Raw genomic sequence first — 55,284 nt, forward strand, 5'->3', positions numbered from 1 at the left:
AGCCGCGCGCCGTTGCGGCCGAGTTCGGCGTCGCCGCGAAACAGTTCGGGATGGATGAGATCGACCGAGCCGACATTCAGCGTCGTCGGCACCCGGACGCGCCCGCCCCATGAGACCATGCGCTCGACGAAATCGAGGCTGACCTCGCCGAGATAGAGACAGCCATCGATATGGGCTGCTTCAATATCCACCAATTCCTCAGCGCCGACGGCTTCGGCAAAGCGCACCAGAAGCCGCATCGCAAAGGCCGCCGCCTCGCCGTGGCGGCCATCGAGAAGGGCGTGATCATCGGGGGAAAGCTGGAGTGAGGAATGCATGGCGGCGACGCTATCAGGTCGTCCCGCGGGAGAGAAGATGGCTTGCGAATTCGACCAAAGCCGCACTCGACAAAACTGTCACAAACACTATGTCACAAAACCTTCACAATTTCATTTGCCAGTTCGTTTCTTTTCGTTTTGTATGCGCAAAGTTTCGCAACGAAACCGGCCGGTGAGATCGAGGAGGATCTGCGCCGGCAAGCCGTGACCGGCTGAAACGGCGCGGCAGGACACATAGGGAGGAACCATGTCCATTCGTTTCATCGCCGCATCGGCGGCAACCGTCACCCTGTCGCTCTCCTTCGCGTCGAGCGCTTTCGCGGTGACCGAACTGCAGTGGTGGCACGCCATGGCGGGCGCCAATAACGAGGTGGTCAACCAGCTCTCCAAGGAATTCAACGACAGCCAGAAGGACTACAAGATCGTTCCGGTCTTCAAGGGCACCTATCCGGAAGCCCTGAACGCCGGCATCGCCGCCTTCCGCGCCAAGCAGGCGCCGGCGATCCTGCAGGTCTTCGACGCCGGTAGCGGCGTGATGATGGGCGCCGAAGGCGCGATCATGCCGGCGGCCCAGGTTCTCGAAAAGGGTGGCTTCAAGTTCGACAAGTCGGAATATCTGCCTGGTATCGCCGCCTATTATTCGAAGCCGGACGGCACGATGCTGTCCTTCCCCTACAACTCGTCCTCGCCGATCCTCTATTACAACAAGGACATCTTCAAGAAGGCCGGTCTCGACCCGGAAAATCCGCCGAAGACCTGGCCTGAAGTGTTCGAGGCCGCCAAGAAGATCAAGTCGAGCGGCGCCTCCTCCTGCGGCCTGACGTCGACCTGGCTGACCTGGATCCAGACCGAAAACCTCGCCGCCTGGAACAACGTCTCCTACGGCTCGAACGAAAACGGCCTTGCCGGCACCGATGTGAAGCTTGCCTTCAACTCGCCGCTCTTCGTCCAGCATTTCCAGGCGATCGCCGATCTCGCCAAGGATGGTACCTTCCGCTATGGCGGCCGCACCTCCGAGGCCAAGCAGCTCTTCACCTCCGGCGAATGCGGCATCATGACGGAATCGTCGGGCGGCCTCGGCGACATCATCAAGACGGGCATGAACTACGGCATCGGCCAGCTGCCTTACTACGAAGGCGAAGGGCGTCCGCAGAACACTATTCCCGGCGGCGCCAGCCTCTGGGTCTTCGCCGGCAAGAGCGACGAGGAATACAAGGGTATCGCCCAGTTCTTCCACTTCCTGTCGCAGACCAAGATCCAGGCACGCCTCCACCAGGTCTCCGGCTACATGCCGGTCACCATGGCCGCCTATGAGGACACCAAGAAGTCCGGCTTCTACGAAAAGAACCCGGGCCGCGAAACGCCGATCCTGCAGATGATGGGCAAGGCTCCGACCGAAAACTCCAAGGGTGTCCGCCTCGTCAACCTGCCGCAGGTCCGCGACATCATGAACGAAGAGTTCGAAGCGATGCTCGCCGGCAAGCAGGATGCCAAGGCTGCCCTCGACAAGGCGGTCGAGCGCGGCAATGCCGCCATCCAGCAGGCGATCGGCCAGTAAGTTACGGCGCAATGCCGCCCGCAGCTTCGGCCGCGGGCGGTCCCTTCATGCCAAGGAGATCGCCGTGCAGCGCGTCGTCTTTCCGAACAAGATCCTTCCCTATTTCCTGGTGGCCCCGCAGATCATCCTCACGGTGGTCTTCTTCTTCTGGCCGGCCAGCCAGGCGCTTTATCAGTCGATGCAGCGCGAAGACCCGTTCGGCCTCAAAAGCGGCTTCGTCGGCTTTGCGAATTTTCGCGATGTATTGGCAGACCCCAACTATCTGCACTCGCTCTACGTCACCGTCGTCTTCAGCGTTCTGACCGCGCTGCTGTCGATGGTCGTGGCGCTGGCCCTGGCGACGGCCGCCGACAAGGTGGTGCGCGGCCAGACCTTCTATCGCACGCTGCTGATCTGGCCCTATGCCGTGGCGCCTGCCGTCGCCGGCATGCTGTGGCTCTTCATGTTCAATCCGGCCATGGGCACCTTCGCCTATATCCTGCGCCGCAACGGCTTTCTCTGGGATCCGCTTCTGAACGGCAATCAGGCGATGACGCTGGTCATCGTCGCGGCCGCCTGGAAGCAGATCAGCTACAATTTCCTGTTCTTCGTCGCCGGCCTGCAGGCGATCCCGAAATCGCTGATCGAAGCGGCCGCCATCGACGGCGCCCGCGGCAGCCGCCGCTTCTGGACGATCGTCTTCCCGCTTCTGGCGCCGACCACTTTCTTCCTGCTCGTCGTCAACACCGTCTACGCCTTCTTCGACACCTTCGGCATCATCCATTCGGTGACCGGCGGCGGCCCGGCAAAGGCGACGGAAACGCTGGTCTACAAGGTCTATAATGACGGCTTCGTGAACCTCAATCTCGGCTCGTCCGCGGCCCAGTCGGTGATCCTGATGATCATCGTCATCGCCCTGACCGCCTTCCAATTCCGCTTCGTCGAGAAGCGCGTGCATTATGCGTGAGGGCCTGAAATGATCGAAAAACGCCCAATCGCCAGCCTCATCGGCCACCTGATGCTGATCATCGGCATCATCATCGTCGCCTTCCCGATCTATTACACCTTCATCGCCTCAACGATGACGTCGGCGGAGATCATCAAGCCGCCGATCTCGTTGCTGCCGGGCAGCCACTTCACCGAGAATTACAGCGAGGCGCTGTTTGGCGGCGTCGAGCGCGCCGTCGGCGTCAGTCTGGAACGGCTGCTCTTCAACACCTTCGTGGTGGCGATCCTGATTGCCGTCGGCAAGATCCTGATCTCCTTCCTGTCGGCCTTCGCGGTGGTGTTCTTCCGCTTTCCGCTGCGCATGGTGTTCTTCTGGATGATCTTCGTGACGCTGATGCTGCCGGTCGAGGTGCGCATCCTGCCCACCTACAAGGTGATCGTCGATCTCGGCCTGATCGATACCTATGCGGGCCTGACCCTGCCGCTGATGGCCTCGGCGACCGCAACCTTCCTGTTCCGCCAGTTCTTCCTGACGATCCCCGGCGAATTGCTGGAGGCGGCGCGCATCGACAATGCCGGACCGTTCCGCTTCATGCGCGATATCCTGCTGCCGCTGTCGCGCACCAATATCGCCGCGCTTTTCGTGATCCTGTTCATCTATGGCTGGACGCAGTATCTCTGGCCGCTGCTCGTTACCAATGACGCGCAGATGAACACGGTCATTATCGGGCTCAGGAAGATGGTGGATTTCACCGACGCGGCGACGCCCTGGAATTTCGTGATGGTGACGGCGATCCTTGCGATCATTCCGCCCATCCTCATCGTGGTGCTGATGCAGCGCTGGTTCGTAAAAGGTCTTGTGGAGACGGAGAAGTAATGGCCAGAATCACCCTCAAGGATGTCCGCAAGACCTATGGCGGCGGCGTCGAAGTCATCAAGGGCGTTTCGCTTGACATCGCCGACGGCGAGCTCGTCGTCCTCGTCGGCCCCTCCGGCTGCGGCAAGTCCACGCTGCTCAGAATGATCGCCGGCCTGGAAGGCATAACGTCTGGCCAGATCGCCATCGGCGAACGCGTCGTCAACGATCTGGAACCCTCGGAGCGCGATATCGCCATGGTCTTCCAGAACTATGCGCTCTATCCGCATATGACCGTGCGCCAAAACCTCGCCTACGGCCTGAAGAACCGCAACACGCCGAAAGACGAGATCGAGCGGCGGATCGTCAAGGCGGCGAAATCGCTGGAGATCGAGCCCTTCCTCGAGCGCAAGCCGCGCCAGCTCTCCGGCGGCCAGCGCCAGCGCGTCGCCATGGGCCGCGCCATCGTCCGCGAACCCGCGGCCTTCCTGTTCGACGAACCGCTCTCCAATCTCGATGCCAAACTGCGCGTGCAGATGCGCGTCGAGATCAAGCGGTTGCAGCGGGCGCTCGCCACCACCAGCGTCTACGTCACCCACGACCAGATGGAAGCCATGACGCTCGCCGACCGGCTGGTCGTCCTGAACGGCGGCCAGATCGAGCAGGTCGGCACGCCGATCGAGCTCTACGAGAAGCCCGCCACCACTTTCGTCGCCACCTTCATCGGCTCGCCGTCGATGAACCTCCTGGAGACCAGCGGCAGCGGCTTTGCACTTGGCAACGGCGCCACGCCGCTGCCATCAGATACCGCCACCCTCGGCATTCGCCCGGAAGACCTGCATCTCGCCGAACCCGGCAAGCCCGACGCCTTCACCGCCGATGTCCGTGTCGGCGCTGTCGAGCTGGTCGGCGCCGAAAGCTATGTCCACGGCACGCTGCCGAACGCACAGGACATCGTCTTCCGCGTTCCCGGCCGGTCGCAGATCGCCATCGATTCCCGCGTCACCATCGGCGCCGCCCAATCCAGCCTTCATTCTTTCGACGGCAACGGCAAGCGGATCGGCTGACACATTCCGGCGCGGCGTTCGCGAAGCAGGCTCCGAACCATTCTGCTATTGACTGACGGCGGTCAGCGGCTACGAAAAGGGGACCAACCCAGAAGAAGCATCGATGACGCCGCCAAACTCTTCCCCGACCAAGGCCAAGGGCCAACGCAACGAGATCCGCCTGATCGCCCGTGCCGCATCGATCCTGCGGGCGCTCGCCGAGGAGCCTTCGGGGCTCAGCCTCGGGCAGATCGCAAAGCAGACCGGTCTTGCCCGGGCAACCGTGCAGCGGCTGGTGGGGGCGATGGAGGTCGAGCGGCTGGTGGCGACCGAAGTGGACAAGGTCGGCGTCAGGATCGGATCGGAAATACCGCGGATCGCGACGCTCGCCTACCGCGATATCAGGCAATTCTTCCGCACGGCGATCGAGCAGCTGCATCAGGATGTCGAGGAAAGCGTCGACCTGACCCTGCTGCAGGGCAACGCCGCCGTGGTGATCGACCAGGTCCAGGGCGCCGGGCGGGTGCTGCGCGTCGTCTCGCAGGTCGGCTCGGCCCTTCCTCTCTACTGTACCTCGAACGGCAAGGCGCATCTGTCGCAGATGTCCGATGCCGATGTCGCCGAAATCATCGCCGGCGGATTGCCGAAGATCACGCCGCAGACAATCACCGACGGCCCCACGCTGCTCGGCGAAATCGCCAAGATCCGCGCCGGCGGCATTGCGGCCGACGAGGAGGAATATGCGGCGGGCGTGTGCGCGCTGTCGCTTCCGGTTCGCGGCATCGGAAATGCCAGTTATGCGCTCGGCGTCCTGATGCCGAGGCAGCGGTATGACGAGCGCGCCGGACTGGTGCGCGAGGCGCTGGCAAAGTGCCGGGCCTCGATCGAGACCGTAACCGGCCGCTGACCGACCAGTCTCCGGGAACCGATAAATCCAAGCGAAATTAGGATGTTAACTCGCGACGCCGCGTGCCCGTAGGGCTACGCGGCGTTTTGCCGTTGACAATTTCCCGCTCGCGCACTTACAATTTCGATACAACTGTACCGCATAACGATACAGTCTTGGATGCCGCAGCCTTTCTGGAGGAGGAAACCATGCTGCTTGCCGTGAAGATTCTTTTGACCATCGTGACCCTCGGTTACAGCCTCATTCCGGCTCTGGCCGATCTAAACAAGACGCACGCGACCAACCCGCGCTGGACCGGCCATGCGCGCTTCCATTGTGTGTGGCAGGTGGTGAGCTACATCATTCTCGCCATCGCCATGCTCGCCATCATCTGGTTCCCGATCCTGCCGGAACGGCCGCAGCTGATCCTGCCGCTGGTGGCTGCCGTGGCTGTCTATGGCGGCTTCTTCGCCGCCGTGCTCGGCAAGCGGTTCTACGCGGGCGAGAACTACGACGAGAACGGCTACCTGCCGGTTGGCGGCCCGCTCGGCCTCGCGCTCGACGTCAACATCACCATCTTCACCACGATGGTCGCCTTCGTCGCCGTCACCGCATTTCTGGTGTCGCAGCTTGTGACCGCCGCCGTCTGAGGCTCCCGAGCACATCAGGAAAGCGGCCGCATTCCGGCCGCTTTCGCCATCCCGTTTCAAGGACATCCGAAATGCCACTGACCGAAGCCCAACTCGACGCCGCAGCCCGCTCGCTTTTCGATGCGGAAATGAGCCGCGCCGTCATTCCGCAGCTCTCGAAGAGCCATCCCGAACTCGTGCTCGCCGAAAGCTATGAGATCCAGCGCCGCTGGGTGAAACATCATCTTGCCGAAGGCCGTCGCATCGTCGGCCACAAGATCGGTCTGACATCGCGCGCCATGCAGATGGCCTCGAAGATGACCGAACCAGACTACGGCGCCCTGCTCGATCACATGATGTTCCGCGACGGCCAGACAATCCCTGCCGGACGCTTCATCAAGCCGCGGCTCGAGGTTGAGCTCGCCTTCGTCCTGAAGGACGACCTGAGCGGACCGGGCTGCAACATCTACGACGTGATGCGCGCCACCGAAGTCGTCGTTCCCGCGCTCGAGATCATCGATTATCGCACGGAAGTGCCGCGCGCGATCACCGATACGATCGCCGATAACGCGGCATCGGGCGGCGTTGTCGTCGGCGGGCGGCCGGTACGTCCGTTCGATGTCGATATCCGCTGGGTCGCCGCGACATTGTCGAAGAACGGTATCATCGAGGAATCGGGCGTATCGGCCGCTATCATGGGGCACCCGGCCGCCGGCGTCGCCTGGCTCGCCAACAAGCTTGCAGACCAGGGCGAGGTCCTGCGCAAGGGCCAGTTCATTCTCGGCGGCTCGTTCACCCGCCCCGTCGATATCGTCTCCGGAGACGTCATCCAGGCCGATTACGGCCCGCTCGGCGCCATCGGCATCTCCTTCGCATAGGTGACGCCATGCCCCGCAATCTGTTCAAACAGGCCCTCTCGGAGGGCCGCCGCCAGCATGGCCTCTGGTGCACCCTGTCCTCTGCCTTCGCCACCGAAGTGGTGGCAGGGGCGGGTTACGACTGGCTGCTGCTCGATACCGAACATTCGCCCGGCGATGCGCTGACCGTACTGCCGCAGCTCCAGGTGATCGCTGGCTATCCCGGAGTCTCCGCGATCGTCCGGCCCGCCTCCAACGATGCCGTGCTGATCAAGCGGCTGCTCGATATCGGCGCCCAGACGCTGCTGATCCCCTATGTCCAGAACGCGGCGGAGGCGGAAGCCGCCGTGCGCGCGACCCGCTATCCGCCATGCGGCATACGCGGCGTCTCCGGCCTGACCCGGGCGACCCGTTTCGGCCGCGAGAAGGGCTACTTCGACAAGGCGGCCGAGGATCTCTGCGTCATCGTCCAGATCGAGACGGCGGAAGCGCTCGGCAATCTGAAGGCCATCGCGGCGGTTCCGGGTGTCGATGCGCTCTTCGTCGGTCCCGCCGATCTCGCCGCCAGCATCGGCTTCGGCGCCGATCTTAGCAATCCCGGCCTGCGCAAGACGGTCGTCGATGCGATCAGCAAGATCAAGGCAGCTGGCAAGCCCGCCGGGCTTCTGAGCGGCGATCCGGTGCTGATGAAGATGGCGGCGGAAGCCGGCGTCGATTTTCTCGCTGTCGGCGTCGATGCCGGGCTGCTGGCCCGGTCGTCGGAAGCGCTGCTCGCGCAGGCGGCATCGCTCTAGACGGGCGGCCGATAGCGCCCGGTCTGCGGGCTGAGACATGCTCTGCCGTGGCTTCCTGCCGCGCTGATTTCCTGTTGATTTTCAATAGGAAACGCGCGGCATTGCCGTATCTACGGCCCGGCAGGAAAACGCCGAAAAATCGTTAATGTCTTATTTTTTTCATATTGACGTAATCATGAAAAATAATAGACTTCACTGCAGATCAATACCAGACAGTCAGCCCGCCCGTTCAGGCCGCGGAATGTGAGTTCGACGCCCCGCGCATCGCGGCGGCGAAGGGTCTCGCTCGGCCTCAAAACGATCGGTCACGCATGCCCAATCGCCCGGAGATGCCCTCCGGGAGACATGTTCTTTGCTGCCAATAAAGGGGAACGATATGACGGCAAGCCTTATCAGCATGAAGAGAATTCTCGCAGGCGCATTTCTGCTTACCGCTTTGCCCGCCGGGCAGGCGCTGGCGGCGGACTGTAGCATCAGCATCGGCCGTATCGTCCCGATGACCGGCCCGCTCGCCGATGTCGGCAAGGATACGCCGTGGGTCGACGACAACAAGCTGAAGCCGATCAACGACGCCGGTGGACTGAAGGTCGGCAACGATCTCTGCAAGATCAGCTACAAGATCTACGACAGCAAGAGCACCGTCGCCGGTTCAGCCGAAGCCGCCACCCAGGCCATCCTGCAGGACAAGGTGGATTTCCTGATGGCGCAGGGCACGCCCGATACGACCAATGCGCCCTCCGATCTCTGCGAGCGCAACAAGATTCCCTGCATCGTCACCAACACCCCGGTCGAAGCCTGGCTTCTCGGCCCCGACGGCAAGCCGAAGGAATACAAATACGCCTTCGAATTCTTCTTCTCGGTGCCCGATCTGGTGAAGAACCATGTCGGCATGATCAAGGCGCTGCCGGGCGGCTTCAACGGCAAGATCGGCTATCTCTATCCGAACGATGCCGACGGCACCGTGTTTGCCAAGATCTTCGATCCGGTCTTCAAGGGCGAGGGCTGGAAGCCTGTCGATCCCGGCCGTTTCCAGCAGGGTCTGCCCGACTTCTCCTCGCTGATCAACCAGTTCAAGCGCAACCACGTCGAGGTCGTCGCCGGTGTGCTCGCCCCGCCGGATATGCAGAACTATCTGCAGCAGGCCGCCCAGGCAGGTTTCAAGCCGAAAATGTACATCATCGACAAGGGCACCGGATATCCGGAGCCGATGGCGGCCCTCGGCGAGGTCGGCTACGGCCTGCTCTCGGTGAATTTCTGGTCGCCCGCCTATCCTGGCAGCTCGTCCTTCGGCGGCTATAGCGGCCAGGCGCTGGTCGATAGTTTCGAGAAGGCTACCGGCAAGCAGTATATCCCGCCGCTCGGTTACGACGATGCCTCCTATGACGTGCTGCTGAGCGCCATCCAGCGCGCCGGCACCAAGGACAGGGAAGCGGTCCTCGCCGCGCTCCGGACCACCAAGGTCGATACCGTCGCCGGTCCCGTCGCCTTCAACAAGCAGAACTTCTCGGTCCAGCCGCTCGGCGGTGCGCAATGGCGCTTCGATCCGGCGCAGGGAAAGATCATCAAGGAAAACGTCTTCAACGCCGTCTACCCGTCGGTCCAGAAGACGGCCGAGATGAAGCTCTACGAATAGGGCGGCGCCTTCGATCTGCGACACATCCGGACGGAGACACCCGACATGACCAGGATTCTCGAAGTCACCAATCTCACCAAATCCTTCGGCGCGCTCACCGTGGCGAAGGACGTGAGTTTCCATGTCTCGGAAGGCGAAGTGCTTGGCGTGATCGGCCCGAACGGCGCCGGAAAGACGACGCTGTTCGGCATGCTCTCCGGCCATATCAAGCCTTCGTCCGGCATGGTGCGGTTCTGCGGCAAGGACATCACGACGGCGCCACCGCATCGCCGTGCCAGGCTCGGCATCGGGCGGACCTATCAGGTGCCGAAGCCTTTCGGGCAAATGACCGTCGAGCAGAACCTGCGCGTGGCGGCAACCTTTGCCGGACAGATGGACCAGCGTTCCGCCGACCATTGGGTCGGCGAGACGCTGGCACTGACCGGGCTGTCGGCCCATGCCGGAATGCTCGCCGGCAGCCTGCCGCTCCTGGTGCGCAAGCGCCACGAGCTTGCCCGGGCGCTCGCCATGCGCCCGCGCCTGCTGCTGATCGACGAGGTGGCGGCGGGGCTGACCGAGGAGGAGGTGAGCGCCTTCATCTCCATGGTGAAAAGCGTGCGCTCCCTCGGCATCGCCGTCGTCTGGATCGAGCATGTGATCCGCACGATGCTGACCGCCACCGATCGCCTGATGGTTCTGGCCGGCGGCGAGATCGTCGCCGACGGCAATCCCGACAAGGTCATGGCCCTTCCCGAAACCCGCCGCATCTATCTCGGAGCCTGACGATGTCCGCGACCGAAACCATTCTCGCACTCGACGAAATCTCCGCCTTCTATGGCGAACTGCAGGCGCTGTTCGATATCGATCTCGAGCTTCGCCGCGGCGAAATCCTGGCGCTGATCGGCGCCAACGGCGCCGGCAAATCGACGCTGCTGCGGACCATCACCGGACTGACGGCCGTCGGTGGCAAGACGCGGCTGACCGGCCGCATGCGCTTCGAGGGCCAGCCTATCGAACGCCTGCCGCCTGAGCGGATCGTCGAGATGGGCATTGCCCTCGTCCCGGAGGGGCGGCGGCTGTTTTCGCGCATGAGCGTCGAAGACAATTTGCTCTGCGGCGCCTACCTGCCGGTCTGGCGCCGTAGCGCCCGGCAGAAACTCGATGAAATCTACGATCTCTTCCCGCGGCTTGCCGAACGGCGCCGCCAGATCGTGACGCAAATGTCCGGCGGCGAGCAGCAGATGGTGGCGATCGGCCGGGCGCTGATGACCTCGCCGCGCCTGCTGCTGCTCGATGAAGTCTCGCTCGGGCTTTCGCCTGCCACCGTCGAGGACCTCTACGGCAATCTGCAGCGGCTGCGCGACCGGCTGACCATCGTGCTCGTCGAGCAGGACCTGCAGCGGGCGATGCGGTTTGCCGGGCGGGCTGCCGTGATGCTGGAAGGCCGCATCGTGCTTTCGGGCGAGACGTCTTCGCTGAGCCGCGAGGCGATTACCACCGCCTATTTCGGCGGCGCCCGCCACTCCCATTCTCCGATGCCGATGCCTGTCGAGGGGACCCGATGACCATGACGATGGAGGATTTCTACTGGGCCTGGATCGACCTCGCCAACGGGCTGATGACCGGGGCGACGCTCGGCGGCTATTACGCGCTGATCAGCGTCGGCCTGGCGCTCAGCTTCGGCGTGATGAAGCTCGTCAACCTGTCGCATGGCGACTGGCTGATCCTGGCGGCCTATCTCGCCGTCGTCATTCTCGGGCTCTATCCGGTCTCGCCGTTCTGGGCGCTGCTGCCGCTGGTGCCGGTGATGTTTCTCATCGGCTATGCCCTGCAGCGCGGCCTGCTGAACCGCGTCTCGACATTCGCCGTCGAGCGGCGCGGCCTCTCGCCGATCATGGGGATGATGCTGCCGCTGCTGATCACCTTCGGCATTTCGACGGTGCTGTCGCAGGCAATGCAGGTGGTGTTCAGCACCAACGCCCAGACGATCCGCAACAGCTATTCCTTCTCGGCGATCGCGCTCAGCGACGATCTCAGCATCTCGACGCTGCGCTTCGGCTTTCTCGTGCTTGCCGCCCTGCTGATCGGCGCGCTCGCGTTGTTCATCCAGCGCACCCATATCGGTCGGGCGATCCGGGCGACATCCGATGATGCCGAGATTGCCGCGCTGATGGGAATGCGGACGGCCCATGTCTATGGCGTCGCGGCCGGGCTGTCGCTGATGTTTGCCGCCTTCGCGGGGTTCATGATCGGCATGTCGCGCTCCTTCCAGCCGTTCGATGGCCCTCCCTACCTGCTGACCGCCTTCGGCGTCGTCGTCATCGGCGGGCTCGGATCGCTCGGCGGCTGCTTCCTCGGCGGCATCGCGCTTGGCATCACCCAGGTTCTGGCCGGCACCTATTTCGGGCCGGCGGCGCAGCAGCTCGCCGGCTACCTGCTCATTCTTCTCGTACTCGCAGCACGCCCCCAAGGGCTCTTCAAGCGATAGGACCGGCACCCATGGACATCTCCAGTTCCCCCGCCATCGGCTCGCCTCCGGCAACCGCCAGCCTTGCCAGACCGGCGCCGCGGCTGATCGCAGTATTCGCTTTGCTCGCCGCCTTGACGCTCGTTCCCATAGCAACCGGCGCCGACAGCTATGTCGTCCACCTGCTGATGTCGGTCTTCATCTTCGCGACGCTCGGCCATGCCTGGAACCTGATGGCCGGGTTCGGCGGCATGCTCTCCTTCGGCCAGCAGGTATTCATCGGCCTTGCCGGCTTTTCCGAAGCCATCCTGATCTACTACGCCGCCGCACCCATGGCGGCGGTCTGGATCTTTGCCGGCCTCGTGCCGCTGGCTTTTGCCATGCTGCTCGTCGTGCCGATGGGCTTCAAACGGCCGGTGAGGCGATCCTGGGCGCTCGGCGCCGCCCTCTGTCTTGCCGTTGGATATGAGATCGCCGTGACGCTGTGGCCTGAGCTCGATCTCTTCGGCGACGCCTTCACCCGCCGCGCCTCACTGCTGCTCTTCCTGTTTCTCGGCGCCCTGCCGCTCCTGCGGCTTCGCGGCGCGCATTTCGCCATTGCCACCTGGCTGATCGCCGAATCCGTCGCGACGATCTTCAACGGCTGGCCGCTTGCGGGTGCAGGCGGCGGCATGCAGATCAATGCCGGTGTCGACGTGCTGACGCTCTACTATCTGGCGCTCGGCCTCGCCGCCGTCGTCACGCTCGGCATCTTCCTCTCGATGCGCTCGACCTACGGACAGGCGCTGATGGCGGTGCGCGACGACGAGGAAGCGGCCGAAAGCAGCGGCATCGACGTGATGCGGATCAAGACCGCGATCTTCCTCGTCAGCGCCTTCGTGACCGGGCTGGCGGCCGGGCTCTATTTCATGGACGCGATGATCATCACGCCGGCATCCGGCTTCTCGATCTCCTGGGCGTCCTACGTCGTCTTCGTCGCCGTGGCCGGCGGCATGGGAACCGTCTCCGGCCCGCTGATCGGCGCTGTCCTCTTCGTCATCGTCGATCGCATCCTCGGCCAGATGTCCGGCCAGGGCCAACTGGTGCTCGGGCTGATATCGATCGCCCTGATGCTGTTTCTGCCGCAGGGGCTCGCCGGCCTTCTCGAGCGGCGTGGCGGGCACCGCCCCGCCCTCACCCGATCGCTACAGCAACCATCCACCTCAGGAGAAGCGCAATGACACAGCTGTTTTCAGGCTACGAGACCCAGGCCGCGCTGGATGCGGCCTATGACGTCGAGGCCTCCGTTCCCGACTTCATGATCTATGCTCGCCGCTTCATGGAAGATAGCGCGGCCGCGGAGGCGGCCATCGACGACAAGCAGCTCGGTATCGCCTACGGCCCGACGCTGATGGAGCATCTCGATCTCTACCGTCCCTCGCCTTCTCCGAAGAAGGCGCCGATCTTCGTCTTCGTTCACGGCGGCTACTGGAAATCGCTAACCTCACGGGTATTCTCCATGGTGGCGCCGGGACCGGTCGCGGCGGGTGCCTGTGTCGTCAACGTCACCTACGATCTCTGCCCCACCGTCGAAATCGGCGAGATCGTCCGCCAGGTCAGGGCCGCCGTCGCCTGGACCTACAGGAATGCCGAATCTTTCGGCGGCGATCCCGACAGGATCGTTGTCGGCGGGCATTCCGCCGGCGGCCACCTGACGGCCACCACGCTGCTGACCGACTGGTCGCGCTACGGCCTGCCTGACGACACAGTGAAGGCCGGTTTTGCAATCAGCGGCCTGTTCGACCTGACACCGCTTGCCGGCAGCTTCCTGCAGCCGTCGCTGAGGCTGACGCCGACAACGATCCAGAACGACAGCCCGCTGTTGAATGTCCGCAAGCTCGCCGCACCGCTTGCGCTGACCTGGGGCGATGCGGATCCGGAGGCTTTTGCCGGGCAGTCCCGGCGTTTCGAAGAGGCCTGGCAAGCCAGCGGCAATTGCTCCAGAAGCTTCGTCCTGCCGAATGCAAACCACTTCGAAGTGCTGGAAGGCTTCAAGACGCGCGATGGAATAATGACCCGCACCGTCATGAATCTCTTCGACGGAAAGCTACCGCGTTGAAAAGGTTGAGGCAGGTGCGGCCGGGCGGCGGATCATCCTGAAACACACCCTGTCAGTATTTACGGGATGTTCACCATGCCAGCCGCATCGGCCTTCGCAGGCCATGATTGCCGGTTAAGTGTCTAGCGAAACTCGATCCCGAGTCGCTTCAGACATAGGAACCTCATGGGCTATCTGACATCCGATGTTCAATCGCTCCTGCACGAGCTCGATCTGTTCGCAGCCGACCTTTCGAATCTGACGAAATCGGTCGAGGTGACGGCGCTCGAGCTTCGCTTTGCCATGCTGCGGGCGATGATCGAGGATAGCCTGGGCATCAACTCGTCGAACGACAATACGGCATCGGAAAGCCTGGATGGAGCCGGTCATGCGAGCTGACCGGATGAAAATGCGCGCCTCGCTTGCCCGCATCCACGCCGATGCCCGGCACATGCCGCTGACGCAGCTGTCACTGGAGACGGCCGCCTTCATCGCCGAGCTGGAGCGTGTCGCGATATCGCTGCCGGGCATGACCGATATCGGCAAACGCGACGAGCTGACCAAGGTCTGCGAGGCGGGGTTTGAGCTGTCGGGAAAGCTCGACGACGGGACGCCGGCAGCGGCTGAATTCGAGGATGCCATTACCGGACTGGGCATGATGCAGGCGAGCGAGAGCGAGCTGCTGGAAGCCATTGTCGGCGTCGCGCAATCGGCTCTCGCCCTGCTGACGGCCAGGGATGGCCGCGCGGACGGGGCGCGCTAATCGGAGCCCCGCCAAGTCAGGGGCCACCTATTCGATGACCGCCAGACGCGCCCCGAATTTTTCGGCGAGCGCCCGGCATTCGGCGCAATCGAGCATCAGCTCTCCCATCACAACCTTGGCGCCGCGATGCTCGCAGGCGGCCTTTTCCAGGCTGGCCACATGCAGGATCGCGTTGCCGAGCAGCATGTTGCACGGGCTTTCCTCGAGATCGTCGCCATGCACATTGTGAAGATGGACGCCCGAGACCGTCGCCAGCCAGTCGCGCTTCATCAGAACTTCTTCGTCGTCGACCACTGCACTATCCTCCTTGAGCAACCGGACGATCGCAGACGTCAGCCATGGCGCTTGAAATACTGCACCTCGCGCTCATGCTTCTCGGCGGCCTCGCGGCTCTTGAACGTCCCGAGATTGCGCCGCTTGTGGGTCTTCGGATCGACCTTGCGGGAATAAAGCCGGTATTCGCCGGATTTCAGCTTGCGGATCATGGTCATCTCCTCTGCATTCCATAAATTCGCGGAATGGCCTCCCGGTTCCCGACTACGGCATGGACAACCGCTTAGCGCCTCCTTAATCATGCTGCGAATGCGGAGATTTCCGGCTTTGACGCCGTGACGGTGTACTCTGTATGGTTTTCCTGTCTTGGCTGAGGGCTGGACATGAGTACACGCCGTTGGGAAATGCCGGTTCTGGTCGCCTGCAAGCGAACGGGCGACATGCATATCGTGGCGACGACAGCAGAGGCGCTGGCCATCCTGCTGAACGCATGGCCGGTTTCGAACGGCCGCGCCTTCATGGAAGCACTGCAGATCTGCTCGGATGTCGAGGCCGGGCTGCGCACGCCGCTGGAAGCGAGGCTGAGCTTCATCTCCGCCGCCTCCGAGGCAGGCGTCCCGATCGAAGCGCCTGCCGTCGTCTAGGTCCTGTTGACAAAGTGTTTTTGCCAATGCGACCGTAGGGTGGCGGGGATACCATGACGGCACTTAGAGTCTATGACCTCAAAGATCACGTTCTTGCGTTTGATCTCAGAGACTTGCTGCGACTTTTGGCCCCTCGTTCTTTAGAAGCATGCTGGGTGGTCTCGACAGTCAAGTCGTCCAAGCCGGGGCACGAGTGGTTTGAGGCTACCGGTGAAGGGGGCGAACGGCTTGAGGGGTTGGCGCAAGACGATGGCCGGCTTTCGGGCTCTGATTTAGCCGCCATAGCTGAGAATACACAACAGGTTATCTGGGGAGAGTTTGTTGGCTCGGAACCCACGCAGTCAGAACGGCCGTGGGTGATAATTCGGGCGATCGATAGCACGTTCTATGAGATCGATTCGGATGACGAGGCGGTGCTGAGTAAAATTAGCTCGACCTACAAAGACGTCCGAACGGGGGAGGCTCCGATTACGTCATGGCTCCTGGACCATGGCGACGGATGATGGCAGCCAGGCGCGAACGGCGGCCAGAGCAAGAAAAGTCATGAACGACCTCGCCGTAAAAGCAGTCTTGAACTGCGCGCTTCGGACCAAGGGCAGTCGCCGCAAGACAAGAAGATGCGTCACCTCGTCCTGGTTCTCTGGCACAGCAGGTCTTGTTCGCGTTCTCATTTCGAGAATAGAAGAGCCTCGACAGTTGAGATGCCTGGCCGATGCGGCGGTTTATTCCCTATCACCGTTGATCCCCTTAGCGGCACCGAGGACCTGCTCCTCGCCGCACCATCCGCCTCCCCGGCACAGATTTCTCACTGAAGACAGCAATTCATCTGACAGGCCGATCCATGCCCCCTAAAGGACTGCGCGACGCAGCGAGCAAGCGCTCCCTATCATCCAGGCTCTTCCACCCCATGCTGGCGGGCGCGACGCTGCGCGACCGGCTTCTCGCCTGCCTCGGGGCGCTGGTGGCGATCGCGCTCACCGGTCTTATGTGCGGATTGCTGTTTGGCGAAGGATCGCATCTGCCGCTGATCGTTGCGCCGATGGGCGCCTCCGCCGTGCTGCTCTTTGCCGTGCCGGCGAGCCCGCTGGCGCAGCCCTGGTCGATCATCGGCGGCAATACCATCTCGGCGATCATGGGCGTTGCCGCCGCCAGCCTGATCAAGGATCCGATCATCGCCACCGGCGTCGGCGTTTCCCTGGCGATCGCCGCCATGTCCTTCACCCGCTGCCTGCATCCGCCGGGCGGTGCTGCGGCTTTGACGGCCGTTCTCGGCGGGCCTGTCGTCGCCAGCTGGGGAATGCTGTTTCCCTTCGTGCCGGTGGCGCTGAACTCCTGCCTGCTGGTGGCGATCGGTCTGCTGTTCCACAAGCTGTCGCGCCACAACTATCCGCATGTTGCCGCCGCCCCTGTGAACACGCACCTGACGGCCGATCCGCCGGCAGCCGAGCGCACCGGATTTCGCGACGAGGATATCGATGCGGCGCTCGCCGCCTTGAACGAAGCCTTCGACATCGATCGCGCCGATCTCGGCCGCGTGCTGCGCCGCGTCGAATTCGAGGCCGTTGCCCGCTCGAACGCCGAAATCACCTGCGCCGACATCATGTCGCGCGACGTCATCGCCATCGATTTCGATGGTACCGTCGAGCAGGCCCGATGGCTGCTCCTCCACCACAATATCCGCACGCTGCCGGTCAGGGACGCCGAGAGGCGGCTGATCGGAACGGTCGGCCTGCGCGAAATCGCTCTCCTGCCAGGCTCACTGGAGGGTCAGATTTCGGAAGCGGTCACCGCCCGCGCCGAAGACCGGGCCTTCGATCTCCTGCCGCTTCTGACCGATGGCCGCACCCACGCCGTCATCATCGTCGACGACGCAGATCATATCCTCGGGCTGATCTCGCAAACCGATCTGCTGAGCGCCGTCGCCCGGTCGCTTCCGAAGAAAGAGGGACCGCCTATCTCAGCGCAACGTAGCTGAGCAGGCAGGCGACCGACAAAGCCGCCGTCATCCGCGGATTGTCCTGATCGAAGACCAGCGCCACCAGAAGGCCACCGCCGATGGCGACGGCCGCATACCACAGCCCCCGATCGGAAACCGCCAGCGCGAGTGCCGCCAGGAACACCGCACTCGCCACCATCGTCACCGGCGAGGACTGCTCGCCAATCTCGCCTTTCGCAAGATATGGCAGGCTGAACCGGCGCAGGCTGAGGCCAAGTGCTGCGGCAAGAAGCAGGCAGGTTATCGCAAGGTTGAACATGGGCACCCATCGATCTGTCGATATCAGATCGAAGCAAGCGCCGTGCCACCCCCGTAATCCGGGTGTTTTCCGCCTATGTCAGCTGAAGGCTGACTATTTCGCCAGCAGGGCGCGCCTTTTTTCGGCAGGCAGCTATTCCGCGCGGGGCACACTTGCGGCCACCGGCTCATCCGCGCCCACCTCCGACAAAAGCCAGCTTTGGAACTCCTCCGCCACGGGATGGCTCTGCTTTTCCTCGGGGCGGACGACGTAGTAGGCGTTTTCGGTGCGCATCGTCGTCGGCAGCAGCGGGGTGAGGAGGCCGGAGCGCAGTTCTTCCTCGATCAGGTAGGTCGGCAGCAGGGCGGCGCCGAGGCCGGATATGGCGGCCGAGACCATCATCGAGAACTGGTCGAAGCGCAGGCCGTGATAGGCGTTTTCGATGCCGAGTTCCTGCAGGCGGGAGAAATCGGACCACAGCTTCGGGCGGGTGGTCAGATGCAGAAGCGGCATTTGCGTGAAGTCCGGGCGGCCGTCGACGCGGTACTGCTTGGCGAGCTCGGCGCTTGCGGCCGGGATCACGGTTTCGTCGCAGAGGAAGACCGGAGTGCCGCCCGCCCAGACCGGCAGGCCGTAATGGATGGCGAGATCGAAGCTGTCTTCCATGAAGCTGAACGGCTTCGAGCGGGATTCGATTGTCAGCGACACATCGGGGCAACGCGCCAGAAAGCGGCCGAGCCGCGGCACCAGCCATTTCGCCCCGAATGTCGGCAGGGTCGCAACCTTCAGCGTGGCGCGCATGCGCCCGGCAGCGGCCGCATCGATCATCAGCCGCTCGGAACGCGACAGAAGATCCCGAACCTCCGGAAGCAGCCGGCGCCCGGCCTCCGACAGGATGACCCGCTGGCGTATCCGCTCGAACAGCTTCAGCCCGGTCTGCTTTTCGAGATCGGCGATCTGGCGGCTGATGGCGCTCTGCGTCAGGTTCAGCTCCTCGGCGGCGCGCGAAAAATTTCCATGCCGTGCGGCGCATTCGAAAGCCTGCAACGTGACGATATCGGGAACCAGGCTTCTGCGCATGTCATTCCGTTTCGGCATCAAGTTAGGTGTAGATTTCACAACACGAGACTATATGGACGGAATATAGTGCATTTCGAGCATGAAGTCCTATCGTTTTCGAAGGTTGAGCAAAATGACGAAGCACGTCACGTCGAGCGAAATCCGGTCGTCCTTTTCCGCGGCCATGTCGGCCATGTACCGCACCGAGGTTCCCGCTTACGGAACGCTCATGGATCTGGTCGCCCGCGTCAATGACGAGGCTCTCTCCGCCGAGCCGGAACTCAAGACGCGCCTTGACGCGACCGACAATCTGGAGCGCATTTCCGAGGAGCGCCACGGCGCGATCCGTCTCGGAACGGCTGAAGAACTGGCGATGATGCGTCGCGTCTTTGCCGTCATGGGCATGTATCCGGTCGGCTATTACGATCTCTCGACTGCAGGCGTTCCGGTTCATTCGACCGCCTTCCGGCCGGTCGGCGACGCCGCGCTGAAGCGCAATCCCTTCCGCGTCTTCACCTCGCTGCTCCGCCTTGATCTCATTGCCGACGCTGAGCTGCGCGAGGAAGCGGCAAAGATCCTGGCGACCCGCCGCATCTTCACCGATGCGGCGATCGAGCTGACGAAGAAAGCCGAAGAGAACGGCGGGCTGACCAAGGATGATGCCGATCGTTTCGTAGCTGCCGTGCTCGAAACCTTCCGCTGGCACGACAAGGCGATCGTCGATGTCGCGATGTACCATCGTCTGCATGACGCGCACCGCCTGATTGCCGACGTCGTCTCCTTCAAGGGCCCGCATATCAATCACCTGACGCCGCGCACGCTCGATATCGACAAGGTGCAGAGCCTGATGCCCGACTACGGCATTGCGCCGAAGGCCGTTGTGGAGGGTCCGCCGACCCGGCGCTGCGCCATTCTGCTGCGCCAGACATCGTTCAAGGCGCTCGAAGAAGCCGTCGCCTTTTTCGATGGCAAGGGCGGCTGGCAGACCGGCTCGCATACAGCGCGTTTCGGCGAGATCGAACAGCGCGGCATCGCGTTGACGCCGAAGGGCCGCGGCCTCTACGACCAGCTTCTGGAACAGTCGCGCAAGGTCGTACGCCCGGCGGCCGACGGTTCGAATGCCGAGGCCTATGAGGCAGCGCTTGCCGCCACCTTCGAGGCCTTCCCCGATGACTGGGCAACAATCCGCGCCGAAGGGCTCGGCTATTTCAGCTATTCGCTGACCGAGAAGGGCATGAAGGCATCGACGGATGCGGCCGACATCGAAACGCTGGTTTCGGACGGTCTCGTCCAGTTCGACCCGATCGTCTACGAAGACTTCCTGCCGGTCAGCGCCGCCGGGATTTTCCAGTCCAATCTCGGCGACGGCGCGCAACAGGAATTCGTCGCCAGCCCCAACCAGCAGCGCTTCGAGACCGATCTCGGCGCCAAGGTTCTCAACGAATTCGATCACTATGCAGGGATCGAGCAAGCATCGATCGACGAATGCCTTTCGAGGCTCTCGCGCCGCCCCGCGGCTCAGTAATCGTCAACACACGGCAGCAATCCGCACAGGAGTCCGGCACATGAACATTTCCGTAAAGTCCTCTTCCGTCCTCGACGAAGCACACGCCATTCTCGATCGCCTCGGCGTCGACAAAGCAGCCTATACCGATGGCAGCATGGTTTCCTTCTCCCCCATCACCGGCGAGAAGATCGGCAAGCTGAAGACCGTCGACGCGAAGGGTGCAGCCGCTGCGATCGAAGAGGCGCATGCCGCCTTCCAGACCTGGCGCCTGACGCCCGCCCCGAAGCGCGGCGAACTCGTGCGTCTTCTCGGTGAGGAATTGCGCGCCGCCAAGGCCGATCTCGGCCGCCTCGTCTCGATCGAAGCCGGCAAGATCCCGTCTGAAGGTCTCGGCGAAGTGCAGGAAATGATCGACATCTGCGATTACGCAGTCGGTCTGTCGCGCCAGCTCTACGGCCTGACGATCGCCACCGAACGTCCCGGCCACCGGATGATGGAAACCTGGCACCCGCTCGGCGTCGTCGGCATCATCTCCGCCTTCAATTTCCCGGTTGCCGTCTGGTCCTGGAATGCTGCGCTCGCTCTCGTCTGCGGCAACAGCGTCGTCTGGAAGCCGTCGGAAAAGACGCCGCTGACGGCGCTCGCATCGCAGGCCATTCTGGAGCGCGCCCTGAAGCGCTTCGGCGACGCGCCGGCCGGCCTGTCGCAGGTCATCATCGGCGGCCGCGAGATCGGCGAAGCACTCGTCGACCACAAAAACGTCGCGCTGGTCTCGGCGACGGGCTCCACCCGCATGGGCCGTGAAGTCGGTCCGCGCCTTGCCAAGCGCTTTGCCCGCTCGATCCTGGAACTCGGCGGCAACAACGGCGGCATCGTCTGCCCGTCGGCCGATCTTGACATGGCGCTGCGCGCCATCGCCTTCGGCGCCATGGGCACCGCCGGCCAGCGCTGCACGACGCTTCGCCGCCTTTTCGTCCACGACAGCGTTTATGAAGAGCTCGTTCCGCGCCTGAAAAAGGCCTATGCCAGTGTCTCCGTCGGCAACCCGCTCGACAGCGCAGCTCTCGTCGGCCCGCTCGTCGACAAGGCCGCTTATGACGGCATGCAGAAGGCGCTTGGCGAAGCCCGCGCGCATGGCGGCAACGTCCATGGTGGCGACCGCGTCGATCTCGGCCATCCCGATGCCTATTACGTCAAGCCGGCGCTTGTCGAAATGCCGAAGCATGAAGGTCCGGTTTTCGAAGAAACCTTCGCGCCGATCCTCTATGTCATGAAATACTCCGATTTCGACGCCGTCATTGCCGATCACAATGCGGTTGGTGCCGGCCTCTCCTCGTCGATCTTCACGCTCGACATGCGTGAGGCAGAGCGCTTCCTTGCCGCCGACGGTTCGGATTGCGGTATCGCCAACGTCAACATCGGCACATCCGGCGCCGAAATCGGCGGGGCATTCGGCGGCGAAAAGGAAACCGGCGGCGGCCGCGAATCCGGCTCGGACGCCTGGCGCGCCTACATGCGCCGTGCGACCAACACGATCAACTATTCGAAGGCCCTGCCTTTGGCACAGGGCGTATCCTTCGACATCGCATAAGGTGGACCTGTCATGACGGTTTCAGCGAAAATCGAAGAAGCGGGCTTCCGGCCCGCTTCGCGGATCGCCTCGGTCGGCGTTTCGAAGATCCTGCAGATCGGCGCGAAGGCCGCCGCCATGAAGCGTGATGGCCTTCCGGTCATCATTCTCGGCGCCGGCGAGCCCGATTTCGATACGCCCGACAACGTCAAGAATGCCGCCAAGCGGGCGATTGATGCCGGGGAGACAAAATATACCGCTCTCGACGGCACGCCGGCCCTGAAGAAGGCGATCGTCGAGAAGTTCCGCCGCGAAAACAGCGTCGACTATACGACCGAGGAAGTGACGGTTGCCACCGGCGCCAAGCAAATCCTGTTCAACGCCTTCATGGCGAGCATCAATCCGGGCGACGAGGTGATCATCCCGACGCCCTACTGGACGTCCTATTCCGATATCGTCGAGATCTGCGGCGGCGTTTCCGTGCTGATCCCCTGCGATGCAGCGGCGGGATTCCGCCTGCAGGCCGAGCAGCTGGAAAAGGCGATCACGCCGAAGACCCGCTGGGTGCTGCTCAACTCGCCGTCCAACCCGTCGGGCGCTGCCTATAGCGCAGAAGACTATCGCCCGCTACTCGACGTGCTTCTGCGCCATCCACATGTCTGGCTGATGGTCGACGATATGTACGAGCACATCGTCTATGACGATTTTGCCTTCGTGACGCCGGTTGCCATCGAGCCGCGGCTGAAGGAGCGCACGCTGACCATCAATGGCGTGTCGAAGGCCTATGCGATGACCGGCTGGCGCATCGGCTATGCCGGTGGCCCCAAGGCGCTGATCAAGGCCATGGCGGTCATCCAGAGCCAGGCCACCTCCTGCCCCTCTTCCGTCAGCCAGGCCGCCTCGGTCGAGGCGCTGAACGGGCCGCAGGATTTCCTGAAGGGCCGGCGCGACAGCTTCCGCCAGCGGCGCGATCTCGTCGTCTCCCGGCTGAACGCGATCGACGGCCTGGAATGCCGCACGCCGGAAGGCGCCTTCTACACCTTTTCGGGATGTGCGGGCGTTCTCGGCAAGACGACGCCGAAGGGCAAGAGGCTGGAAGCCGATCAGGATTTCACCGATTATCTGCTCGAAGAGGCGCATGTCGCGGTGGTTCCGGGATCGGCGTTCGGACTTTCGCCCTACTTCCGGATTTCCTACGCGACATCGGAAGCGGAGCTCGTCGAGGCCCTCGACCGCATCGAGCGCGCCTGCGCCGCATTGCGGACCTGATAGGATTCCGGCACCACTCGGCAATGATCCCACGTCTTCGCTCCGATCATGGTCAGCAGCCATCACATCCCGGCTTCTTCGAACGTCTCGTCGAAGCCGGGTTTGCTGGCGACGTGGAAACGAGCGTTGCCTCGCGCACCGTCTCGGCGACCGATAATTCGATCTACCAGATCGTGCCGTCGGGCATCCTGTTTCCGAAGGGTGTCGATGATCTGAAGGTGATCGCCAGCGTCCTCTCGGAACCTCGCTTCCAGAAGATCGCGATCGCACCCCGCGGCGGTGGCACCGGCACCAATGGCCAGTCGCTGACCTCGGGCGTGGTGGTCGATTGTTCCCGGCATATGAACCGCATTCTGGAGATCGATCCCGCAAGGCGGGTCGCCCGCGTCCAGGCCGGTGTCGTCAAGGACCAGCTGAACCGGGCGCTGAAGCCCTACGGCCTCTTCTTCGCACCTGAGCTATCGACCTCTAACCGCGCGACGATCGGCGGCATGGTCTCGACGGATGCCTGCGGCCAGGGCTCCTGCCTCTATGGCAAGACCTCCAATCATGTGCTCGGCCTGCATATCGTTCTCACCGACGGTTCTGACTGGTGGTCGCGACCGATGGATGATGCGGAGCTTGCCGGCATCATGACGCAGCAGGACCGCATCGGCGACATCCACCGCACGGTGGAGACGATCGCGCGGGAAAAGCGCGAGTGCATCGCCGCGGTGTTTCCGAAGCTCAACCGCTACATGACCGGTTACGACCTCGCCCATATCCGCCGCGAGGACGGCCGTTTCGACCTGAACGCCATCCTTTGCGGTTCGGAAGGCACGCTGGCGATGATTGCCGAGGCGGAGCTGAACCTCCTGCCGATCCCGGCAAAGGCCGCACTCGTCAATATCCGCTATGGCGACTTCAACGCGGCGCTCGAGGATGCCCGCAGCCTGACGGCGCTGAAGGTCGCCTCGGTCGAGACCGTCGACGAAAAGGTTCTCGGTCTCGCCCGGAAGGACATTGTCTGGACCGGCATCGCCGGCTTCTTTCAGGAGGGTGACGCGGTTGCGGCAAACGGCATCAACATCGTCGAGGTGCTTGCCGATGATGCAGCCGGGCTCGAAGAGAAACTTGCGGCACTGACGCAAACGCTCGATCGGGGGCAGGATGCCGGACGGCTCGGCTACACGGTTGCCCGCGATCCCCAGGATATCGAGGCGATCTGGACGATGCGCAAGCGCGCCGTCGGCCTGCTCGGCAATGTCGATGGCCCCATCAGGCCGGTTGCCTTCGTCGAGGACACGGCGGTGCCGCCGGAGAATCTCGCGGCCTATATCCGCGAGTTCCGCGCGCTGCTCGACGATGCCGGCGTCTCCTACGGCATGTTCGGCCATGTCGATGCCGGCGTGCTCCACGTCCGCCCGGCGCTCGATCTCACCCGCGAGGATCATGTGCCGATGGTGCGCCGGATCAGCGATGCCGTGGTGGCGCTGACGCGCAAGCATGGCGGCGTCTTATGGGGCGAGCATGGCAAGGGTGTGCGCTCCGAATATGTGCCCGAATTCTTCGGCGATCTCTATCCCGACCTGCAGGACATCAAGCGCGCCTTCGACCCGGAAAACCGGCTCAATCCCGGCAAGATCGCCGCGCCGTCCTCGGCGCCCGCCCCCCTCCTGAAGATCGACGAGGTGCCGCTGCGCGGTGCATCCGACCGGGTGATCGGCAACGAGATTCGCGCTGCCTTCGACAATGCCGCCTATTGCAACGGCAACGGCGCCTGTTTCGATTTCGACGAGACGAGCCCGATGTGCCCCTCCTACAAGGCCACGCGCGACCGGCGGTTCTCGCCGAAGGGCCGCGCCATGCTGATGCGGGAATGGCTGCGGCTGCTCGCCGACAAGGGTATCGATCCCCGCAAGGAAGCCGGACGTCTGCGGAGCGGCAACTCGTTTGCCCGTCTTCCGGCGCGCCTCTTCAACAGCCTCAATCCCAAAAACCGCGCCGACTTCTCACATGAGGTGCGCGAGGCCATGGACAGCTGCCTCGCCTGCAAGGCCTGCGCCGGGCAATGTCCCGTGAAGGTCAGCGTTCCCGCCTTACGCTCCAAGTTCCTGGAGCTCTACTATGGCCGCTACCTGCGGCCGCTGAAGGACCCGCTCGTCTCGGCGATCGAGACCACTCTGCCGTGGTTGAGAAGGGTCAGGCCGCTCTACAATCTCGCCGCCGGAACAGCTCTCGGCCAGCGCCTGATGCGGACCGCCGGCCTGACATCGCTTCCGCTGCTGCCGAAGACCTCGCTGCAGACAGCGGCAAGCCGTCTCGGCATCGCCACTGCGGACCCCGAGGCCCTTGCCAAGCTCTCCGCCGCTGAGCGGCAGGCCATCGTCGTCCTCGTGCCGGATGCCTTCACGGCGTCTTTCGATCCCGACGTGGTGATCGCCGCGATCAAGCTGGCGCAGAAGATCGGGCTTTCGCCGCTGCTTGCCGCATCGCACGTCAACGGCAAGGCGCTGCATGTTCACGGCTATCTCGGCCAGTTCGAGAAGGCTGCCCTCAAGACAGCGAACCATTTGCAGCGGCTCGCGGAGACCGGCGTGACGCTTGTCGGCCTCGATCCCTCCATGACGCTCGCATTCCGCAGCGAATACAAGGGCACCGCACTCTCCGCACCGGTGCTGCTGCCGCAGGAATGGCTGGCCGCCAATCTCGAGCGGCTGGCGAAGAACATCACGACGCCCTCCGGCAGGCGCTTCCAGCTGCTGCCGCATTGCACCGAACGCAGCAATGCTCCGGCCTCGACGGCACAATGGAAAGCCGTCTTCGACGCCGTCCAAATCAAGCTTGACACCATCCAGGCGGGGTGCTGCGGCATGGCCGGAACCTTCGGCCACGAGACCCGCAACCGCGCCGTGTCGGAACAGCTCTATGCGATGAGCTGGGCTGGCCCCATCGCCGCCTCGTCGGATGACACTGTCGTCATGGCGACCGGCTATTCCTGCCGCTCGCAGGCAAAGGCGATCGATGCGATCCGCCCGCCTCACCCGCTCGAAATTCTCAGCCAGCTGGTCAACTAGGCAACAAAAAACGCCCGATCGCTTCCGCGGCCGGGCGCTCTCAGCTGTTCAGCGCAGGATTACATCGCCTGCTTCAGGCGCATCGCTTCCGGATCATAGACACGGCCGAAACGGCTGTTCAGGAAGTCAGCCAGAGTGATCTCTTCCTGGCGAACGAAGCCCTTCTGCGGGAGCTTGCCGTCTGCGAGGAGATCGAGAACCGTGGTGATGCCGGCTGCAGTGGTGATCTGGATCGCGCTCATCTTCTTGCCGGCGACGACGCCCGCATAGACCTTGTTCGCGTAGGTCTCCTGCATGTAGCGGCCATCCTTCCAGCCGCAGACGGTGACGAAGATCACGACAACGTCCTGCATGGTGGCCGGAAGCGCGTTCTCGAAGAGGTCCTTCAGGACGTCACGGCGGTTCTTGAGGTTGAGGTCGTTCAGCAGCGCCTTGATGATCGCCTGATGGCCGGGATAGCGGATCGTGCGGTAGTTCATGGTCCGTACGCGGCCCTCGAGCGACTTCGCCAGCGTGCCGAGGCCGCCGGACGTGTTGAAGGCTTCATAGGTGACGCCATCGAGCGAGAACTCTTCGCGCTCTTCCATCGCCGGGACGGTCACGAGCTTGCCTTCGACGACAGCTTCGCAGGGCTCGATATATTCGTTGATCAGCCCGTCCGTGCTCCAGGTCAGATTATAGTTCAGGGCATTGGACGGATATTGCGGCAGGGCGCCGACGCGCATGCGGACGCTGTCGAGCGTATCGAAGCGGGTGGCGAGCTCATTGGCGACGATCGAAATGAAGCCCGGCGCCAGGCCGCACTGCGGAATGAAGGCGACATCGGCACCGTTCGCAAGCTCTTCGACCTTCTTGGTCGTGGCGACGTCTTCGGTGAGATCGAGATAGTGGACGGAAGCTGCGAGCGCTGCTTCGGCAACCTTGCCGGTCAGGTTGAAGGGGGCGGCCGAGAGAACGGCGAACTTGCCCTTGAGGACGGCGACCAGCGCGGCGCTATCGGTGATGTCGACGGCTGCGGTCGAGATCGCCGGATGGCGGTCGATCTTCGAAAGCTGCTTCTCGTCGCGATCGGTGACCACGACCTTGTAGTCGCCCGTCTCCGCCAGCATCAGCGCAATCGCTCCGCCGATCTTGCCAGCACCGATAACCACTATTTCCTTCATATAAATCCCCTGGGGTTTGGCTATAAGATTTTTATAAGTTTGCCGCCGAGGCAGGACGATTCATAGCGACATTACGAGCAATATGACGTAGATAATTCGGCAGAATGCCGGAGATGATCGGCAGATTGTGGGAAACATGGCACTATCTGACAAAGATCGCGAGCTGCTCGCCGTGCTCAGCGAAAATGCCCGGATGCCGGTCGCGACTCTCGCCAAGCGGCTGTCGCTGTCGCGCACGACGGTGCAAGCCCGCCTCGAACGTCTCGAGAGAGACAAGGTCATCGCCGGCTATTCGATCCGGCTGTCGGAGAGCTATGCCTCCAGCCTGGTGCGCGCGCATATCCTGATCACCATTGCGCCGAAGGCGCTGTCGCAGGTGACGGCGTCGCTGGAAAAGATGACGGCCGTAACCGAGGTGCATTCCGTTAGCGGCAGCTTCGACCTGATCGCCATCATCGCCGCACCGTCGATCTCCGAGCTCGACCAGATGATCGACGATATCGGCACGATCGAGGGCGTCGAGCGGACGCTCTCGTCGATCATCCTTTCGACGCGGATTTCGCGCTAGTCAGGCAACGCGCAAGGCAACAGCCCCACCGGCCATGCCCGCGCCGGCCGCCGCCAGCAGCAGGCACTCGCCGGAAGCAAAGCGCCGCTCTTTGTTGGCAAGCGAGAGCGACAGGGGAATGGTCGCTGCGGAGGAATTGCCGAACTCGCCGATGGTGCGCAGCGCCGCATCCGGCGCGATCGACAAGTGGTCGCAGACCGCGTCGATGATACGGGAATTGGCCTGATGCGGTGCGAAGCGGCCGATATCCTGCGCGGCAAGTCCCGCCTGCTCCATCGCCCGGGCGGCCGATTGCGTCATCATCCGCACGGCGTGGGCGAAGACCGCCTTGCCGTCGCGCATCGTCATGCGCAATTCGCCGATGTCGAAACCGGGCTCGAAGGGACGCGCGCTGCCGCCGGCAGGGATCTGGATCAGATCGTAATTCTGCCCCTCCTGGATAAGCTCGACACCGATCACACCGCTATCCCGCACGGCCGACGGCATCAGCAGGACGGCACCGGCGGCATCGGCAAAGACTGCGGCTGTACCCCGCTCCTTCATGTTGATACGCCGGCTCAGGATGTTGGCGGCAACGACCAGTACCGGCTTGCCATGCGCCCTGACGAAACCGTCGGCGAGCACCAGCGCGTAGAGAAAGCCGGCGCAGGCGCCCGCAAGGTCGATCGCACCCGAGGCGGAGAGGCCAAGGCGGAATGCCAGCAACGGCGCCGATGGCGGCAGGAGATGATCCGGCGTCGATGTTGCAAGCAGCGTCAGCGCCACGTTCCTGCGATCCACGCCAGCTTCCTGAAGAGCCATCTCGCCTGCTTTCGCCGCAATATCCGTCAGCGTTTCTCCCGCTGCCGCCCAGCGCCGCGAGCGGATGCCCGTGCGCCGTTCGATCCAGCCGGGATCGAGGCCCAGCTGCAGCTCGAGCTCCAGATTGTCGACGCGCCGCTCGGGCGCGTAATGCCCGAAACCCGCCATCCGGCTGGCAACCGTCATCGCGCCGCGCTCCTGATGAAATCGGCGGCCTCGTCGATGGCGTTGTAGGCCCTGTCGAGATCCGCCTCGGTTACGCAGTAGGGCGGCATCAGATAGATGACGTTGCCAAGCGGGCGGATGAGGAGATCGCGCTGGCGGAAGAAGGCTCTGAGGCGCGGCCCGACTTCCGAGAGATAGCCCGTCGTATCGGCCGCGAGATCGAGCGCCGCAATCGTGCCCTGCTGGCGGATATTGACGAAACGCGGATCCGAGCGAAACCGCGCGAGCCTGTCGCGATGCATCGCCGCCACTGCCTCGATGCGCTCTGCGACCGGTTCGGTACGCCAGAGCTGGAGATTGGCGACGGCTGCGGCGCAGGCGATCGGATTGGCCGTATAGGAGCTCGAATGGAAGAAGGTCCGGCGGCGGTCTTCGGAGAGATGCGCGTCGAAAATCTCGGCGGTGCACAGGGTCACCGCCAGCGGCAGGGCGCCGCCGGTGATGCCCTTCGACAGGCAGAGGATATCGGGCGCGAGACCGGTCTCATCGCAGGCGAGCAGCGATCCCGTCCGCCCCCATCCTGTCATCACCTCGTCGGCGATGAGAAGCGTACCGTATCGCTGAATGATGCGCCGGAACTCCGCCAGGAGATGAGCCGGATACATTTTCATGCCGCCTGCGCCGAGGACCAGCGGCTCGATCAAAAGGGCTGCGACATCCCCACCGCGGCAGAACCGCTCGAGGGCATCGAGCGTCTGCTGCTCGCGGCCGGGTTCCGGAAAGGGGATCGTATCGACATTGAAGAGCAGCGGCGCATAGGCGGCGTTGAAGACGCCGCGCTCGCCTGCGGACATCGTGCCGATCGTATCGCCGTGGTAGCCGTGCTCCATGACGACGACGCGCGAGCGCGGCGCACCATTATTGTGGAAGAAGCCGAGCGCCATCTTCAGGGCGACTTCGACCGCTGTCGATCCGCTGTCGGAATAGAAGACATGCGCCATTTCGGGCGGCGCAAGTTCGATCAGTCCCCTCGCCAATTCCTCGGCCGGCTCGTGGGTATATTCGGCAAAGATGATCTGGTCGTAGCGCTCCGCCGCAAGCCGGATCGCCTCCGTGATCACAGGATGGCGATGTCCATGCGTGATCACCCACCAGGAGGAAATCGCATCGAGAACGGAGCGACCGTCTTCGTCGATCAGATAGGCGCCTTCGGTTTTGACGATCTTCTTGAAGGCCGGTTCGAGCTTGTGCTGACTGAAAGGGTGCCAGACCGACGATGTCTTCGCAGTGCCGGTCATGCCGCAACCCCTTCCTGAAGGAGCGAGAGATCGAAATGATCCGTGAACGCCCGGCGCAGGCTCTCCGGCGTCAACACATCGAGCACCGGCAGACGGCCGAGAACCGGCACGCCGCTCATCTCGGCAATGATAGTCTGCGTGTCGGAGCGCTCCTCGCCGATGAAGGCAATCCCCACGATCGGGATGCGCCGCTGGCGCAACGCCTCGACCGAGAGCAGCGTGTGATTGATCGTCCCCAGCCCGGTGCGCGCGCAGAGAATGACCGGCTGGCCCCAGCGGGCGAAGACGTCGATATAGGTGCCTTGCCGGGTCAGCGGGACGAGCAGCCCGCCGGCGCCTTCGACGACAAGGGGACCGTCGGTCTCAGGAAGCCGAAGCGCATCGGGATCAATCGCCACGCCATCGATCTCGGCCGAAAGATGCGGAGAGACCGGCGTCTGCAGGCGCCAGGCTTCCGGGAATATCCGCTCCGCCGACAGACCGGATAGCCGCCTCACGGTCTCGCTATCCGTCTCCTCATCGAGACCCGATTGCACCGGCTTCCAGTAATAGCCATCGAGCGCGCCTGCCAGCGCCGCCGAAAAGACGGTCTTGCCGATGCCGGTATCTGTTCCGGTGACAACGAAGTACCTGCTCATGCTCTTTCCTCTTCCATCGCCTCTGCCAGCCCATCCATCATTCGTGCAATGGCGGGCTTATCGACATTGAGCGTGATCGTGATGCGGAGCCTGGCCGTGCCCACGGGCACGGTCCGCGGGCGGATCGCCCGGATGTCGAAGCCTCTGGCTTGCATCCGCTCCGCGATGCGGACGGTGCGGCTGTTGTCGCCGATGATGACAGGCAGGATCTGCGTGCCGCTTGCTGGCATGCCGAAGCGGCCGGAGAATTCGCCATTGGCATAGTCGATCAGCGCATGCAGCCGGCTGCGCCGCTCCGGCTCACTGGCGAGAATGCCGAGCGCATGGCGCACACTGGCCGCCTGCAGCGGAGACGGCGCCGTCGAATAGATGAAAGGACGCGCCCGATTGACGAGGAAATCGCAGAGCACGCGATTGGCGCCGACAAGCGCGCCAGCCGAACCCAACGCCTTGCCGCAGGTATGGAGAACGATGACGTTGTCGCGGCCTTCGAACCCGGCCGAATAGCCGATCCCACCTCTGCCATGCACGCCCGTTGCATGCGCCTCATCGATGAAGAGAAAGCCATTGTGGCGATCGGCGATAGTGAGAAGCTCGGAGAGCGCGCTGCGGTCACCATCCATCGAATAGAGGCTTTCGACGACGATCCAGGGAAAGCCGGTGCCGCCAGCGGCGCGCCAAGCGCGGATCGCATCCTCGACCGCATCGGGATCATTATGCGGCACTGCGGCCATCTCGGCCTTCCCCGCCTTCATTCCTTCATGGGCGCTGGCGTGGACGAGGCAATCGTAGACGATGAGATCGCCGCGCTGCGGCAAGGTCGAGAGGATCGCCAGATTGGCGGCATAGCCGCTGCCGAAATAGAGCATCCGCTCGCAGCCGAAGAAGGCGGCCGCCTCTTCCTCGAGCGCCTCATGCTCGGCATGATTACCACGCAGTAGGCGCGATCCACCCGCACCCGCGGGAACGCCGCGTTCGATCGCGGCGAACAATGCATCGCGCATCTCCGCCGACGCGGCCAGCCCCAGATAGTCGTTGGAGGTGAAGTCGGCGCCGGTATCGCGCTTCAGCGCGCGCAACCGGCCCTTCTGGCGAAGCTGGCCGAGCGCCGCGCCGTAGCGGGCAAGCCGGTCAGCACTCACCCGGGATCTCCAGGCTGGTAGCGGTCATGCCGAGCCGGGCGAGCAGGTTCGAATCCCGATCATTACCAGGGTTGGCCGCCGTCAGCAGCGTATCGCCGATGAAGATCGAGTTGGCGCCGGCAAAGAAGCACAGCGCCTGCATCTCGTCGCTCATGGCGGTGCGCCCCGCCGTCAGGCGGACGGAGGACGCCGGCATCATCAGCCGTGCCAGCGCGATGATGCGGATGAATTCGATCGGATCGACGGGATCGACATTGGCCATCCTGGTTCCCGGCATCGGGATCAGCAGATTGATCGGCACGCTCTCGGGCGGCTCCGGCAGATTGGCGAGCGTGACGAGCATGTCGATCCGATCGTCAACCGTCTCGCCCATGCCGAGAATGCCGCCGCTGCAGACCTTGATGCCGGCTTCGCGCACATGCGCCAGGGTCTCCAGGCGATCGGAGAAGCTGCGGGTGGTGATGACTTCGGGATAGAAGCGTTCCGAGGTGTCGACGTTGTGATTGTAGTAGTCGAGACCGGCGTCGGCGAAGGTTTCCGCCTGCTCGGGCGAGAGCATCCCGAGGGTCATGCAGGTTTCGAGGCCGAGCGACTTCACGCCCTTGACCATGGCGACGATCGCCGCCTCGTCCCTCGCCTTCGGGCTGCGCCAGGCAGCGCCCATGCAATAGCGGGTGGCGCCGCTCTCCTTGGCCTTTCGGGCCTCCGACATGACGTCGTCGAGCTTCATGAGCTTGGAGGCAGCAAGACCCGAGGCATGCGCCGACTGGCTGCAATAGCCGCAATCCTCGGGACAGCCGCCGGTCTTGACGTTGAGCAGCTTGCTGAGCTGAACCTCATTCGGATCGAAGTTGGCGCGATGAACGCCATGCGACCGGTAAAGCAGGTCGTTGAAGGGCAGGTCATAGAGTTCCCGCGCCGAATCCAGCGTCCAACGGCTTTCGGCAGATCCGCGCTCCGCCGCCATCGCCACTTCAGTTTTCAGCATGTCGCCTTCCTCTTTATCGATCTCAAGGCAACGCACAAAAACTCATTGAATTATAGCTTATCTATAATTATGCTGCCTATCGAAAAGGCTATCGGCCGATTTTGACTCAATCAATCTATTTTTTAATAGATTATCTATGGAATACTATGGCTGAGACCGTCGCAGAACGCATGGCCCGGGTGATCGGGGAGAGAATTGTTTCCGGAGAACTGCCGGCCGGAACACCGCTTCGGCAGGATCATATCGCCGAGGAATTCGACGCCAGCCATGTACCCGCCCGCGAGGCCTTGCAGCTGCTTCGCGCCCAGGGGCTCGCCGTCAGCCTGCCGCGCCGCGGTATGCGCGTCGCCCCCTTGGATCAGGCCTCGATTCAGGAAACCGTCGAGATCCGCGCGGCGCTGGAGGCGCTGGCGCTGCGGCATGCGGCACCGAGGATCAATGCGGCGGCGCTTGAGCGGATTGAGCTGGCACTGGCGGCCGGCGACAAGGCGGAGACCATCGCCGAATGGGAGAGCGCCAACCGCGTCTTCCACCGCGAACTGGTGAGCGCATGCCGCATGCCGAGACTGCTGGCGATGCTCGACGACTTACAGCTCGCCAACTCGCGCATCATCTTCTCGGCAACCCGCTCGGCCGGCTGGCGGCCGGGATCCAGCATCGCCCACCGGCAGATCGTCGATGCACTGAGAAGGCGGGATTATCACGCTGCGGTCTCGCTGCTCGACGCCCATATCCGGGCGCTCGAACGTGCGACTGCGGACGGCAAGCCGTCATCGCGCGAAACGAGGCCGAAAGGCTAGGACCGATCGACATTCAGTTCAGGTTGAGCCGAATATATCGGCCCTAATCGCGAACCGGCGGTTCGAACTTGAGAATCAACCGGTCTTCGTCATCCTGCCGCTGGACGAATTCCGTCAGGCGGCTGCGGGCGGGTTCTCCGAGCGTCCTCGCGGTTTCGGATATCAAGAGCTCGGTCAGCGCGAAGGCCGCGGTCATGGAATCGAAGGGTTCTAGGCCCTTGTTGCTGGCGGTCAGCAGCGCCGTTGCCTTGGAGGCAAGCGGTGAGAGATACTGATCCGTGACCAGAATGATCTTAGCGCCCTTATTGATCGCCTCGATGCCCCAGTTGATCGTCGTCTGCTGGTAGCGGCGGAAATCGAAGATCACGGCAACGGTCGAGGGACTGATGTCGACGAGGCTATGAATATCAGGCACCGAAAGACGCACCTGCGGGCGCAGGATCGACAGGTAGCGATAGAGCTGCTGGGCCAGAACCTGGCTGAAACGACCGCCGACCACGACGATATCGTGTTCCCGGTCGCAGAGCAGCCGCACAGCATTGGCGATCTCGTCATCGCTGAGCGAGGCGAACGTGTTGCGGATACTTTCAAGATAGACGAGCTGCGCCTGCCCGGCGGGCGAGGATTCATCCGACGAGGCGCGATTGTTGGGATAGCTGCCAACCGGCGAGAACAGCCGGTTCTGGGCTTCCTGGCGCAGCGCTTCCTGGAATTCCGGATAGCCTTCGAAACCCATCTTGCGGACGAAGCGGACGACGGTCGGCGGGCTTGTTCCGGCATTGGCGGCAAGCTGGACGATCGGCACGAGGCCGCCCATCGGGTAATTTTCGGAGATCGAATTGGCTACGGCGAGTTCGGCTGGCGGCAAGCGATCGCGAAGCACCCTGATGCGCTGTGAAACAGTCCCATCGGCTCCGTCTTTCTCTGTCATTCCGCCTTTTTTCGCTACCATTGCCGCTTCGGTTGTATTCGACCGCCCGGCCTGCGGCAAGCCCGGCCGGACGAATATCGAGACGAACCGGAAGGCGCGGAGACCGAACGCGATCGGTCCCAGGTGCTAGAGGTCGAGCACCAGCTTGCGCGTTCTCGATCGGCCAACGCAGATCATCATCGTCCGGTTTGCCTGCCGCTCCTCATCGGACAGCACCGTGTCACGATGTTCAGGCAGCCCGGCAAGCACGGCCGTCTCGCAGGTGCCGCAATAACCGTCGGCACAGTAGAAGGACAGACCCTGGCGGACCGTGCGGGCGCATTCGAGGATCGTCTGGCCCTTGCCGACGGTGACCGTCGCGCCGGTCTTGCGCAGCTCGACCTCGAAAGCGCCATCGGCATCGCAAGCCTGCTGCGTGGCATCGTCGGCGATCGCCTCGACATCTGCAGCAACGGCGATCTCGGCGCGGCCGAAGCGCTCCATGTGGAGATGGATCGACGGGCGGCGCGCAACCTGCGCCGCCAGCGCATCCATCAGGCCATTCGGACCGCAGGTATAGACTGCCGTTCCATCCGGCAGGCCATCGACCAGCACCGCAAGATCGATGCTCGTGCCCTCATCGTCGATATGAATACCGGCTTGATCAGGATCTGCCGGCGAGAGGCCGGCGACTGTTTCCAGATAGGCCATCCGCCCGCGCGAGCGGCCGAGATAGTAGAGCCGCCAGGGTCTTCCCTCCTGCTTCAACCTGTCGATCATCGGCAAGATCGGGGTGATGCCGATCCCTCCGGCGACGAAGACGTTATACCCGGCCGGTTCCAGGGCGAAGGAGTTCTTCGGCTCCGTGGTAAAGACGGTATCGCCCGGCAGCAGCTGTTCGTGAACATATTGCGAGCCGCCGCGGCTCTGCGGTTCGCGCAGGATCGCCAGCTCGTAGCTGCGGCCTGGATCGCCAGAGACGATCGAATAGGCGCGCGCCAATCCACCGGGAAGCGCAAGCTCGATATGGGCTCCCGGCTCCCAAGCCGGAAGGTCCGCCCCGGCAAGCCGCAGCCTCACGATGCCATCGGCTGCAGCCTCCTTGCTTTGCACGGTCAACCGCAGCCGGAACTTCGGGGCGACCGCGGTTTCTGGGGGCATTCTGAAGGCTGCAGCAGAGGCGTTCATCATCTTATCTCACAGCAGGAACGTCATGTTGTGGTGGCTGCGCGGGGCATCGAGCAGGCAGACGACCTTGCGGTCGATCTTGGTGATCCCGTCCTCTTCGACGAAGACGTGCCCCATCCAGCCGCTGAAGGTCTGGATCTCGTGGCCGGCGCGCATCTCCTGGATCAGGAACTGCGAGCGCACCTTCACTTCCGACTTGTTCTCCGACGGCATCCGCACGAAGGCCGTGCTGATATGCGAGGTGTAGGAGGGCGGAAGCTGGGAATAGGCAACGCCGGTGCGCAGCCAGACGATGCGGTCGCCGAGGCGGCGGCGGTCGTCGAAGGCGATCGTCACCTGGCGCTGGGGATCGGCCCTGACAGGATCGGGCAGATCGCCGACAGCCGGAACCCAGTAGACGCATTTGCGGCTGTAAAGCTGATACCAGCGCTCGAAGGCGCGCCGGTCGAGCAGCCAGTTTTCCTCGGTGATCAGCGCCTCGTAGATATGCCGCTCGGCCTCGCTGAGCAGCATGCCCTTGCCGTCCCACTCAACCATGTCATGACGCAGCTTGGCGTAATAGGCATCGTCGATATAGGTCGAATCCAGCGTGTCGCGCAGGATATCTTCGAGCGTGAAGCCGCCCTGCATCGGGTCTGTCTTGATGTTCATTGCGCCACCCATGCGTTGCCGGATTCCATTCGTTTCAGCCATTCCCGCCAGAAGACGCGCAGCGGCAACTCGTCGGAAACCGGGCCGGTCAGCATGCCCTTGGCACCGATATATTCCTTGCCGGTATCGAGATGGCGGCTGGTCTGAACCCAGGCGACTTCCTCGATTTCGAGACCGGCCTGGCATTCTTCGAAATTGGCGAGATCGTCCGGCTCGCCGAAGGAGGGAAAATCCTCCTGCAGGCGCATGCGCAGCGAGTTCACCTCATCCGGCAGATCGTCGGCGACGAGCGCCGTCGCATACCAGTTGATATGGGTCTGGTTGACGCTCTGCGGTTCGAGAACCTGGATCTGGTTGCCGATGATCAGGAGGTTCGGGAAGATGTTGAGGTTCATGCCCGAGCCCATGACGACGTCGAGCGCATCCTCGCCCTTTTCGCCCAGACGCTCGCGGATGATGCGCGCATAGGCATCCTCGCCCGGCATCGGCGCAGACTGGTCCCAGTAGCGGGTGATCTCGGCGCGCTGGTCGATGAAGGTGCCGCCATTGCCGGTATCGGCAACCGTCTGCAGGCCGTCGTCGACATTGCCCAGCGTCCACTGCATGTCGACGCCGCCGCCATAGCGGTCTTTGCGCATGCGCAGCAGCGAGGCATGCGAGAAGCCCGGATGATAGCCGTCGGCGGCGTTGTCGTAGATGAGCTTCCAGTTGCCGGCGCACATCAGCTTGTGGGCGCCGCGGCGCAGCTGGATCTCGGCGCCTGGCCAGCGGTCGAGCCACTCGTCGAGCAGCTGCACCGAGGGACCGAGATGGGTCTTCAGGTCCGGCAGGTCGTGATTGAACGTGCCGAAGATAAAGCCGCGATAGCTCTCGACGCGCAGCTTGCCGAGCCCGAGCTCGCTCTTGTCGAAGGATGGGCCGTAGCCCTCCTCCATCGGCACGGCGGCGAGCTCCCCCGTGTTGGTGAAGGACCAGTTGTGATAGGGACAGGTAAAGCGGCGCGCATTGCCCTCGTCCTGCCGGCAGATCGTCGCGCCGCGATGGGTGCAACGGTTCAACAGACCGTGGAACTTGCCCTCGCGGTCGCGGGTGACGATGACCGGGCGCAGGCCGAGCCGCTTGCGCACGAAGTCGTTCGGGTTCGGCAGCTCGCTGGCGTGAGCGAGATACGTCCAGGTGCCGCCGAAGATGCGGCTCATCTCGAGATTGAAGATGCTGGCGTCTGTGTAAAGGGTACGGTGAACCCGCCGGTCTTCGATCAGATGACCGAAGCCCATTGTTGCAGTGTGAACGTTCACGTCAATTTTCCTTTGTTGCTGCCGTCTCAGTAGCGCGTGAAATACTCACGATGCTCCCATTGGGTCACGGCATCGGGGTTCTTCTCCCAGTCGGGCTCGGCTGCGAGGAAGCGGTTGATTTCGCTCTTCTTCATGCCGACCAGCCAATCGATGAACTGATCGCCCATCGCCGCTCTGAAGAACTGGCTCTTGTCGAGGGCAGCCGTCGCTTCCATCAAATTGGTCGGCAGCTTCGGCCGGTGCGCCGCCTCATAGGGGCTGGCCTCGACCGGACCGGGATCGAGCTGCCGCTCCAGGCCGTCGCAGCCGCTGAGGATCTGCGAGGCGATGTAGAGATAGGGGTTGGCACCCGGCTCGCCGATGCGATTTTCGATATGCGACGAGCGGTGACCGGGCCGGCCCTGGACGCGGACCATGGCGGCGCGGTTGTCATAGCCCCAGGTGGAGCGGTCCGGCGCCAGCGAATTCGGCTTGCGGCGGCGGTAACCGTTCACCGTCGGCGTGGTGAAGACCGAAGCCTCGACTGCATGCTCCAGGAGACCGGCGACATAGGCCTGACCGGTTGCCGAGAGCAGCTCGTTGGTACCCGGCGTGGCGACGAAGGCATTGCGATTGCCCGGCGACGACAGGCTCTGGTGCAGGTGCCAGCCGGATGCCACGAAGCTCGGGAAGATCGGCCGGGTCATGAAGGTGGCGTGCAGGCCCATGCGGGCCATGGTCTGCTTCACCATCGAGCGGAACAGCACCATGGAATCGGCAGCCTTGAGGGGATCCTGGACGTCGAAAGTGAATTCCAGCTGCCCCGGCCCCATCTCGTCTTCCATGGTGCGCAGCGGCAGGCCGAGACCGAGACAGTTCTCGGCCAGGGAATCGGTGATCTCGCTGATCCGATCCTGCTGGTCCTCGGACATATAGGCAAAGCCGCGCCAGAGCGCCTCGACCGTCGGCGGCGTCGGCGGCACGCCGAGCCCGCCCATATGCTCTTCGCCGAGATTTTGGTCGAGCACGCGGGTAACGTAGAATTCGACTTCCAGACCGGTGACCAGCTCGAAACCGAGCGTCTTCAGCCGGGAGATCGACGACTTCAGCTGGTGGCGCGCATCGAAGGGCACCGGCTTGCCGCTGCGCAGATGGATGTCGCAGAGCACCCAACCGACAGTCGGCGCCCAGGGCAGCACGCGGAAGGTCAGCGGATCGGGAACGAGGATCGCGTTCGAGAAGCCATGCATCTCGTCGAGGCCGATGCCGCCGCTCTTGCCGAAGGGATTGTAGGCGACACCTTCGGCGGAATCGAAGCTGAAGAATGCGCTGGTAAACTCGACACCATCGCGCAGCGCCGACTTGAAGGCATCGGGCAGCAGCGTCTTGGACCGCAGCTTGGATTGCGCATCCGGCACCGAGACGCGGAAAGTCTTCAGCTTGCCGCTATCGACCAGCGCCGCAATGTCGCGCGCCGCTTCGCGCTGCTCTTCCGTCCAAAGCCCAAACTCATCGATGAAGCCGGAAAATACCGGTGTCGTGTCCATAGCTGTTCCCTTTTTTTCTGAAGCTATGGTCGTATGTTCATTTTTTTTCATCATACTGTCAATATGAAAAATTACAAACATCCGGTTTGATGTCTGAAATTTTTCATCCGTATCCCAGCCATGATTTCCGGGCTTCGACGCCGCCGAATTTACCCTGTTTAAGCGACCGGTCACGAACCGCTTGCAAAATGCAATTGGTCGGCGTATCGTAACTTCAATGATGAAAGCTACTAGGTGGCGAGATGCAGAATAAGAGCTTCAAATCCATGCAGTGCCCGGTGGCCCGCAGCCTCGATCGCGTTGGCGAATGGTGGAGCATCCTCATCCTTCGCGATGCGCTGCGCGGCGTGACGAGGTTCGACGACTTCCAGAAGAGCCTTGGCATTGCGACGGCAACTCTGACGCGGCGGCTCGACAGTCTGGTCAAGGCCGGGCTGCTGGAGCGGCGCCCGTATCAGGAGCGGCCGCAGCGCTTCGAATATGTGCTGACGGCATGCGGCGAGGACTTCCGGCCGGTGATCTGGTCGATGATCGCCTGGAGCAACCGGAACTTCGCGCCCGAAGGACCGGGCCTCGTCATCGTCGACAAGGAAAGCGGTGCCTGGGCCGATCCGGTGCTGGTCGACCGCAATACCGGCAACCCGCTCGCCAAGCCGCAATATGACGTCGTCGCCGGTCCCGCCGCCGGCGAGACGCTGCAGGCCCGCTACCCCTTCCGTTCGGAGGCGCCGGGCACGGCGCTGATCGAGCGTCCGCCCCTTTCCAACCAAGAACAATAAGACTGGAGCATGGCCATGAATAAGGTCGTGACTGAATCCGAACTCTTGCAGGGCGCCGTTGCCCTGAAGCCGAAGAGAAGCCTCAAGCGCCCGCTCGGCATTCTTGCCCTCATCGCCATTGGAGGCGGCGCCGGCTGGTATGGCTATTACTGGTCGCAGACCGGCCGCTTCCTGGAGACCACCGACGACGCCTATATCGGCGGTAATACCACGGCGCTCTCGCCGCGCGTTTCCGGCCATATCGAGGCCGTGCTCGTCGGCGACAACCAGCATGTCAGCGCCGGGCAGCTGCTTGTGCGCCTCGACGACCGCACCTTCAAGACGGCACTTGACCGCGCCGAAGCTGCCGTGCGCGAACAGCAGGCCAGCCTCGACAATCTGCACGCTCAGTCGGACATGCAGGCATCGCTGGTCAAGCAGGCCGAAGCCGATCTCGCCGCCAAGAAGGCGGCCGCCGACTTCACCGAGATCGACGCCGTGCGCTACAAGAACCTCGCCAGCCAGAGCACCGGCACCGAGCAGAACGCCCAGAAGGCGGTGATGGCCGACATGCAGGCGAAGGCCGCCGTCAACGCCTCCGAGGCCGGGCTCACCGCGGCGCGGCAGGAAATCCAGGTGCTGAACACCCAGATCACCCAGGGCGAGTCGGCCCTCGAAGGCGCCAAACTCGATGTCGAGACCGCCCGGCTGAACCTCGGCTATACCGAGATCCGCTCGCCGGTTGACGGCTATGTCGGCAACCGCGCCGCCCAGATCGGCGCATTCGTCTCCGATGGCAGCTATCTGCTCAGCGTCATCCCGGACAAGGGCCTGTGGATCGATGCCAACTTCAAGGAAGACCAGCTCGCCGTCATCAAGTCTGGCCAGAAGGTCACCGTCGTCGCCGACATCTATCCCGGCCATGACCTGGAGGGCACCGTCACCAGCATCGCGCCGGCGACGGGCGCCACCTTCAGCGTCATCCCGCCGGAAAACGCCACCGGCAACTTCACCAAGATCGTCCAGCGCGTGCCGGTTCGCGTCACGCTCGACGACGCTTCTCTCAAGGATCAGGTGCTGCGCCCCGGCCTGTCGACGACAGTCACGGTCGACACGCGCCCCTGACAGGAGTGGACAATGACAGCCCCCGTCACGCCTGCCCAGCAAAGCTGGGTTCGCAGTCTGCTGCCCTTCGTTGTGATGTGCTTCGGCATGTTCATCGCCCTGCTCGACATCCAGATCGTCGCCTCCTCGCTGCAGGATATCGGCGGCGGTCTGTCGGCCTCGCAGGATGAGATCAGCTGGGTGCAGACCGCCTATCTGATCGCCGAGATCATCGTCATCCCGCTATCGGGATGGCTGACGCGCGTGTTCTCGACACGCTGGCTGTTTGCCGCCTCGGCTGCCGGTTTCACCATGACCAGCATGCTCTGCGGGCTCGCCTGGAACATCGACAGCATGATCGTCTTCCGCGCCCTGCAGGGTCTGCTCGGCGCCTCGATGATCCCGACCGTCTTCACCTCGTCCTTCCACTATTTCGACGGCCCGCGGCGGGTCTATGCCGCAGCCGTCGTCGGCACCATCGCCTCGGTCGCGCCGACGCTCGGGCCGGTCATCGGCGGCTGGATCACCGATACCTGGAACTGGCACTGGCTGTTCTACATCAACGTCGTGCCCGGTGCGCTGATTGCCGTCCTCGTCGCCATCCTCGTGAAGATCGACGAGCCCGACCTGAAGCTCCTCAAGGAAGCCGATTATCCCGGCATCGTGCTGATGGCGATCGCGCTCGGGACGCTGGAATACACGCTGGAAGAAGGCACGCGCGCCAACTGGTTCGACGACCAGACGATCCGCACGACCGCGACGGTCGCCGCCATCTCCAGCCTGCTGTTCTTCATCCGCAGCCTCACCTATTCGAAGCCGGTCGTGGATCTGCGCGCCTTCGGAAACCGCAATTTCGCGATCGGTTGCCTGCTCTCCTTCGTCACCGGCATCGGCATCTTCTCGACCATCTACCTGACACCGCTGTTTCTCGGCTATGTGCGCGGCTTCAATGCCTGGGAGACGGGACTTGCCGTCTTCTCGACGGGTGCCGCATCAATGATCGGCGTGCCCTTCTACATCATGCTCGCCAAGCGCTACGATATCCGCTGGCTGATGATGTTCGGCCTTGCCTCCTTCGGCATTTCGATGTGGGGCTTCAGCTACATTACCCATGACTGGGGCGGCGACGAGCTGTTCTGGCCGCAGGTCTTCCGCGGCTTCCCGCAGGTCTTCGCGGTGGCGCCGAGCGTGACGCTCGGCCTCGGCAGCCTGCCGCCGGAACGGCTGAAATATGCAAGCGGCCTGTTCAACATGATGCGCAATCTCGGCGGCGCCGTCGGCATCGCCGTCAGCGCGGCGATCATCAACAACCGCACCAACATGCATTTCAACGCCATCGCCTCCAACCTGACGCCCGCAAACGGCGCCATGGAGCGGCTGACGGGCGGCGTTGCACAGCGCTATTCGGAGGTCGCCGGAAGCATCAATGACGGCCACACCGCAGCGCTGAAGCAACTCTTCAAGCTCGCCTATCGCGAAGCCTCGACCATGGCCTATGCCGATGCCTTCCGGGTGATCATGGTTGCCTTCGTCTTCGCCACCGCGCTCGTGCCGCTGTTGCGCAACGTCACCCCGCCGAAGGGCGCGCAGCCAGGCGGCGGCGGTCACTGATCAGGAGCAATGAAATGACAGCTTACAGGGATCACCTCGGCCGCCCGGTTGTCGCCGTCACCGGCATGGGCATCATCACCTCGCTCGGTCAGGGCATGAAGGACAATTGGGATGCCCTGACATCGGGAACCTCAGGCATTCACGAGATCACCCGCTTCCCGACGGAAGGGCTCTCGACCCGGATCGCCGGCACCGTCGATTTCATCGGCACTCCCGCGCCGAACGCCGTCGAGCGCGCCTATGCCTTCGCCCGCGAAACGACGATCGAGGCGTTGGCGCAGACCGGCCTCTCCGGCGATTTCAACGGCCCGCTGTTTCTGGCGGCTCCGCCGATCGAGCCGGAGTGGAGCGCCCGGTTCGAACTCGCCGACCGCGCGCCGCCATCCGACCATCCGGGCGATGGCTACAAGCGCTTCCTTGCCGCGATGCGTTCAAAAAACGATCCTGATTTCTACGAGGCCGCACTCTTCGGCGCGATCTCCGAGCGGCTGTCGGATCGCTTCGGCACCCGCGGCCTGCCGGTGACGCTGTCGACGGCCTGCGCGTCTGGCGTCACCGCCATCCAGCTCGGCATCGAGGCCATCCGCCAGGGCCGCACCGAGCGGGCGCTGACGGTCGCGACCGATGGCTCGCTCAGCGCCGAAGCGCTGATCCGTTTCTCGCTGCTCTCCGCTCTGTCGACCCAGAACGACCCGCCGAGCAAGGCCTCCAAGCCCTTCAGCAAGGACCGCGATGGTTTCGTCATAGCGGAAGGCGCCGCCACGCTGGTGTTGGAGTCGCTGGAAGCCGCCGCTGCCCGCGGTGCAAGGATCCTCGGCATCATGAAGGGCGCAGGCGACAAGGCCGACAGCTTCCATCGCACCCGCTCATCACCCGATGGCGGCCCGGCCATCGCAACGATCCGCGCGGCTCTCGCCGATGCCGGTCTCGATGAAAGCGGCATCGGCTATATCAATGCCCACGGAACATCGACGCCCGAGAACGACAAGATGGAATATGGCGCGATGTCGGCGGTCTTCGGCGATGCGCTCGCGGGCATTCCGCTATCCTCCAACAAGTCGATGATCGGCCATACGTTGACGGCGGCCGGCGCCGTTGAAGCCGTCTTCTCACTGCAGACGATGCTGACCGGCACGCTGCCGCCGACGATCAACTACACCAACCCCGATCCGGCGATCGCGCTCGACGTGGTGCCTAACCGCAAGCGCGACAAGCAGGTCTCCGCCGTCCTCTCGAACTCCTTCGGCTTCGGCGGGCAGAACGCCAGCCTCATCATGGCGCTGGAACCGGCTTAGCGGCGCCCGGCCCGCGCCGCATTGTCGAGCAGGGTGCCGACGGCAAGCGTGGCAGAGGCGAAGGGATCGGAGTTACGGCAGACCTGCGCCATCACCAGCGCCCCCTGAAACAGGACGGCGATCTGCTTTCCGAGCGCACTCGGATCAGCGGCGCCGAAGCGGGCGCACATCTCGATGAAGCGCTGCTCGACATAGTAGCCGAGCCGTTCGCCGCGGGCGGCGATACCCTCATGCTTGCCGGCATATTCCTGCGAGGCGCGCACGCCGAGGCAACCGCGCCGGTCCGCCTCCAGCATCACCCGGCGGCTATCGAAACAGGCAAGGATCTGGGCGCGCGGATCGCTGTCGGCGGCTAGCGCCGGTGCGAAATAGGCGTCGGCAATGCCCTCGCCGTAATAGTCGAGTACCGCCTCGATCAGATCCTCCTTTGACGGAAAATACTTGTAGAGCGTGCGCTTCGAGATGCCGCTTTCGGCCATGACGCTGTCGATGCCGGTGGCATGGAAGCCGCCGTCATAGAAGCGCTCGAAGGCGAGCTTCAGGATTTCAAGCTTTTTCGCCGGCATCGCGGTCGTCGCGGACATCATCACATTCCCTGCGTTTCAGAGACCTATTAGCAAATCACGTTGACAAGGTAAACAGATCTGTTTATCTCACCCCTCATGTAAACAGATCGGTTTACATCTTGCCCCTATTTGCCGAAGCAACGCTCGGGAAGGAATGTCATGTCACTGAAGAATAAGGTCGTCCTCGTCTCTGGCGCCAACCGCGGCATCGGCGCGGCAACCGTGCGCGAACTGCTCGGAGCCGGCGTCAAGAAGATCTACGCCACCGCCCGCAATCTTGCCTCGCTTCCCGATTTCGGCGATCAGCGCGTCGTGCCGCTGCAGCTCGACGTCACCAGCGACGCCTCCGTGGCGCAGGCACTCGCCGCCGCTCCGGATGTCGACGTGCTGCTCAACAATGCCGGTAGCCTGGCCTTCAACGACTTCATCACCAGCTCGCATGAGGAGCTGAACGGTGACATGGAGACCAATTATTACGGCACGCTCCGCGTCATCCGCGCTTTCGTGCCGGGTTTTGCCGCCCGCGGTTCGGGCACGGTCGTCAATGTCGTCAGCATCGTCGGCCTCGTTTCCGCTCCACCGCTCGGCGGCTACTCTGCCTCGAAGGCGGCGCTCCACTCGCTGACGCAGACGCTGCGCGGCACGCTCAAGCCTTCGGGCATCAATGTCATCGGCATCTATCCGGGCCCGATCGATACCGACCTCGCCAAGCATATCCCGCTGCAGAAGGTAACGCCGGAGCATGCTGCCGCCAACATCGTGCGTGGCCTCGAAAACGGCGATGCCTACATCTTCCCGGACCCGACGGCGCAGCAGATCGAGCATCTCTGGGCCAATGACGGCCGCAGCCTCGAGGCGGCCATGGCGGCTGCGGGCTGATATCACTCCCGATCAATGCGGGGCCGGTCCTGCCGGCCTCGCTTCGAGCCCCTTTGCATAATGCAGGCGGCCCTCACATATAGGATGGGATACTGCCCGTCCCCCTGCTCCAAGGCCACCATGCTCCCGATCTCGTTTTTCGCCCGCGTCCTGACGTTCGGCATCCTGCTGCATCTCTATGTCGGCATCCGGCTGACCTCCGCCGCCCCGGCAGGAAGCTGGGTCACCTGGTTCGCTGTGGTCTTCCTCCTCGTATCGCTCATCCTGATCCCGCTCGGCATGTCGGCCCGGCGCATTGCCCGGCAGCCGCTTTCAGACCGGATTGCCTGGGCGGGCCTCTCGGCGATGGGCTTCTTTTCGTCGCTGCTGGCGCTGACGGTGCTGCGCGACATAGTTCTGATCGCCGCCAATATCGTCGCCTGGATGACCCGAAATACGCAGGCGCTCCCGCCGCTGACCGCCTATAGCGCTGTTGCCGTTCCAGTCCTGGCGCTGGCGCTCAGCCTGCTCGGTCTCTATTCCGCGCGCCGCGTCGCGCCAGTGAAGACGGTCGACGTGCCGATAGCGGGGCTCGATGACGATCTCGATGGTTTCACCATCGTCCAGGTCAGCGACATCCATATCGGCCCGACGATCAAGCGCGGCTATGTCGAACGGATCGTTGAATCGGTCAATGCGCTGGAGCCGGATCTGATCGCCGTCACCGGCGATCTCGTCGATGGTTCCGTCTCACAGCTGCTGTCGCATACGCAGCCACTGAGGGCGCTGTCCGCCCGCCACGGCGCCTTCTTCGTCACCGGCAATCACGAATACTATTCCGGCGCCGATCCCTGGATCGCCGAGTTCCGCCGCCTCGGGCTAAACGTGCTGATGAATGAGCATGTGGTGATCGACCACGGTACGGCCCGCGCGGTGGTCGCCGGGGTCACGGATTACGGCGGCGGTCACTTCGATCCGGCGCATGAGAGTAATCCGGCAAAGGCGATCGACGGCGCGCCCGACGTGCCCTTCCGGCTGCTGCTGGCCCACCAGCCGCGCAGCGCCGCGGCAGCCTCGGAGGCCGGCTTTACGCTGCAGCTCTCCGGCCATACGCATGGCGGCCAGTTTCTGCCATGGATGTTCTTCGTGCGGCTGCAGCAGCCCTTCGTTCACGGGTTGGCAAAGCTCGGCGATCTCTGGGTCTATACCAGCCGCGGCACCGGCTATTGGGGACCGCCGCTGAGGCTTGCAGCACCCTCCGAGATCACCCGCCTGAGGCTGGTGCCCGGCCGCTGAGCGAACGGGCACCAGGAGTGTTTGATCCTAGCGGCCGGCGGCCTTCGTATGCATGACGAAGCCGCTTTCGGCGGGTTCGATCAGCACGGTGACCTCGGCAAGGTCGGCGAGATCGGCGACATGGGTTCCGGCGCAATACATCTGCGCATCCTGGCCATCCAGGCTGCACTGCCACAGGCGGCGCGCATCGAGCGTCGAGGGAACCGGGGTCAGCGAGATCGCGCCCGGTGCCGAGAGCCAGCCCTTCAGCGTCTCGTTTGCTGCGGCGATGACGTCAGGCAGATCGGCGATGAAACGGTCGAGCTCGAAACCCTTCTTGCGCAGCGTCTTGCCCACCCGGTAAGTATCGACGGAGACATTCTCCGACAGCGACGCGCTGACGATCGCTTCCTTGTCGAGATCGGGGCTGCCGAGGCTATCGACGGCCGCACCGTCCTTGGTCCAGTAAGCCTTGGAAGCGCGGTTCAGCGCGAAGGCTGAGAGATGCGCGGCGGTATGCGCGACGCTGAGCTTGCGGCGGTAATCGGCATCGACTTCGATCGAGACGGTGGCGCCGATAGACGGCTTCGCGCCGCTGACGACATGCACGACGACGCTCTTCCATTCGTCGCCGGTGCGGCCGAGCGCGCGGGCATCTTCGCCGAGCACGAGCTCGCCGGTCTCGCTATTGGCCATGCCGGTCAGGGCATCGACAACAGGATGGCCGACACCATCGGCGCCGGTCATGGTGCCGCGGTCGGCCGGCTGGTCGGGCCAGCGGAAGCTCACCGGATGAACCGGCGTGCTGTCGCAGACGACGAGCGTGTTGCCGTCTTCTCCGGCGCCGGCAAACAGCACCGTGCCGCTGCCCTTCACCTCGCCGGCGGCGAAGGTGACCAGCGTGCTTTCCCGTAGATTTGTTTCAAAACGCATATGCTTTTCCCTAGAGACTATTCAGAGCCACTGCTTGAGCAGGGCAAGATCGACGTTGCCGCCGGAGACGACGCAGACCACCGGGCCCTTGCCGCGCACGCGGTCGCGATTGGCAAGCAGGCCGGCAAGAGCAGCCGCGCCGGCAGGCTCCGGCATCAGCTTGCAGCGCTGCATCAGGAGCTTCATCGCCTCGACGATCTGCTCGTCATTGACGAGGAGCACATCCTCGAAACGCTGGCGCACCAGCTCGAAGCATTTCACACCCGCGCTCGGAGCCGCAAGGCCGTCGGCGATGGTCTTGACGACGGGCAGGCGCACAGCGCTGCCGGTCTTCAGGCTTTCATACATGGCCGGCGCCCCCTCCGGCTCGACGCCGAATAGCGAGACGGCGCGGTCCTGCGCGATCGCCGCCTTGGCGAGACCTCCCGCCATGCCGCCCCCACCCATGCCGAGGAAGATCGTACCTACATCCGGCAAATCCTCGAAGATCTCGCAGCCGAGCGAGGCATGGCCGGTCATCAGCGCGTCGTCGTCATAGGAGGAGATATAGGTGAGGCCGCGCTCCTTGGCGGTATCGAGGCAGAACTGCGCCGCTTCCTGCGGCGTGCCGTGGAGGATGACCTCGGCGCCGTAATCCTTGGTCGCCTGAACCTTGGTCGGGTTGGCGGTCGCCGCCATGACGACGACGGTCTTCACGCCGAGTGCTGCGCCTGCATAGGCCAGCCCCTGCGCGGCGTTACCGGCGGAGAAGGTGATCGCACCGGCCGCGCGTTCGGCATCGGACAGCGACATCAGCGCCCAGATCATGCCGCGCGGCTTGTAGGAGCCGGTCTTCTGCAGCAGTTCGGCCTTCAGATAGACCTCCTCGCCGATCATCTTCGACAGGGTGGTGGAGCGCCAGAGCGGCGTGCGGTGGATGTGCGGCTGAACGGCGCTGCGGGCGCGTTCGATATCGGCGAGCAAGCTCATGATGATCCTTCTCCGTCCTGACTATGAAAAAGCGACGCTGGCGCCGAGTCCACGCTCGGCAGCGGCTGTGTAGAGAAAATGCGCGCAGACAAGATCCTCGGCCGGGATGCCGAGCGACTTGTAGATGGTGATCTCATCGTCCGTCCGGCGTCCGGTCTTGCTGCCGGTGAGGATTTCGCCGATCTCGGCCAGAATATGATCGTCACCGACGCGCCCTTCGCGCTTGGCAGCGAGAAACTCGCCGCCCTGCAGCAGGGTCGAAGGCTTGTAGTCGACGAAAAACCGGGCCTTCTCGACGGCATCGACATCTATCTCGCGGGCGGCGGCAACGCTCGAGCCGACGACATTGACATGCGCGCCGGGGCTGATCATCGAGCCGGCAAGGATCGGCTCGGCCGCACCCGTGACGGTGCAGATCAGGCTGGCACCCGCCACCGCTGTCTCTACCGTAGGCGCAATCTCGATGGCGCAATCGGCAAGCGTGCAGGCTTCCCGGGCGAAATGCGCGGCGCGCTCGGCCGAGCGGCCCCAGACGCGGACGCGCTTGAGCTTGCGGACGGCTGCCATGGCGCGCAGATGCTGCAGCGCCTGTTCGCCGTAGCCGAGGATCGCCAGATCATCGGCGTCTTCGCGGGCAAGAAGCCGGGTCGCCAGAGCGCTTGCGGCGGCCGTGCGGATCGCCGTGACTTCGCCGCCATGGACGATCGCGACGGGCGCGCCGCTTCCAGCCTCGAAGAGAGCGATGATGCCGCGATGCGACTGCAGGCCCTTGGCGCCATTCTCCGGATAGACGGCCGTCAGCTTGGCGCCGAAGCTCGCCGGAGTGTCCATGGCGCCGGGCATGAGGCCGAAACCGCGGCCCTGATCACCGGGCAGGCCGATGATCCAGCGCGGCGGCTGCAGTGTTTCGCCCTTGGCGGTTGCCTGCATGGCCTGTTCCATGAGGCCGATGCAGACGGGCATGGTCAGCAATTCGCGGACGACGGGCTGGTCGATGATGCGGAGGGTCATTCTGGGGTCATTTCGGCATTGGTGTTTCGTCATTGAGGCGGATGCGTTCGGCCACCTCGCGGAAGACCTGGCGCCCGCGGAACCAAACCATTTCGCGCCAGTCGTCGCGGTCGGGGCAATGGATATCGCGCCAGCGGCGGCGGGCGGTGCGCGCTTCGCCGGACAGGCGATCCGCATCGCGCCACAGCAGCGCATCATTGCGCTCCAGCCGGGCGCGCTGGCCATCGGCCAACCATTCGCCACCGAATTCCAGGCACATGGCGATCACGTCGGCATGCGGCAGCTGGCTTTCGCAATAGCCGTAGAAATGGCCGTGCTGGATGAATTCCTCATGGGCACGATCGCCGGCAAGCGGCGCCTCGATGGTCGGGCCGAACAGGATGTTCGCCTTGTCGAGCTGCGGTCCGCCCGGCATGTGCCAGAGCGGAATGCCATACCCGTAAGGACCGTAACCGGTGTGGATATCGATGACGGCGATGCGCTTCGCCTTGCCGCAATAGCGGGCGAAGATTTCGTCGATCGTCTTGCGGCTCCAGACCGGCGCGGCACCGCCATAGGAGGGTGCATCCGGGAAGGAATACTGGCCGCCCTGCAGCGTCATGCCGGCGGTCAGGCGGCCATGCTTCTCGCGATAGGCGGCAAGGGCCGCATCGGCGGCACTGCGGCTGCTGGCATCGTCTTCCGGGCACATGACGTGCTCGTAGAGTTCCGCATAGTCGGGATTGGCAGGCGGCTTGGCGAAGTCGACATAGTGCCGGTTGAGATCGACATTGTCTTCCTGCTGGCGGCGGTCCCAGGCCATGCCCCAGGGATTGATCGCATGGATATGCAGCATCGCGACATCGTCGGGCAGCGCCATGCCAGCACGAATCCAACCGATCTGGCAGGCCGATCCGGCCCAGCCCTCGACACCATGCGTGCCGGAGACCGAGACGACGAGATAGGGCGCGTCGGCGCGGCCGAAATAGGCGACGTCAGTGGCGAGCTCCTCGTCATCCGGCCCCTTCCCGGGATGCGGAAAGGCATCGAGCCTTGCGGCACCGGAGCAGGCCTCGCGGAACTTGTGGCGAGCCGAAGCAAAGTCGGCCGAGAAGTCACCCAGGAAACTGCGGTCGTCCATGGCTGCGCCTCCGCTCGTCATGCCAGCGCCCGCTCTGCCGTTGCCGCCAGAAGGCTTGCGCCGCGCACCAGGATATCGTCGTTGAAGTCGTAACCCGGCTGATGCAGGCCGGCGCCCTCGCCCGTCTCGCCGTTACCGATCCAGATATAGGCACCCGGCAGGTGCTGCAGGAAGACGCCGAAATCGTCGCCCGCCATGGTCGGCGGCAGGCTTTCGAGCTCGCTTTCGCCGAAGAGTTCGGCGGCAACGTCGCGGATCAGCTTGCCTTCCGCCCTTGTATTCACAACCGGCGGGCAGAGCCCGTCGTCGAACCGGATGCCGCCCTGCGCTCCGGCAATCGCGGCCGCGGAGCCGACGATCTCTTCGAGACGGCGCTGGATCAGCTTGAGCGTATCGAGGCTGAAGGCACGGAAGGTGCCGGTCAGCACCGTCTTCGTCGGAATGATGTTCTGGGCGATACCGCCCTGGAAGGAGCCGATCGTCACGACCGATGCGCTCAGGGGATCGATCGCGCGCGCCGCGATCTGCTGGACACCGGTGACGAAATGGCCACCAGCCAAAATCGGGTCGCCTGTCAGATGCGGCATCGCCGCATGGCCGCCGCGCGCCGTGAAGGTGACCTCGAATTCGCCGGTTCCGGCCATCACAGGTCCATCATGGACGACGACGGCACCAGCCCGAAGGCCTGGCCAGTTGTGAAGGCCGAAGATGCGTTCTGCCGGAAAGCGGGCGAGAAGCCCGTCGTCGATCATCATCTGCGCGCCGCCATAGCGCTCCTCGGCGGGCTGGAAGAACAGGTAGACGGTGCCGCGGAACTGACGGGTGCGGGCGAGATGCGTCGCAGCGCCGATCAGGATCGCCGTGTGGCCGTCATGGCCGCAGGCATGCATCTTGCCGGTCGTCGTTGAGGCATAGGGCAGACCGCTCTGCTCATGGATCGCCAGCGCATCCATATCGGCGCGCAGCGCCACGGATGGCCCGGGCGCCGAACCATGGATGACACCGACGACGCTATGGCCGCCGATGCCGGTATGAACCTCGATGCCTAGCTCGCGAAGGCGATCGGCGACGAAGGCCGCCGTCCATTCTTCCTCCAGCGACAGCTCCGGATGCCTATGCATCTCGTGGCGCATCGCCTTCAGGCTAGGAAAGGCATCAACAATCAACTCAAGCACGGCACTCACTCCCGAAAACCATGGCCTGCATGCGTGACATCACGCGTCTCCCGCAATCACTGCCGAGGCGATCGCCACGTCCTGCACGGCAAGACCGGTGAGCGAGGCAATCGTCACCTGGTCGGCGCCGGAGCGCGCCTTGGCATCGCCCGCAATGATCTGGCCGAGTTCGCTGACGCGGCCGATATCCACGGTACCGGCATCGAGCGCACCCTTCAGATCGCCGCGAAGCGATCCCTGGACGCGGCTGTCGACGACGACCATGTCGGCCGCCGAAAACACATCGGCATGCAGCTCGCGCTTCTCCGGCGTGTCGGCGCCCATTGCGGTGATATGCGTGCCCTTGCGGATCATCGCGCCGTGCAAGTGCGGGACGATGCTCGGTGTCGTCGTGACGATGATCCGGCAGCGCTCGGCCACTTCCTCGACACTTCCGGCAACGGTCACCGAATAGCCGTCCTGCCGCATTTTTTCGGCATAGGCTTCGGCGCCTTCCTTGCGGCGGCCCCAGACCAGCACATTCTTGCAGGGGCGGACCGTCTGCAGGAATTTCACCTGCAGTTCCGCCTGCATGCCGGTGCCGATGACGCCGATCGTTTCGACCTCAGCGGGCGCCAGATATTTAGCCGCGACCGCACCGGCGGCTGCCGTGCGGATATCCGTCAGGTGACCGCGATCGTCGAGAATGGCGGCAAGCGCCCCGGTCTGGCGCTCGAAGGCGAGCATCAGGCCGTTGCTGCTCGGCAGGCCATGGCGCGGGTTTTCATAGAAGCCCGAGGCGATCTTGACGACATAGAATTCGCCGCCGCCGATATAGCCATACTTGATGTGCACATCGCCGGGCGGATTATCGAAGATCAGCTCGCCCGGAGCCGGAACGATCGCATCACCCGCCGAGAAGGCGCGGAACGCCTCCTCGACACAGACGACCGGATTGATCGCCGTCAGGCGGCTGCGGATTTCTTCAGGCGAAAAAAGACGGGCGGAGGAGGTCAAATGACGCTCCTCAGGACATCGCGGCTGACATTGGCGCCGCAGATGACCGCGACCGAACGGCCACGGGTCCACTCGGGAGCGACCTTGCAGAGACCGGCCAGCGCCACACCGGCCGCGCCTTCGAGCAGCATATGATGGCCGTCGATGAAGGTGCGCATCGCTTCGGCGATCTCTTCTTCCGAAACATCGACCCAATGGTCGACGAGATCACGGCAGAAGGGGAAGGTGATCGTGTCGGATTCCAGACCGCCGGCGGTGCCGTCGGACAGCGTATCGTCGGAGGGCAGATCGAGAACCGAACCGGCCTCGACCGACCGCGCCATGACGCAGGAATTCGCGGGCGAGCAGCCGATGATGCGGGTCTTCGGCGAGACTGCCTTCATATAGGCGGCAATGCCGCCGATCAGGCCACCGCCGCCGACGGAGACGAAAAGATTGTCGATCGGCTGACCGGCGCTCTGGCGCATCAGCTCGACGCCGATCGTGCCCTGGCCGCGCATGACCTCATAGTCGTTGTACGGCGGAACGTAGAGGCAGCCATGCTCCTTGGCATAGGCGCGGGCATGGATTTCCGTGTCGATACTGTCATCGCCGTAGAAGGCGACTTCGGCGCCGAGCTTGCGGATGTTGGCAACCTTCGACGGCGAGGCGCCCTCGGGAACGAAGACCAGGCCATTGCCGCCGATGACGCGCAGCGCGTAAGCGACGGCCGCACCGTGATTGCCGGAGGAAGCGGTGACCACCTTGGTCTTTGCCGCCTCGTCGCCCATGGCGAGGATCTTGTTCAGCGCGCCGCGCAGCTTGAAGGATCCGGTGTGCTGCAGGTTTTCGAGTTTCAGCAGAACTTCCTGGCCGATCTTGTCCGAGAAAGTCGGCGATGCCTCCAGCAGCGTTTCGCGTGCGTAAGGGCGGATGCGGCGTTCTGCCGCTTCGATGGTCTCAGAAATGCTCACATAAAACTCCATTCTTGAATGCTGACGGGCGATCGTCTCAGCGGGCCGAAGACTAGACAAAAAATCCATGGGGAGACACTGCGTCTGCATCCTCAACCTCTGCTCGAGAAAAGGCGGTTCCGCGACGTCAGATGCTATGAAATCCAGCCTTAAGTAGCGATTTCGCAGCTAACGGCACGCAATCCACTTCCTCCCTGAACACTTCCTATACCCGGACGAGATTTGAGACAATATGTCTTGTTTGACAAAATGTCTTACAGGGCGTAACCGTTAAGCATGAAGGAAGTTCTGAAGCCATACGTTCCCGTTTGCCAGGCGATTGCGACGCTGCTGCAGCCGCATGCCGAAGTCGTGCTGCACGACCTCGCGACCGGCAACATCGCCTTTATCGCCAACGCCTTTTCCAAGCGCCGGCCCGGGGACTCCTCGATGACCGATGTGGAAGTGGCGATCTCGATCGACTCCTCCGTCATCGGCCCCTATCGCAAGACCAATTGGGACCGCCGCCAGCTGCGCTCGGTCACCGCGGTGCTGCGCGACCACGCCAACCGGCCGGTCGGCTTGCTCTGCATCAACCTCGACATTTCGGTGTTCGAGGGTGCGGTCGAGTTCATCCGCAACCTCATCCAGTTCTCGCCGCCCTCCGAACCGCCGGAAGCGCTGTTCAAGAGCGACTGGAAAGAGGTCGTCAGCGCCACGATCGACGCCTATCTGCGCGAGCGGCATCTGACGGAAGCCGGCCTCAGCAAGGACGATCTCAGCGAGCTCGTCTCCATTCTCGACAATCAGGGACTGTTCTCGATCCGCAATGCCACCCCGTACATCGCCGAGGTGCTGAGGATGTCGAGAGCGACGCTCTACAAGCATCTCAAGGATCTGAGAGACAAGAAGAGCGGCAGGAATTCTCCGGGAGCCAAGGCGCTCCAGGAGGAAATTTGAGGCTATCCGGCGCCCCCGCCGGCCGGCCTTTGGCAACCACCTCATAAAGATAAAGGGAACTGAGACATGAATAGAACTATCGCTGCGGCCGCTTTCGCCGCACTCGGCCTGCTCGGCCTTTCGGCATCCTCCGCCTTCGCTCAGGAAAAGCTGACCATCGCCACCGAAGGCGCCTACCCGCCCT

The 55,284-nt window shown here is 63.5% G+C and carries 57 protein-coding genes (2 of these 57 cut by a window edge); 33 read left to right on the top strand and 24 right to left on the bottom strand.

Annotated features, from left to right (window positions below):
* Positions 1-317, bottom strand: the 5' end (the start) of a protein-coding gene (locus tag ACODR6_RS04055) for an aconitase X (RefSeq protein ID WP_489020944.1). 928 nt of this gene lie to the left of the window's left edge; 317 of the gene's 1,245 nt are visible here — the first part of the coding sequence; the start codon lies at positions 315-317; its stop codon lies beyond the left edge, outside the window.
* A 247-nt stretch (positions 318-564) separates the two neighbouring features.
* On the opposite strand from ACODR6_RS04055, the gene ugpB reads away from it, so the two are divergent.
* The 16 genes from ugpB (at position 565) to ACODR6_RS04135 (ending at position 14,789) form a co-directional block, all read left to right on the top strand.
* On the top strand, positions 565-1,875 hold the full coding sequence (ugpB, locus tag ACODR6_RS04060) for a sn-glycerol-3-phosphate ABC transporter substrate-binding protein UgpB (protein ID WP_489020946.1): 1,311 nt from the start codon (positions 565-567) through the stop codon (positions 1,873-1,875).
* Between the two features lie 64 nt (positions 1,876-1,939).
* The gene (gene ugpA / locus ACODR6_RS04065) at positions 1,940-2,821 is read left to right on the top strand and encodes a sn-glycerol-3-phosphate ABC transporter permease UgpA (protein WP_112714517.1); all 882 of its coding nucleotides are present in this window, start codon (positions 1,940-1,942) and stop codon (positions 2,819-2,821) included.
* Between the two features lie 9 nt (positions 2,822-2,830).
* Positions 2,831-3,679 carry a sn-glycerol-3-phosphate ABC transporter permease UgpE gene (ugpE, locus tag ACODR6_RS04070; RefSeq protein ID WP_489020948.1) on the top strand — a complete coding sequence of 283 codons (849 nt, stop codon included), beginning with the start codon at positions 2,831-2,833 and terminating at the stop codon, positions 3,677-3,679.
* Positions 3,679-4,725, top strand: a complete 1,047-nt coding sequence (locus ACODR6_RS04075; RefSeq protein WP_489020950.1) for a sn-glycerol-3-phosphate import ATP-binding protein UgpC — start codon at positions 3,679-3,681, stop codon at positions 4,723-4,725. The genes ugpE and ACODR6_RS04075 overlap by 1 nt, the downstream gene beginning before the upstream one ends.
* Before the next feature lie 103 nt (positions 4,726-4,828).
* Complete coding sequence (locus ACODR6_RS04080; protein WP_489020952.1) at positions 4,829-5,611, top strand: IclR family transcriptional regulator; 783 nt, start codon at positions 4,829-4,831, stop codon at positions 5,609-5,611.
* Between the two features lie 155 nt (positions 5,612-5,766).
* Positions 5,767-6,240 carry a hypothetical protein gene (locus ACODR6_RS04085; protein WP_489020954.1) on the top strand — a complete coding sequence of 158 codons (474 nt, stop codon included), beginning with the start codon at positions 5,767-5,769 and terminating at the stop codon, positions 6,238-6,240.
* A 71-nt stretch (positions 6,241-6,311) separates the two neighbouring features.
* On the top strand, positions 6,312-7,097 hold the full coding sequence (hpaH, locus tag ACODR6_RS04090) for a 2-oxo-hept-4-ene-1,7-dioate hydratase (RefSeq protein WP_112714541.1): 786 nt from the start codon (positions 6,312-6,314) through the stop codon (positions 7,095-7,097).
* A gap of 8 nt (positions 7,098-7,105) precedes the next feature.
* The gene (locus ACODR6_RS04095) at positions 7,106-7,870 is read left to right on the top strand and encodes an aldolase/citrate lyase family protein (RefSeq protein ID WP_130280321.1); all 765 of its coding nucleotides are present in this window, start codon (positions 7,106-7,108) and stop codon (positions 7,868-7,870) included.
* 376 nt (positions 7,871-8,246) lie between these two features.
* Positions 8,247-9,503: an ABC transporter substrate-binding protein gene (locus tag ACODR6_RS04100; RefSeq protein ID WP_112714545.1), complete on the top strand. Its 1,257-nt coding sequence runs from the start codon at positions 8,247-8,249 to the stop codon at positions 9,501-9,503.
* Between the two features lie 45 nt (positions 9,504-9,548).
* On the top strand, positions 9,549-10,265 hold the full coding sequence (locus ACODR6_RS04105) for an ABC transporter ATP-binding protein (protein ID WP_112714547.1): 717 nt from the start codon (positions 9,549-9,551) through the stop codon (positions 10,263-10,265).
* A 2-nt stretch (positions 10,266-10,267) separates the two neighbouring features.
* On the top strand, positions 10,268-11,047 hold the full coding sequence (locus ACODR6_RS04110) for an ABC transporter ATP-binding protein (protein ID WP_489020957.1): 780 nt from the start codon (positions 10,268-10,270) through the stop codon (positions 11,045-11,047).
* Positions 11,044-11,970, top strand: a complete 927-nt coding sequence (locus ACODR6_RS04115; protein ID WP_449097507.1) for a branched-chain amino acid ABC transporter permease — start codon at positions 11,044-11,046, stop codon at positions 11,968-11,970. Before ACODR6_RS04110 ends, ACODR6_RS04115 begins: the two co-directional genes overlap by 4 nt.
* 11 nt (positions 11,971-11,981) lie before the next feature.
* Entirely contained in the window at positions 11,982-13,169 is a 1,188-nt protein-coding gene (locus tag ACODR6_RS04120) for a branched-chain amino acid ABC transporter permease (RefSeq protein WP_489020960.1), read from the top strand.
* Entirely contained in the window at positions 13,166-14,047 is an 882-nt protein-coding gene (locus tag ACODR6_RS04125; RefSeq protein ID WP_489020961.1) for an alpha/beta hydrolase, read from the top strand. Before ACODR6_RS04120 ends, ACODR6_RS04125 begins: the two co-directional genes overlap by 4 nt.
* 165 nt (positions 14,048-14,212) lie before the next feature.
* Positions 14,213-14,425: a hypothetical protein gene (locus ACODR6_RS04130; protein WP_489020963.1), complete on the top strand. Its 213-nt coding sequence runs from the start codon at positions 14,213-14,215 to the stop codon at positions 14,423-14,425.
* Entirely contained in the window at positions 14,415-14,789 is a 375-nt protein-coding gene (locus ACODR6_RS04135; RefSeq protein WP_489020965.1) for a hypothetical protein, read from the top strand. The genes ACODR6_RS04130 and ACODR6_RS04135 overlap by 11 nt, the downstream gene beginning before the upstream one ends.
* Before the next feature lie 27 nt (positions 14,790-14,816).
* Here the strand turns inward: ACODR6_RS04135 and ACODR6_RS04140 are convergent, their stop codons facing one another.
* Entirely contained in the window at positions 14,817-15,083 is a 267-nt protein-coding gene (locus ACODR6_RS04140) for a hypothetical protein (RefSeq protein ID WP_246777582.1), read from the bottom strand.
* 38 nt (positions 15,084-15,121) lie between these two features.
* Positions 15,122-15,274: a hypothetical protein gene (locus ACODR6_RS04145; RefSeq protein ID WP_413711997.1), complete on the bottom strand. Its 153-nt coding sequence runs from the start codon at positions 15,272-15,274 to the stop codon at positions 15,122-15,124.
* Between the two features lie 171 nt (positions 15,275-15,445).
* Here ACODR6_RS04145 and ACODR6_RS04150 point away from each other — a divergent pair, with 171 nt between their 5' ends.
* The 3 genes from ACODR6_RS04150 to ACODR6_RS04160 all read left to right on the top strand — a co-directional run bounded on the left by ACODR6_RS04150 (position 15,446) and on the right by ACODR6_RS04160 (position 17,681).
* On the top strand, positions 15,446-15,706 hold the full coding sequence (locus ACODR6_RS04150; RefSeq protein WP_112714563.1) for a DUF982 domain-containing protein: 261 nt from the start codon (positions 15,446-15,448) through the stop codon (positions 15,704-15,706).
* A gap of 53 nt (positions 15,707-15,759) precedes the next feature.
* Positions 15,760-16,209: a hypothetical protein gene (locus ACODR6_RS04155; protein WP_489020968.1), complete on the top strand. Its 450-nt coding sequence runs from the start codon at positions 15,760-15,762 to the stop codon at positions 16,207-16,209.
* Between the two features lie 338 nt (positions 16,210-16,547).
* The gene (locus ACODR6_RS04160) at positions 16,548-17,681 is read left to right on the top strand and encodes an HPP family protein (protein WP_489020970.1); all 1,134 of its coding nucleotides are present in this window, start codon (positions 16,548-16,550) and stop codon (positions 17,679-17,681) included.
* On the opposite strand, the gene ACODR6_RS04165 is transcribed toward ACODR6_RS04160, so the two are convergent.
* Entirely contained in the window at positions 17,659-17,961 is a 303-nt protein-coding gene (locus ACODR6_RS04165; protein WP_489020972.1) for a hypothetical protein, read from the bottom strand. The two genes, ACODR6_RS04160 and ACODR6_RS04165, sit on opposite strands and share 23 nt — an antisense overlap.
* 132 nt (positions 17,962-18,093) lie before the next feature.
* Positions 18,094-19,020 (bottom strand): LysR family transcriptional regulator, encoded by a 927-nt coding sequence (locus ACODR6_RS04170; RefSeq protein WP_130280347.1) that lies wholly within the window; start codon positions 19,018-19,020, stop codon positions 18,094-18,096.
* A 112-nt stretch (positions 19,021-19,132) separates the two neighbouring features.
* On the opposite strand from ACODR6_RS04170, the gene hglS reads away from it, so the two are divergent.
* From hglS to ydiJ, 4 genes are read left to right on the top strand one after another with little or no spacing between them, the layout of a single operon-like run.
* The gene (hglS, locus tag ACODR6_RS04175; RefSeq protein ID WP_489020974.1) at positions 19,133-20,524 is read left to right on the top strand and encodes a 2-oxoadipate dioxygenase/decarboxylase HglS; all 1,392 of its coding nucleotides are present in this window, start codon (positions 19,133-19,135) and stop codon (positions 20,522-20,524) included.
* A gap of 40 nt (positions 20,525-20,564) precedes the next feature.
* The gene (gene amaB, locus ACODR6_RS04180; RefSeq protein ID WP_489020976.1) at positions 20,565-22,097 is read left to right on the top strand and encodes an L-piperidine-6-carboxylate dehydrogenase; all 1,533 of its coding nucleotides are present in this window, start codon (positions 20,565-20,567) and stop codon (positions 22,095-22,097) included.
* A 12-nt stretch (positions 22,098-22,109) separates the two neighbouring features.
* Positions 22,110-23,345 (top strand): pyridoxal phosphate-dependent aminotransferase, encoded by a 1,236-nt coding sequence (locus ACODR6_RS04185; RefSeq protein ID WP_489020978.1) that lies wholly within the window; start codon positions 22,110-22,112, stop codon positions 23,343-23,345.
* A gap of 23 nt (positions 23,346-23,368) precedes the next feature.
* Positions 23,369-26,401, top strand: a complete 3,033-nt coding sequence (gene ydiJ / locus ACODR6_RS04190; protein WP_489020980.1) for a D-2-hydroxyglutarate dehydrogenase YdiJ — start codon at positions 23,369-23,371, stop codon at positions 26,399-26,401.
* Positions 26,402-26,460: 59 nt separating this feature from the next.
* On the opposite strand, the gene ACODR6_RS04195 is transcribed toward ydiJ, so the two are convergent.
* The gene (locus tag ACODR6_RS04195) at positions 26,461-27,564 is read right to left on the bottom strand and encodes a saccharopine dehydrogenase family protein (RefSeq protein WP_199625605.1); all 1,104 of its coding nucleotides are present in this window, start codon (positions 27,562-27,564) and stop codon (positions 26,461-26,463) included.
* A gap of 136 nt (positions 27,565-27,700) precedes the next feature.
* Between ACODR6_RS04195 and ACODR6_RS04200 the strand changes: the two genes are divergently transcribed.
* Positions 27,701-28,132, top strand: coding sequence for an Lrp/AsnC family transcriptional regulator (locus tag ACODR6_RS04200; RefSeq protein WP_112714591.1), 432 nt, complete (start codon positions 27,701-27,703; stop codon positions 28,130-28,132).
* Here the strand turns inward: ACODR6_RS04200 and ACODR6_RS04205 are convergent, their stop codons facing one another.
* From ACODR6_RS04205 to bioB, 5 genes are read right to left on the bottom strand one after another with little or no spacing between them, the layout of a single operon-like run.
* Entirely contained in the window at positions 28,133-29,119 is a 987-nt protein-coding gene (locus tag ACODR6_RS04205) for a beta-ketoacyl-ACP synthase III (protein WP_489020983.1), read from the bottom strand.
* Positions 29,116-30,396, bottom strand: coding sequence for an adenosylmethionine--8-amino-7-oxononanoate transaminase (locus ACODR6_RS04210; RefSeq protein WP_203430247.1), 1,281 nt, complete (start codon positions 30,394-30,396; stop codon positions 29,116-29,118). The genes ACODR6_RS04205 and ACODR6_RS04210 overlap by 4 nt, the downstream gene beginning before the upstream one ends.
* Positions 30,393-31,034: a dethiobiotin synthase gene (bioD, locus tag ACODR6_RS04215; protein WP_203430248.1), complete on the bottom strand. Its 642-nt coding sequence runs from the start codon at positions 31,032-31,034 to the stop codon at positions 30,393-30,395. Before bioD ends, ACODR6_RS04210 begins: the two co-directional genes overlap by 4 nt.
* Positions 31,031-32,176 carry an 8-amino-7-oxononanoate synthase gene (locus tag ACODR6_RS04220; RefSeq protein ID WP_489020986.1) on the bottom strand — a complete coding sequence of 382 codons (1,146 nt, stop codon included), beginning with the start codon at positions 32,174-32,176 and terminating at the stop codon, positions 31,031-31,033. The genes bioD and ACODR6_RS04220 overlap by 4 nt, the downstream gene beginning before the upstream one ends.
* A complete protein-coding gene (gene bioB / locus ACODR6_RS04225) occupies positions 32,166-33,164 on the bottom strand; it encodes a biotin synthase BioB (RefSeq protein WP_489020988.1) in 999 nt (332 codons plus the stop codon). The genes ACODR6_RS04220 and bioB overlap by 11 nt, the downstream gene beginning before the upstream one ends.
* A gap of 146 nt (positions 33,165-33,310) precedes the next feature.
* On the opposite strand from bioB, the gene ACODR6_RS04230 reads away from it, so the two are divergent.
* A complete protein-coding gene (locus ACODR6_RS04230) occupies positions 33,311-33,964 on the top strand; it encodes a GntR family transcriptional regulator (RefSeq protein WP_489020990.1) in 654 nt (217 codons plus the stop codon).
* Between the two features lie 43 nt (positions 33,965-34,007).
* On the opposite strand, the gene ACODR6_RS04235 is transcribed toward ACODR6_RS04230, so the two are convergent.
* From ACODR6_RS04235 to ACODR6_RS04255, 5 genes are all read right to left on the bottom strand, one after another.
* Positions 34,008-34,895, bottom strand: a complete 888-nt coding sequence (locus ACODR6_RS04235) for a MurR/RpiR family transcriptional regulator (RefSeq protein ID WP_199625612.1) — start codon at positions 34,893-34,895, stop codon at positions 34,008-34,010.
* A gap of 126 nt (positions 34,896-35,021) precedes the next feature.
* Positions 35,022-36,035 carry a PDR/VanB family oxidoreductase gene (locus ACODR6_RS04240; protein ID WP_489020993.1) on the bottom strand — a complete coding sequence of 338 codons (1,014 nt, stop codon included), beginning with the start codon at positions 36,033-36,035 and terminating at the stop codon, positions 35,022-35,024.
* Positions 36,036-36,071: 36 nt separating this feature from the next.
* The gene (locus ACODR6_RS04245) at positions 36,072-36,713 is read right to left on the bottom strand and encodes an aromatic-ring-hydroxylating dioxygenase subunit beta (RefSeq protein ID WP_489020995.1); all 642 of its coding nucleotides are present in this window, start codon (positions 36,711-36,713) and stop codon (positions 36,072-36,074) included.
* Complete coding sequence (locus ACODR6_RS04250; protein WP_489020997.1) at positions 36,710-38,011, bottom strand: aromatic ring-hydroxylating oxygenase subunit alpha; 1,302 nt, start codon at positions 38,009-38,011, stop codon at positions 36,710-36,712. Before ACODR6_RS04250 ends, ACODR6_RS04245 begins: the two co-directional genes overlap by 4 nt.
* 26 nt (positions 38,012-38,037) lie before the next feature.
* Entirely contained in the window at positions 38,038-39,537 is a 1,500-nt protein-coding gene (locus tag ACODR6_RS04255) for a glutamine synthetase family protein (protein ID WP_199625615.1), read from the bottom strand.
* Between the two features lie 242 nt (positions 39,538-39,779).
* Between ACODR6_RS04255 and ACODR6_RS04260 the strand changes: the two genes are divergently transcribed.
* The 4 genes from ACODR6_RS04260 to ACODR6_RS04275 are packed head-to-tail and all read left to right on the top strand — an operon-like array spanning position 39,780 to position 44,305.
* Positions 39,780-40,316 (top strand): winged helix-turn-helix transcriptional regulator, encoded by a 537-nt coding sequence (locus ACODR6_RS04260; protein WP_489020999.1) that lies wholly within the window; start codon positions 39,780-39,782, stop codon positions 40,314-40,316.
* A 15-nt stretch (positions 40,317-40,331) separates the two neighbouring features.
* The gene (locus tag ACODR6_RS04265) at positions 40,332-41,420 is read left to right on the top strand and encodes an HlyD family secretion protein (RefSeq protein WP_489021001.1); all 1,089 of its coding nucleotides are present in this window, start codon (positions 40,332-40,334) and stop codon (positions 41,418-41,420) included.
* 12 nt (positions 41,421-41,432) lie between these two features.
* Positions 41,433-43,010, top strand: a complete 1,578-nt coding sequence (locus tag ACODR6_RS04270; RefSeq protein ID WP_112714615.1) for a DHA2 family efflux MFS transporter permease subunit — start codon at positions 41,433-41,435, stop codon at positions 43,008-43,010.
* A gap of 14 nt (positions 43,011-43,024) precedes the next feature.
* Positions 43,025-44,305, top strand: coding sequence for a beta-ketoacyl-ACP synthase (locus ACODR6_RS04275; RefSeq protein WP_489021004.1), 1,281 nt, complete (start codon positions 43,025-43,027; stop codon positions 44,303-44,305).
* Here the strand turns inward: ACODR6_RS04275 and ACODR6_RS04280 are convergent.
* Positions 44,302-44,889 (bottom strand): TetR/AcrR family transcriptional regulator, encoded by a 588-nt coding sequence (locus ACODR6_RS04280; protein WP_489021006.1) that lies wholly within the window; start codon positions 44,887-44,889, stop codon positions 44,302-44,304. The two genes, ACODR6_RS04275 and ACODR6_RS04280, sit on opposite strands and share 4 nt — an antisense overlap.
* 141 nt (positions 44,890-45,030) lie before the next feature.
* On the opposite strand from ACODR6_RS04280, the gene ACODR6_RS04285 reads away from it, so the two are divergent.
* The gene (locus ACODR6_RS04285) at positions 45,031-45,750 is read left to right on the top strand and encodes an SDR family oxidoreductase (RefSeq protein WP_489021008.1); all 720 of its coding nucleotides are present in this window, start codon (positions 45,031-45,033) and stop codon (positions 45,748-45,750) included.
* Positions 45,751-45,870: 120 nt separating this feature from the next.
* Positions 45,871-47,025, top strand: coding sequence for a metallophosphoesterase (locus ACODR6_RS04290; protein WP_489021010.1), 1,155 nt, complete (start codon positions 45,871-45,873; stop codon positions 47,023-47,025).
* 27 nt (positions 47,026-47,052) lie between these two features.
* Here the strand turns inward: ACODR6_RS04290 and ACODR6_RS04295 are convergent, their stop codons facing one another.
* Genes ACODR6_RS04295 through ACODR6_RS04325 form a run of 7 tightly spaced genes read right to left on the bottom strand, consistent with a single transcriptional unit; the run spans position 47,053 to position 54,161 of the window.
* Positions 47,053-47,937: an alanyl-tRNA editing protein gene (locus tag ACODR6_RS04295; protein ID WP_489021012.1), complete on the bottom strand. Its 885-nt coding sequence runs from the start codon at positions 47,935-47,937 to the stop codon at positions 47,053-47,055.
* Between the two features lie 21 nt (positions 47,938-47,958).
* Positions 47,959-48,906, bottom strand: a complete 948-nt coding sequence (locus tag ACODR6_RS04300) for a threonine ammonia-lyase (RefSeq protein ID WP_489021014.1) — start codon at positions 48,904-48,906, stop codon at positions 47,959-47,961.
* 21 nt (positions 48,907-48,927) lie between these two features.
* A complete protein-coding gene (locus ACODR6_RS04305) occupies positions 48,928-49,917 on the bottom strand; it encodes an ornithine cyclodeaminase family protein (RefSeq protein ID WP_489021016.1) in 990 nt (329 codons plus the stop codon).
* A 7-nt stretch (positions 49,918-49,924) separates the two neighbouring features.
* Positions 49,925-51,037 (bottom strand): DUF2817 domain-containing protein, encoded by a 1,113-nt coding sequence (locus ACODR6_RS04310; protein ID WP_489021018.1) that lies wholly within the window; start codon positions 51,035-51,037, stop codon positions 49,925-49,927.
* A 17-nt stretch (positions 51,038-51,054) separates the two neighbouring features.
* A complete protein-coding gene (locus tag ACODR6_RS04315; protein ID WP_489021020.1) occupies positions 51,055-52,212 on the bottom strand; it encodes a M20 metallopeptidase family protein in 1,158 nt (385 codons plus the stop codon).
* Positions 52,213-52,251: 39 nt separating this feature from the next.
* The gene (locus ACODR6_RS04320; RefSeq protein ID WP_489021022.1) at positions 52,252-53,208 is read right to left on the bottom strand and encodes a Rossmann-fold NAD(P)-binding domain-containing protein; all 957 of its coding nucleotides are present in this window, start codon (positions 53,206-53,208) and stop codon (positions 52,252-52,254) included.
* Positions 53,205-54,161, bottom strand: a complete 957-nt coding sequence (locus tag ACODR6_RS04325) for a threonine/serine dehydratase (RefSeq protein WP_199625626.1) — start codon at positions 54,159-54,161, stop codon at positions 53,205-53,207. Before ACODR6_RS04325 ends, ACODR6_RS04320 begins: the two co-directional genes overlap by 4 nt.
* Before the next feature lie 276 nt (positions 54,162-54,437).
* On the opposite strand from ACODR6_RS04325, the gene ACODR6_RS04330 reads away from it, so the two are divergent.
* A complete protein-coding gene (locus ACODR6_RS04330; RefSeq protein WP_199625627.1) occupies positions 54,438-55,100 on the top strand; it encodes a helix-turn-helix transcriptional regulator in 663 nt (220 codons plus the stop codon).
* Between the two features lie 66 nt (positions 55,101-55,166).
* Positions 55,167-55,284, top strand: the 5' portion of a protein-coding gene (locus tag ACODR6_RS04335; RefSeq protein ID WP_112714637.1) for a lysine/arginine/ornithine ABC transporter substrate-binding protein. The gene runs 656 nt beyond the window's last position; only the first 118 of its 774 coding nucleotides appear in the window; its start codon is at positions 55,167-55,169; the stop codon falls past the right edge of the window.

The organism is Rhizobium sp. FG96, assembly GCF_057808655.1.

Excerpts from the sequence above, each read along its gene's own strand:
- ugpB (WP_489020946.1), top strand. The coding sequence starts at position 565 with ATGTCCATTCGTTTCATCGCCGCATCGGCGGCAACCGTCACCCTGTCG.
- ugpE (WP_489020948.1), top strand. The coding sequence starts at position 2,831 with ATGATCGAAAAACGCCCAATCGCCAGCCTCATCGGCCACCTGATGCTG.
- ACODR6_RS04075 (WP_489020950.1), top strand. The coding sequence starts at position 3,679 with ATGGCCAGAATCACCCTCAAGGATGTCCGCAAGACCTATGGCGGCGGC.
- ACODR6_RS04080 (WP_489020952.1), top strand. The coding sequence starts at position 4,829 with ATGACGCCGCCAAACTCTTCCCCGACCAAGGCCAAGGGCCAACGCAAC.
- hpaH (WP_112714541.1), top strand. The coding sequence starts at position 6,312 with ATGCCACTGACCGAAGCCCAACTCGACGCCGCAGCCCGCTCGCTTTTC.
- ACODR6_RS04095 (WP_130280321.1), top strand. The coding sequence starts at position 7,106 with ATGCCCCGCAATCTGTTCAAACAGGCCCTCTCGGAGGGCCGCCGCCAG.
- ACODR6_RS04100 (WP_112714545.1), top strand. The coding sequence starts at position 8,247 with ATGACGGCAAGCCTTATCAGCATGAAGAGAATTCTCGCAGGCGCATTT.
- ACODR6_RS04105 (WP_112714547.1), top strand. The coding sequence starts at position 9,549 with ATGACCAGGATTCTCGAAGTCACCAATCTCACCAAATCCTTCGGCGCG.
- ACODR6_RS04110 (WP_489020957.1), top strand. The coding sequence starts at position 10,268 with ATGTCCGCGACCGAAACCATTCTCGCACTCGACGAAATCTCCGCCTTC.
- ACODR6_RS04115 (WP_449097507.1), top strand. The coding sequence starts at position 11,044 with ATGACCATGACGATGGAGGATTTCTACTGGGCCTGGATCGACCTCGCC.
- ACODR6_RS04120 (WP_489020960.1), top strand. The coding sequence starts at position 11,982 with ATGGACATCTCCAGTTCCCCCGCCATCGGCTCGCCTCCGGCAACCGCC.
- ACODR6_RS04125 (WP_489020961.1), top strand. The coding sequence starts at position 13,166 with ATGACACAGCTGTTTTCAGGCTACGAGACCCAGGCCGCGCTGGATGCG.
- ACODR6_RS04130 (WP_489020963.1), top strand. The coding sequence starts at position 14,213 with ATGGGCTATCTGACATCCGATGTTCAATCGCTCCTGCACGAGCTCGAT.
- ACODR6_RS04135 (WP_489020965.1), top strand. The coding sequence starts at position 14,415 with ATGCGAGCTGACCGGATGAAAATGCGCGCCTCGCTTGCCCGCATCCAC.
- ACODR6_RS04145 (WP_413711997.1), bottom strand. The coding sequence starts at position 15,274 with ATGATCCGCAAGCTGAAATCCGGCGAATACCGGCTTTATTCCCGCAAG.
- ACODR6_RS04150 (WP_112714563.1), top strand. The coding sequence starts at position 15,446 with ATGAGTACACGCCGTTGGGAAATGCCGGTTCTGGTCGCCTGCAAGCGA.
- ACODR6_RS04155 (WP_489020968.1), top strand. The coding sequence starts at position 15,760 with ATGACGGCACTTAGAGTCTATGACCTCAAAGATCACGTTCTTGCGTTT.
- ACODR6_RS04160 (WP_489020970.1), top strand. The coding sequence starts at position 16,548 with ATGCCCCCTAAAGGACTGCGCGACGCAGCGAGCAAGCGCTCCCTATCA.
- ACODR6_RS04165 (WP_489020972.1), bottom strand. The coding sequence starts at position 17,961 with ATGTTCAACCTTGCGATAACCTGCCTGCTTCTTGCCGCAGCACTTGGC.
- ACODR6_RS04170 (WP_130280347.1), bottom strand. The coding sequence starts at position 19,020 with ATGCGCAGAAGCCTGGTTCCCGATATCGTCACGTTGCAGGCTTTCGAA.
- hglS (WP_489020974.1), top strand. The coding sequence starts at position 19,133 with ATGACGAAGCACGTCACGTCGAGCGAAATCCGGTCGTCCTTTTCCGCG.
- amaB (WP_489020976.1), top strand. The coding sequence starts at position 20,565 with ATGAACATTTCCGTAAAGTCCTCTTCCGTCCTCGACGAAGCACACGCC.
- ACODR6_RS04185 (WP_489020978.1), top strand. The coding sequence starts at position 22,110 with ATGACGGTTTCAGCGAAAATCGAAGAAGCGGGCTTCCGGCCCGCTTCG.
- ydiJ (WP_489020980.1), top strand. The coding sequence starts at position 23,369 with ATGATCCCACGTCTTCGCTCCGATCATGGTCAGCAGCCATCACATCCC.
- ACODR6_RS04195 (WP_199625605.1), bottom strand. The coding sequence starts at position 27,564 with ATGAAGGAAATAGTGGTTATCGGTGCTGGCAAGATCGGCGGAGCGATT.
- ACODR6_RS04200 (WP_112714591.1), top strand. The coding sequence starts at position 27,701 with ATGGCACTATCTGACAAAGATCGCGAGCTGCTCGCCGTGCTCAGCGAA.
- ACODR6_RS04205 (WP_489020983.1), bottom strand. The coding sequence starts at position 29,119 with ATGACGGTTGCCAGCCGGATGGCGGGTTTCGGGCATTACGCGCCCGAG.
- ACODR6_RS04210 (WP_203430247.1), bottom strand. The coding sequence starts at position 30,396 with ATGACCGGCACTGCGAAGACATCGTCGGTCTGGCACCCTTTCAGTCAG.
- bioD (WP_203430248.1), bottom strand. The coding sequence starts at position 31,034 with ATGAGCAGGTACTTCGTTGTCACCGGAACAGATACCGGCATCGGCAAG.
- bioB (WP_489020988.1), bottom strand. The coding sequence starts at position 33,164 with ATGCTGAAAACTGAAGTGGCGATGGCGGCGGAGCGCGGATCTGCCGAA.
- ACODR6_RS04230 (WP_489020990.1), top strand. The coding sequence starts at position 33,311 with ATGGCTGAGACCGTCGCAGAACGCATGGCCCGGGTGATCGGGGAGAGA.
- ACODR6_RS04235 (WP_199625612.1), bottom strand. The coding sequence starts at position 34,895 with ATGACAGAGAAAGACGGAGCCGATGGGACTGTTTCACAGCGCATCAGG.
- ACODR6_RS04240 (WP_489020993.1), bottom strand. The coding sequence starts at position 36,035 with ATGCCCCCAGAAACCGCGGTCGCCCCGAAGTTCCGGCTGCGGTTGACC.
- ACODR6_RS04245 (WP_489020995.1), bottom strand. The coding sequence starts at position 36,713 with ATGAACATCAAGACAGACCCGATGCAGGGCGGCTTCACGCTCGAAGAT.
- ACODR6_RS04255 (WP_199625615.1), bottom strand. The coding sequence starts at position 39,537 with ATGGACACGACACCGGTATTTTCCGGCTTCATCGATGAGTTTGGGCTT.
- ACODR6_RS04260 (WP_489020999.1), top strand. The coding sequence starts at position 39,780 with ATGCAGAATAAGAGCTTCAAATCCATGCAGTGCCCGGTGGCCCGCAGC.
- ACODR6_RS04265 (WP_489021001.1), top strand. The coding sequence starts at position 40,332 with ATGAATAAGGTCGTGACTGAATCCGAACTCTTGCAGGGCGCCGTTGCC.
- ACODR6_RS04270 (WP_112714615.1), top strand. The coding sequence starts at position 41,433 with ATGACAGCCCCCGTCACGCCTGCCCAGCAAAGCTGGGTTCGCAGTCTG.
- ACODR6_RS04275 (WP_489021004.1), top strand. The coding sequence starts at position 43,025 with ATGACAGCTTACAGGGATCACCTCGGCCGCCCGGTTGTCGCCGTCACC.
- ACODR6_RS04280 (WP_489021006.1), bottom strand. The coding sequence starts at position 44,889 with ATGTCCGCGACGACCGCGATGCCGGCGAAAAAGCTTGAAATCCTGAAG.
- ACODR6_RS04285 (WP_489021008.1), top strand. The coding sequence starts at position 45,031 with ATGTCACTGAAGAATAAGGTCGTCCTCGTCTCTGGCGCCAACCGCGGC.
- ACODR6_RS04290 (WP_489021010.1), top strand. The coding sequence starts at position 45,871 with ATGCTCCCGATCTCGTTTTTCGCCCGCGTCCTGACGTTCGGCATCCTG.
- ACODR6_RS04295 (WP_489021012.1), bottom strand. The coding sequence starts at position 47,937 with ATGCGTTTTGAAACAAATCTACGGGAAAGCACGCTGGTCACCTTCGCC.
- ACODR6_RS04300 (WP_489021014.1), bottom strand. The coding sequence starts at position 48,906 with ATGAGCTTGCTCGCCGATATCGAACGCGCCCGCAGCGCCGTTCAGCCG.
- ACODR6_RS04305 (WP_489021016.1), bottom strand. The coding sequence starts at position 49,917 with ATGACCCTCCGCATCATCGACCAGCCCGTCGTCCGCGAATTGCTGACC.
- ACODR6_RS04310 (WP_489021018.1), bottom strand. The coding sequence starts at position 51,037 with ATGGACGACCGCAGTTTCCTGGGTGACTTCTCGGCCGACTTTGCTTCG.
- ACODR6_RS04330 (WP_199625627.1), top strand. The coding sequence starts at position 54,438 with ATGAAGGAAGTTCTGAAGCCATACGTTCCCGTTTGCCAGGCGATTGCG.